The sequence below is a fragment of the Micromonospora sp. NPDC049175 genome (assembly GCF_043197345.1).
Taxonomy (GTDB): domain Bacteria; phylum Actinomycetota; class Actinomycetes; order Mycobacteriales; family Micromonosporaceae; genus Micromonospora.
Genome location: NZ_JBICSY010000007.1, coordinates 169,597 through 223,597 on the forward strand (window position 1 = coordinate 169,597; position 54,001 = coordinate 223,597).

A 54,001-nucleotide genomic window follows, 5' to 3' on the forward strand; every position below is an offset into this window, starting at 1 on the left:
CAGCGTCGCCGGCAGGGTGGGCAGCGGACCGCAGAGGAAGACCACGTCCCGGTCGGCCACCGCTTCGACCAGCCGGTCCGGAGCGGGTACGCCCATCCGGCGGGCCTCCCGCCGGGTGTGCTCGTCGGGATCCCAGCCGGTCACGTCGACGCCCGCGGCATGCAGTCGGAGCAGCACCGAGCCACCGATCAGGCCGGTGCCGACCACCGCCGCCCGCACACCGAGCCGGTCCACCATCCGCGCACCTCGACGTTCCTGCTGGGGTGTGGGGCCGACGCGGCCCCGACCAGGTCGGGCCGAGGATATCGTCCGGGCCCCGCCCGGACGCCGGTCAGTCCTCGGCGGCGACGCGTCGTCCTCCCACCCCGTGACGATCCGCAAGATCGTAAATCTTGGCGAGGCCGTCCGGAAGGGGGTTGTCCGCCTCAGATCAGCGTCGTACGGCCGCTCCGCCGCCCGACCGCCCGGACGTGCGGTCAGTCCCGCGCGAGGCGCGCCGCGACGCCGGCGATGTGCTCGTCGGACTCGGTGAGCGCCGCCCGTACGTGTTGTTGACCGCCGGGACCGTAGAAGGCGCCCGCGGCGACCAGGATGCCGCGCCGCGCCAACCAGTCGACGGTCTGCCAGCAGTCCTCACCTCGGGTCAGCCAGAGGTAGAGGCCCGCCTCGGAGTGCTCGACGGTGAACCCGGCGCCGGTGAACGCGGCGGCCAGCACCTCCCGGCGGGCGCGGTAGCGCTCCCGCTGCTCCTCGGCGTGTCGCTCGTCCTCCAGTGCCGCCACCATGGCCGCCTGCACCGGCGCGGGCACGATCATGCCCGCGTGCTTGCGCACCTTGAGCAACTCGGCGACGAGCGCCGGGTCACCGGCCACGAACCCGGCCCGGTAGCCGGCGAGATTGGATCGCTTGGACAGCGAGTGCACGGCGAGGATCCCGGCATAGCTGCCCCCGCTGACCTGCGGCGACAGCACCGAAACCGGCTCGGCCGACCAGCCGAGCGGCAGATAGCACTCGTCGCTGGCGACCACCGCGCCGCGTTCCCGAGCCCAGTCGACCACCTTGCGCAGGTGCGCCGCGGGCAGCACCCGGCCGGTCGGGTTGCCAGGCGAGTTGACCCAGACCAACCGGACCCGCGAGGTCGGCCCGACCGCGGTGAGCGAGTCGGCGCGGACGACAGTCGCGCCGGCCAACCGGGCGCCGTCCTCGTAGGTGGGGTACGCGATCGACGGCACCACCACCACGTCACCCGGGCCGATGCCGAGCAGGGTCGGCAGCCAGGCGACCAGCTCCTTCGAGCCGATCGTCGGCAGCACGCCGAGACCGTCGACCCCGGCGCCACAGGCCCGGGACACCCACGCCGCGATCGCGGCCCGCAACGCGGGGGTGCCGGCGGTCAGCGGGTAACCGGGAGCATCGGACGCGTCAGCCAACGCCCGCCGGATCACCTCGGGCACCGGGTCGACAGGCGTACCCATGGAGAGGTTGATCAGGCCCTCCGGATGCGCCGCGGCCAGGGTGGCCGCGGCGTCCAGGGTGTCCCAGGTGAACTCGGGCAGCCGCGACGAGACCGGCGCGGGCCGGTTCAGTGGCCCTCGCCGCGCGGCGGCTGCGCGGCGACGAAGGTGGCGTCCTTCTCCACCTTGCCGATCTTCGAGGCACCGCCGGGCGAGCCCAGCTCCTCGAAGAACTCGTAGTTGGCGCCGGTGTAGTCCTTCCACTGCTCGGGGACGTCGTCCTCGTAGAAGATCGCCTCCACCGGGCAGACAGGCTCACAGGCACCACAGTCGACGCACTCGTCGGGGTGGATGTAGAGCATCCGATTGCCCTCGTAAATGCAGTCGACCGGGCACTCCTCGATGCATGCCTTGTCGAGCACATCCACGCACGGCTCGGCGATGATGTAGGTCACCGGTCTTCTCCTCCGCAAGACACGCCGCGATCACCCGCGACGGTAAGAGCCTAGTATCTCGCCGGGGAGGGGGTCGATCGTGCTCCGACAGCAGGATGTGGGACACCGAATCGTAGTCCGCCGGATTGTGGGGATTCGGGAGGGCCGCCCGCTCTTCTCCGACGCTCTCGGCGAGCTGGTCGAGCTGAGCGAGACTCATCTCACGCTCTCCACCGCACAGGGCCACCTACGCGTACCGGTGGCGCAGGTCCACCGCGCCAAGCGGGTGCCACCCACCCGCCGGCCAACCGCCGCGGCGGTCGTTGCGTTGGAACGGGCTGCCGACGAGGCCTGGCCGGCACTCACACGGGGCCAGCTCGGCGACTGGCTGCTCCGCTCGGCGGAAGGCTGGAGCGGGCGGGCCAACTCGGCGCTGCCGATCGGCGACCCCGACCGACCGCTGCCCGCCGCCGTGGACGCGGTCGAACGCTGGTACGCCGAACAGGGCCAGCCTCCGATCATCAACACACCCCTGCCACTCGCCGCCCCGGTCGGGGCCGAGTTGGACGCCCGCGGCTGGGCCGCCCGCCCGCCGGTCCTGGTGCAGACCAGGCCGCTCCCGCTACGACCGCCAACGACCAACGGAGCCACGCCGACCAACACCGCACCGGTTACCCGACCAACCACCACCGACCGGACCGGCGCGGCTACCGACGGACTGGCCGGCGCGGCTGCCGCCGACGGACAGACCGGCGCGGCTGCCGCCGACGGACAAGCCGGCGCGGCTGCCGCCGACGGAAAAGCCGGCGCGGGTGTCGTCGACGGACAAGCCGGCGCGGGTGTCGTCGACGGGCAGGCTGGTGCGGGTGCCGTCGACGGACAGACCGGCGCGTGGAGCAATGCGGTCGTTGAGCTGGCCAGCGCGCCGAGCGCGGGGTGGCTGGCCGTCGCCGCCGGCCGCAAGGGCGGCCTGCCGGAGGCCGCCCGGCACGTGCTCACCGCCGTGGACCAGGTCCGTTTCGCCCACGTGTACGTCGACGGCACGCTGGTGGCGATCGGCCGGGGCACGGTGACCGGTCAGGGGCGCTGGTTGGGCCTCAGCCTCATTGAGGTGTTACCGGCGGCCCGCCGTCAAGGGCTGGCCGGCCGCGTGATCCACGAGTTGGCCGACTGGGGCGTGTCCACTGGCGCGACGCACGCGTTCCTCCAGGTCGAGCAACACAACGCGGCGGCGGTGGCGCTCTACCAGCGACTCGGCTTCAGCACGCACCACACCTACCTGACCCGAGTCGCCCCAAACTGACCCGAACCGCCCAGCAGAGGCAAACCCGCCCACGAGCCCACGAGCCCACCTGGCCACCCGGCCACCCGGCCACCCGGCCACCCGGCCACCCGGCCACCCGGCCACCCGGCCACCCGGCCACCCGGCCACCCGGCCACCCGGCCACCCGGCCACGACGATCATGAGGTTATTGCCGTCCAGCGCGGCGTGTCGCGCCGCTAACTCCATGATCAACGGGATCGGGGTTGCGCAGGGCGAACCAGGCACGCGTGGCAACTGGCACGCGCGGCGGCGGGTCGGGCACAGTGATCGACTCGACTTTCGGGAAGTCGCGGCATCCGACTGCCCAGGACGGCCCAACTTCACGAAAGCCGAGTTGATCAACAGGAAATCGGGGTATCCGCACGCCCGGGACAGCCCGACTTCATGGAATCCGAGTTGATCAAGGCGCGAGCCCGAAACCGCGAGCCCGACACCGCCAACCCGACACCGCGAGTCGGAACCGCGAACCGGACACCGCGAGCCCGACACCGCGAGCCCGACCACGGGAGCCCGACACCGCGAGCCCGACAGCGTGAGCGGGTTAGCGGCGGACGACGCGGCGGGGTTTGGCGGCTTTGACCTCGGCGTACCGCTTGAGTTGCCACGAGCGGTAGTCACGCCCCAGCGCGGTGAGCACCAGGTAGCCGATCAGCACCCCGGCGCCGGAGGCGAGCAGGTACAGCCAGAGCTGGGCGAAGAACGTCGGCGCGCCGCCATCGAACGGGTTGTGGCCGATCAGCAGCGGCCCGACCAGGACTGTCAACAGCATCGCGGCCAGCACCACGAGAGCCATGTCGGCCGCCCAGTCCGCCAGTGGCCGGCGACGACCCCAGCGGAAGGCGACCACGGCCAGGGTCAGCCCGATCACCGCGAACATCGCCAACGACACCCGGTCGGCGGCGGTGTCGTCCTCCTCGAAGCCGAACCGGATGATCAGCCGGGCGACCACGTTGACCGCGAACAACGCTGCCACGAGCACCGCGATGTCACGCCACCGTCTGTCCATCACCGGACCTCCTGCCGTACGCCCCGTCGCGGGGCTCATATCCCTGGCTGGAATATCTACCACCCTTACCTGGGTGGCGTCATCAGCCCGAGCGTGGCCGGCGGAGCGAGGATCTGTCGGAAGCCCATCACCGCGAAGGTCATCGCACCGGCCACGATCATGGCCAGGCCGACCCAGTTGTCGCCGGCCAGCAACAGGTCACCCTCGTTGGTACGGATCGCGGCCACCGCCATCAGCGCGAACCATGGCACCGCCGGCAGCGCCACCGCCCACCTGCGGCCGACCGCCTCGTGCGCGAACCAGCTCAGCACGATGTTGGTACCGACGGCGAGGAGCGCCGAGACACCGATCAGCTGCCCGCCGACGCGGACCGTGGCGAGCAGCAACTCCAGCACCCCGCTCAGCACTCCGGCGACCACCACGACGACCGCGCCGGCCAGCCGCAGGCCCAGGTCGAGCAGTCGCGGCGGTGGCCCCGCCGGGGGCGGGGCATCCTCGTCGTCCAGAACCGTCATCGACGCGGGCAGGGTCACCGAAGACCCGCCGCCGCGACCGAGGACCGGTCCGGCGCGGCCCCGACCGACGACCCGTCCGAAGCGGCCCCAACCGACGACCCGCCCGAGGCGACCCCGCCCGAGGCGACCCCGCCCGAGGCGACCCCGCCCGAGGCAACACCGCCCGAAGCGACCCCAACCGAACCGACCCCAACCGAACCGACCCCGACCGACGACTGGTCCGAAGCGCTCTCCTCGGCAAGCCCGGCGAAGAGGTCGTCCTCCCAGCCATACGGCCCGGAACCCGGGCCCTTCTCGCCGACCGCGAGGGTGAAGAACTCCACGCCCATGAACTCGCCGCCGAAGTTGCCGGCGATCGAGTAGAGCCACGAGGTGGCCGGGATCTGGGTGGCGTGCGCCCGCATCGCGGCTTCCTTGGCCGTGTGCTGGTCGGTGCCGTCGATCCGGGCGGCGATCTGGGCGTCCGGGGTGCCGAAGGGCAGGTCGGCGATGTCGGCGATGCCGCCGAACGGGTTGTCGGAGGACTCGGCGAAATGCGCCATGCCGGCCTCCAGGACGCTGAGCGGCAACGCGGTCCAGTACACCTTCAGCGGGGCGCAACCCTCGCCGGCGGCCAGCTCGACAGCGCGCATCGCGACCCGGTGGGCCTGGATGTGGTCGGGGTGGCCGTAGAAGCCGTTCGGGTCGTACGTGATCAGCACCTGCGGGCGTACCTCCCGCATGATCTCCACCAGGTGCCCGGCGGCCTCGTCGAGGTCGGCCTGCCAGAAGGCGCGGGGGTGGTCGTTGGTGGCGAGACCCATCATCCCCGAGTCGCGGTAACGGCCGGCCCCGCCCAGGAAGCGGTGGTCACTGACGCCGAGCGCGGCGCACGCGGCGGCCAGCTCGGCGATCCGGTAACCGCCGAGTTGGTCGGCCTCGGCGGCGGCGAGCTGGGCCAGCGCCGGTACGTGGATCTCGCCCTCCTCACCGAGGGTGCAGGTCACAAGCGTGACGTGGGCCCCGTCGGCGGCGTAGTGGGCCATCGTCGAGCCGGTGCCGATCGACTCGTCGTCGGGGTGCGCGTGGACCAGCAGCAGGCGGCGGTCGGGCAGCATCGTCACGACGGTCACTCTAACCGGCGGTCAGGTCCCGCTGGCGTTGACGCGTCCGCCCAGGTCGGCCACATCACCCCCCGTACCGCTCTACGATTTGGTCTGTGGACTTTCCGGAGCTGGCCGCCCGCACCCGCCGGTTCAGCCACGGCGCGCCGCGCGCTGTCTCCGTGGCCGACGACGGCTCCCGGGTGATCTTCCTACGCTCGGCCGGGCCGGAGGATCCGGCGGACGCGCTCTGGCTGTTGGACGTGGCCACCGCCGAGGAGCGCCTGGTCGCGGACCCGGCGACCCTGCTGGGCGAGGGCGGGGACGTGCGGTCCCTCTCCCCTGGCGAACGCGCGCTGCGTGAGCGGTTACGGCTCAGCGCCGCGGGCATCGGCTCGTACGCGCTGGACGCCGCCGGGCGGATCGCGGTGTTCGCGCTGGCCGGGCGGTTGTTCCGGGCCGATCTGGTGCACGGCGACGTGGTGGAGGTGGCCACCGTCGGCCCGGTGCTGGATCCACGTCCGGACCCGACCGGGCAGCGGCTGGCGTACGTGACCGACGCGGGCGAGGGTGTGCGTCGGGGCGAGCTGCGGGTGATCGAGGCCGACGGCGCCGACACCCTGCTGGCCGGCGAGGACGCCGGGGTGAGCTGGGGGCTGGCCGAGCACATCGCGGCGGAGGAGTTCGGCAGGTTCCGGGGCTACTGGTGGGCGCCGGACGGGCGCTCGGTGCTCGCCGCCCGGGTCGACGAGTCCCGCCTGGACCGCTGGCACCTGCACGACCCGGCCGAGCCGGCCAGTCCGCCGACCGCCGTGGCGTACCCCCGGGCTGGTGGACCGAACGCGGAGGTCAGCCTGCACCTGCTGGACCTCGACGACGGCTGGGTCGACGTGCACTGGGACCGGGAGACCTACCCGTACCTGACCGCGGTGAGCTGGGTCGAGGGCAGCCCGCTGATCACCGTCTTGCGCCGCTCGCAGCAGCACGGGTTGGTGCTCGCGGTGGACCCTCGCACGGGTGAGACGCAGGTGCACGCGGAGCTGGCCGATCCGCGCTGGGTCGAGCCGATCGCCGGCACCCCGGCGCACCTGCCGGACGGCCGGGTGCTGGTCGGCGGGGAGCTGGCACACGACGGGTACGACGCGCGGTGTCTGTTCGCGGACGGCACCCTGCTCACTCCGCCGTCGCTGTACGTACGGCGGGTCGTGGGTCGGCTGCCGGCCAGTTCCGGTCCGGCCGACCTGCTGGTCGAGGCCAGCGACGGTGAGCCGAGCGAGCGGCACCTGTTCCGGGTCCGCACCACAATCGGTGGTGGGGTGGACGCCCGCCGGATCACCACCGACTCGGGTTGGCACACCGCCGCCGTGGGCGGCGACGTGCTGGCCGTCGGGGTCGCGTCACTCGACCACGCGGGCGTGCGGTGGACGGTGCGGCGCGGCGACCAGGAGCTGGCCGAGTTGCGGTCGCTGGCCGCGGCCCCTCCGTATTCTCCGCTGCCGTTGCTGGAGCGGGTGACCGATCGGCGGCTGCCGGCGGCGGTGCTCTACCCGGACCACCACGTGACGGGCCGGCGGCTGCCGGTGCTGTTGGACATCTACGGCGGGCCGGGGCACCAGGAGGTCGTGGCGGCGCGGGCGGCCTGGTTGGAACGGCAGTGGTGGGCCGATGCCGGGTTCGCGGTGGTCACCATCGACAACCGGGGTACGCCGGGAGTGGCACCGTCGTTCGAGAAGGCGATCCACCGGCGGATGGCCGACGTGACCCTGACCGACCAGATCGACGCCCTGACCGCGCTCGCCGGCAAGCACCCCGACCTGGACATGGGGCGGGTGGGGATTCGTGGCTGGTCGTTCGGCGGGTGGCTGGCCGGGTTGGCGGTGTTGCGTCACCCGGAGCTGTTCCGGTGCGGGATCGCGGGCGCGCCGGTGACCGACTGGACGCTGTACGACACCGCGTACACCGAGCGTTATCTGGGGTTGCCGGAGGACGGCATGGACGTCTACGCGCACCACTCACTTGTCGAGTTGGCCGCCGAGCCGGTCACCGGCCCCGACCAGGCCCGCCCGTTGCTGCTGGTGCACGGCCTGGCCGACGACAACGTGGTGGCCGCGCACACGCTCCGGCTCTCCGCGGCCCTGCTGAGCACCGGTCGCCCGCACGCGGTCCTGCCGCTGACCGGCGCCACCCACATGGCCGCGAACGGCACCGCCGAGCGACTGCTCCCCCTGGAACTCGACTTCCTCCGTACCCATCTGCTGTGAAAGCGCTGTTGGATAAGTGATTTCGGCACGTCGGGCACTCTGCCGATGCCATGCTGACCGAAGCGGGACCCGGCACAGAGATCGCCAGGGCGGCACCGCTTTCCCTTCATTCCGAAAGGACTCCACAATGGTGGGCATTGCGCAGAAACCTTCGGTCGCCGCCGTGCAGGAAGGCGAATTTCCGGTCACGCACTTTCGAACGGCGACAGTCAACGGGATCGATATCTTCTATCGGGAGGCCGGACCGGCAGACGGCCCAGCGGTCCTGCTGCTGCACGGATTTCCCACGGCGTCCTCGCAGTTTCGCCATCTGATCCCCCTGCTCGCGGACCGGTACCGGGTGATCGCCCCGGATTTCCCGGGTTTCGGCCACAGCGCCAGTCCGGACCGGTCGTCGTTCGACTACACGTTCGCCAACTTCGCCAACCTCATGGAAGGCCTGCTCGGCCAACTCGGCGTGGATCGCTACGCGCTCTACTGCTTCGACTACGGCGCGCCGACCGGCTACCGGCTGGCCCTCAAGGGCCCCGACCGGGTCAGCGCGCTCATCGTGCAGAACGGCAACGCGTACGAGGAGGGCCTGAGTGCGTTCTGGGATCCGATCAAGGCCTACTGGGCGGAGAAGACCGACGAGCGCCGCCAGGCCATCGCGTTCATCCTCAGCTCCGACACGGTCAAGCAGCAGTACACGGCGGGGGTGCAGGACGTCAGTCGGCTCGACCCCGACCGGTGGGACCACGACGACATGCAGCTCGCTCGCCCCGGCAACGCGGACATCCAGCTGGATCTGTTCTACGACTACGGCAGCAACGTCACGTTGTACCCGGAGTTCCATGCCTTCTTCCGCGACCACCAACCGCCGACGCTGATCGTCTGGGGCAAGAACGACCCGGTCTTCCCGGCCGCTGGCGCCCACCCCTATCGCAAGGACCTGCCGTCGGCCGAGTTCCACCTGCTCGACACCGGCCACTTCCTGCTGGAAGACAAGCTCGACGTCGCCGCGCCGATGATCCGCGACTTCCTCGACCGCTCCATCGGTCGTTCCTGAACGCGGGGACGGCTCGGCCAGCGCCGTCACCCCGGCGGGGACAATGCGACAATGTCAGATTTTACGAAGCCCCTCGGTTACCGCCTGATCACCGGACCCGATGATGCCGAATTCTGCGCCCGCGTCAGCGCGCTTCTCGATCAGGGCTATCGACTGCATGGTTCACCGGCGCTGACCTTCGACGGCGAACGCGTCATCGCCGCGCAAGCGGTGGTGTTGCCGCACCCGGTCGATCCCGAGGCGGCCACGGACGACGCCAGGTAGGGGCGCGGTGGCACCAGCCACTGTCACCAACGCTCCACGAGGTGTTCCCGACCCTGCGGCGGATCGTACGGTTCGGGCCAGTAGTCGATGATCTTGTTAATCAGCCCCTGCTCGGACATCTCGAGCCAGACGCACGCGTCCTGTTGCTCGTCGCCGACGCGGACGTCGAGCAACAGGGCGGCGGAACGGCCATCGGCGACCACCCGTCGCGGCCGGAGGTGCCAATCACCGGGATATTCGGTGTTGAACCGCAGGAAGCCGTCCCTCCCGCGAATGCGCTCCCGGGTCTGTGGCATCTCGTAGACCACATCGTCGCTGAGCAGGGCGGCCAGCCCGGACCAGTCGCGGCGTTCCAGAAGGTCGACGTAGGCGTGCGCGGCCTGCCGGGTCGTCGAGGTGTCGTCCACGACGCGGACCCTAACCTCCACCAACGACAGTCTGGCGAGCCTTCGATGGCCACAACCTTGGGGGGCCATGCCGGAGCCGACGCGGGCGGCCACCCGGAGATGGGACGGCGCTGGCGGTGGACGCGGGCGTCGCCCGCCGCACCGAGCGGCAACGAGAGGTCAGGGGCGAGCGTCGAACTGGGTCCGGGCTTCGAAGACGCGGTCCATGTGTGTCTCCGCCCAGTCCTTGATCGCGACCATGACCGGGAACAGCTCATGGCCGAGCGGGGTGAGCGCGTAGTCGACGCGGACCGGCATCGAGGCAGTGACCGTGCGGGTGACCAGGCCGTCGCGTTCCAGCGTGCGCAGGGTCTGGGTGAGCATCTTCTGACTGACGCCGGCGATGCGGCGGGCGAGTTCGCCATGCCGCTGCGGGCCGCTGGCGAGCGCTGGGATCACCAGGGCGACCCACTTGTCAGTGAGCCTGCTCAACAGCCCGCGGGTCGGGCATTGTTCCAGGAACGCGTCGTAGTCACGTTTGGCCTGGTCGCGGCGCTGCGCCGCAGTCATCGTCGCCATCTTCTTTCTCCTCGGGTTCCCTAGGCACTTTACGGTACCTACTTACTGACAGTTCCGTCGATTCGTACGGTCGTGGTGATCACGAGGTCCCACGAAGGAGTCGGCGATGCGCGCAGTCAGCTATGCACAGTTCGGAGGGCCGGAGGTCCTGCACGTGATCGACGTGCCAGTACCCGAGCCCGGTCCGGGGCAGGTCCGGGTGCGGGTCGCGGCGTCAGTCGTACATCCAGTCGATCTGATGCTCCGCTCCGGTCGGTTTCCGGCCCCGTTGCCGACCGGTCTGCCGTACACGCCGGGCTGGGACGTCGCCGGCAGCATCGACGCGGTCAGCCCGTCGGTCGAGGAGTTCAGGATCGGCGACGAGGTCATCGGCTTCTCGCACTGGCTACGCACCACGGTCGGCACCCACGCGGAGTATGTGGTCCTCGACGCCGCCGGGCTGACCTCCGCGCCCGCCGGCGTCCCCGCCACCGAATCAGCGACCCTGCCGACCAATGGCCTGGCCGCCGCCCAGGCCCTCGACCTGCTCGGGCTCCCCGCGGGCTCGACCGTGCTCGTCACCGGAGCCGCCGGGCAGGTCGGCGGGTTCGTGCTGGCGCTGGCCCGGGCGGCCGGTCTGCACGCCACGGGACTCGCCGGCGCCGACGACCGCGAGTTCGTCGAGTCGCTGGGCGGGGCGTTCCTGTCGCGCGCCGACGATCCGACGGGGACGTTCGACGCGGTCATCGACCTGGCGGTGCTCGGCCCCGGGCTGCTGGACCTCGTCCGGGACGGGGGCGGCTATGTGGCCGCTTCACCTCCACTTCGCCCGGAGTCGGTGCGGGGAATTCGGACCCTCGCACTGGAGGTGCTGCCGGACGGATCCCGGCTGGGTGAGTTGGTCAAACTCGTCACCAGCGGCGACATCCCGCTCCGGGTCGCTGACGTGTACCCCTTCACCGACGCGGCGGCGGCCCACGACCGACTGGCCCGAGGCGGCGTGCGCGGCGGCGTGGTGATCGTCCCCTGATCAGTCGCTCACGGCCCTGCCGATGACCGGCCAGCCGCTCACGGCTGGCCGATCATCAGTCCGAGGGAAGCGACGGCTCGACGTCCTGTCGCGTCAGCGAAAGGAGTCGATGGTGCGCGCGGCCCAGGCGGCGAAGGGGCGTGGCGGTCGGCCCAGGACCTCCGACACGTCCGGGCTGATCCGCTGCTCCCGTGCGGTCGGCGCACCGATGATCGCCAGCGTTCCCTCGACCACCGGTGGTGGCATGAATCGCAGCAGCTGTTCGCGGGCCTCGTCGGGCGTCTGCTCGACGAAACTGATCGGTTCGCCGAGCGCGGTAGCGAGATCGGCAACCCGTTCACGTGGCGTGCTCAGCGTCGGACCGGTCAGCTCATACGTGCGACCGACGTGGGCGCCGTCGCGGAGGGCGACAGCCGCCACCTCGGCGATGTCGTCCGGATCGATCACCGGCAGACCGACCTCGCCAAACGGTGCGGCCACCATTCGTCCATCGCGGACTGATTCGGCCCAACCGAGGGCGTTGGAGGCGAAGCCGCCGGGGCGCAGGATCGTCCAGTCGAGGCCGGAGCGGCGTACCTGCTCCTCGATGGCGCGCAGGGGCGCGTGCGACGCCGTCCCGGGCCTGGTGCCGACCGCCTGCGAGGATTGCAGCACGATGCGCTTCACGCCGGCGTCCGTGGTCACCCGCAGGATCTCGGGCACGTCGAGATGCGCTCCGGCGCCCTCCACGAGCAGGAACAACGCCTCGGCGCCAGCGAGCGCCGGCCGCAGGCTCTCCGGCCGCTCCAGGTCCGCGCGATGGTGGCGAACCCCGTCCGGTACGACGACCGGGCGTCGCGCGCGGGACACCGCCGTCGCCGCGGCACCCGACGCGGCGAGGATGGACAAGAGCGTCCGACCGACATTCCCGGTGGCGCCTGTCACGACGAACATGTCTGAACCTCCAAGTCGACCGCGCCGTCCACGCGGTTGGAGGAGACGTTAGTAGCGCCGATATAGTAGGTACCTAGAGGATAGTAACGGCTCTATGACGGAGGCCACATGCAACGGTCAGCCAACCCCGAGCTGGCGTGCCCGGTCGCGCCGGTCGTCGACATCGTGTTCAGTCGATGGACCACGCCCATTCTGTGGGCCCTGCACGAGTACGGGCGGCAGCGCTTCGTGGAGCTGGAGCGCCGACTGACAAGCATCACACCGAAGGTGCTCACGCAACGGCTACGCCAACTCGAACGCGACGGGCTCGTGGCACGCACCTACTACGCCGAGATGCCACCCCGGGTCGAATACGAGATCACCGAGCTGGGCGCCAGCCTCGGTCCGCTCTTCGCGCACCTGACCACCTGGGCCGACGCCCACCTCGGCGAGGTGGAGCGCGCACGGCACGCCTACGACGCCGGCCGATGAGGCACCACGATCGGGTGCACGAGCTGCCGCCGGTGAGCGATCAGTGCGGGAATGCGCGAGGGATGCGGGCGTCGAGGAATTCGTCACGGAACGCTTGGATGCGTGTGATGACCTGCCGCCTGCCCACGGTGTTCTCGATGCGGTCGAGGTACAGGCACCGGGCGGCCAGCTTGTCGAGATCCACGGTGAAGTAGATCGCCATCAGCGGGTTGACGAAGAGGTCGCCGCTGCCGGTACGCCTGGTGAATCGGACGTCCCCGAAAGCGCCGCTGGTCGCGGCGGCGATCTGCCCTTGGACGATGCTGGGCCGCTGCGGGGTGGCGGCCTGGGCGTCAGCGACGGCAGCGCGGTAGAGCTCCGCCTCCTGGCTGGAACCGGGAATGGACAGAGCGCCGAGGTACCCACCGTCGCGGTCGAGCGCGGCGAGGTTCTCCAGCACCTGTACGTGATTGACGCCGTCGTACGCGTCGATGCCGAAGCCGAGACTGGTCACCAGCTTGACCGGTACGTCCAGCTCGGCCACGGCGGCCAGGCTGGTGATGTCCTCCACCGGGGTGCCGAGATCGCTCTCGTCGCCCCGCAACAGGACATCGGTGCCGCCGTCGACCAGGACCACCGCGTCGATGGCGAGGTGGTCCACCAGGTGCCGGTACGCCGCCCGCAGTGGCTGGACACCGAGCGGCGGAAACGCGTACACCGTCGACGGCAGTTGCTGAGCCGCCAGCCATCGGGCGAGGGTTCGTTCGGGGAAGTACCAGTCGGGGCTCGCGGTATCCGGCTGTACGGCTGCCACATGTTCGGCTACCCACGCGTCCCGGTCGATCAACTCGAGCTCCGAGAAGGAGAGGCTGGCCAGGTGCACCTGCGCGCCGGCGCGCCACAAGGCGAACGCCAGGGGCAGTCCCGCGTACACGTCGAAGCCCCCACCCGCTCCGGCGATCAGGATGCTCCGCGCCGGGGCCAGCGCGGCAAACAGTGGCGGAACGGCCAGCGAGAACGCACCGGAGTCGGCCGACAGCGCGGCAGGGGTGATCACCGCACAATGATCACCGACGGCGGAGGCGTACCTCAACTTCTCTCCCGACAGGAGCCGTCCTTGGTGACTACCCGACCTCGAATCGACCGCGTTCTGGTCAGACGGCTGATCGTGACGCAGTTCCCACAGTGGGCCGGGCTGCCGCTGCACCTGGTCGAGCCGGGCGGGTCCGACCACGTCATCCATCGGCTCGGCGAGGCATTCGTGATCCGGTTGCCCCGGCACGCTGGCGCCGTCAGTCAGGCCGAGAAGGAGTATCGGTGGCTGCCCCGCTTGGCCCCGCACCTTCCGCTGGCCATCCCGCAACCGGGTGGCCGCACAGACCACCCGGCAGATCGGGGACGCGCTCATCGGTTGATGGGTTCGCAGCCGATCACACCGCACGTGATACGGCCGACGGGGCGCTCCGGGGCAGTCAGGTCGCGGCTGAGGTCGGTAGGGTGCCGTCGATGGGGTGCCGGCCATTCCCCGGATGAAATCCTCCGCACGCTCAAGTGACATTTATCGACTCAGAGGAAGCCCGGCATGAGTAGCCCACGCGAAACCTTCCTCCGGCTGGTGAACGGCGTCTGCGACGGTCCGTACGACGACCTGGCTGACCTTTACGCCGAACAGACCCACGTCACGCATCCGTTCCACCCGCTCAACCCGCCTCCGCTGCGCAGCCGCGCTGAGCTGCACGAGCACTTCACCGCGCCGCCCCCGGTCGCCCGGACGCTGAACCGTAAGCCGGTCGACGTGACGATTCATGAAACCGCCGACCCGGAGGTGATCGTCGCCGAGTTCGCCTATCAGGGGCGGGTCAACGAGACGGGTGAGGCGTTCACGGTGCCGTGCGTCTTCGTGATGCGCATCCGCGACGGGCTCATCATCGAGTCGCGCGACTACATCGACCACATCTCCAGCGCGCGGGCCTGGGGTCAACTCGACAGTCTGCTGACCGCGCTTCGTCCGCAGGAGAGCACCACAGTCGAAGGCGCAGCCCAGCCCTGATCCGGCCGGCTACGGCGTCCAGTCGCGCCGGAGCAGACCGTAGATCACCATGTCTTTGAAGCCGTCGCCGTCGTACTCGCGCTCCCGCTGGGTGCCTTCGTGCGTGAAGCCGCAGGTCTCCGCGGTCCGCCGCATGGCGGTGTTGCTGGCCAGCGTCTCCAGTTCCAGACGGCGGAGGTTGCGGTTGCGGAAGCCGTACCGGCAGAGCAGCCGGATCACCTCCGCCCCGTACCCCTGGCCACGGGCCTCGGCTACCAGCGAGATGCCGAGGTGGCCGTACTGATTGAACGGGTTGATCCCCCACAGCGCGCCGCCACCGAGGAACGTGCCGTCGGCCGTGGTTTCGGCAAGCAGCGACACCGGGGCCTGACCGTCGGGCGGCTCGGTGACCTGCTTCTCCAGTCGCGCCCGGACCTGGCCGACGTGGCGCGGCAGGAACGGCTCGCCGTCGGTGATCAGGTGCAACTCGGGATCGCCGTACAGGCGGAGCATGTTCGGCGCGTCGTCTGGCGTGGGCGGGCGCAGTCGGACCCGGTCGGTGGCGAACATGCCGCGACGCTAACAGCCGGCCTGGAGATCCACGACCGGGTATACCTGCTCACAGCACCCCGAGGCCGATGGCGAGTTGGGTGATCATCGGCGGGGCATCCGAGTCGCGGGCGACCTGGGCCACCACGTCCCGGGCGGCTGGCCGGTGGCGGATCTCGGCGGGCGCGATGCTCTCAGCCCGCAACAGGACCCGGGCAGCGTTGGCGGGGTCGTCCGTCTGAAGGTAGGCACGTGCCGCGTCGATCAGATGCGCGGCCCGGTGCTCGATCGGCAGCCATCGCCACCCGTCCCGCCCGATCGCCTCCTCGTGCCGGGCGACTGCCTGCGGCCCGTCGCCCAACTCCACGGCGGCGGCAACCCGCGCCAGCTCGACGGCCGTCGGCCCGAACGCCGTCCAGCAGTGATCATGTCCGTCGCCCACCTGGGCGGCCAGCCTGGCAGCCTCGTCCAGCAGCTCACCGGCCGCCCGGTCGTCACCCGCCCTGGCCGCGATCAGGGCGGCCTGCACCAGCAGCGACCCGCGCAGCGACGCTCCCTCCGGCGTGCCGGGGGCGATCTGGTCCGCGGCAGCCAGCAGCACCGGCCTGGCCCGCGCTGACGCCCGCAGCGCCTGACCGAGTTGCACCGCCGCGCAGCCCAGCAACACCCGGTCGCCGGCGGCGGCCGACATCGCCCGGTCGGCGGCCAACCAGGCCAGGCTCCCCTCGCCCAGCTTGACCAGCAACGCCGCCGTCACCCGATACACCTCCACAATCCCCACCCGTCCGGCCGCGGGGTCCTGGACGTGGGCGCGGTGCACCTCGGTCGCCACCGTGGGCAGCAGCTCGACCAGACGCGGATACCGGGCGTACTGATAGGTCATCCACACCTGCCGCACCTCCCCAGCCAACCGATCGGGCGACAGCACCTGCCGGTCCGTCGGGCAACCAAAGGCCATCGGGTACGCCGACAGTGCCGCCCGAATTCGCGCCACGCCCTCGTCAGACTCGGCCACCCCAGCGGGCTGCACATCACGACCAAGCAGCGACGCGACGTCGACCCGCAACACCGCCGCGATCTCCCGGATCGTCGACACCCGTTCCAGGGACCGAACCCCACGCTCGACCTTGTCCACCCAGCTCTTCGACTTGCCCAACCGATCCGCGAACGACTGCTGCGACAGCCTTCGCCGCACCCGCAGGTACGCGACCCGCCGACCGATCGGCACGGGATCACGGCTCACCACGCCACCGCCGATCCGGCACCGCCCGAGTCGTCTCCTCCACCGGGATCCGTTCCGCCTCGGCCTGCGCGAGCAACCGGCGTTTGGCCTCATCCCGTTCATCGGCGTCGACTTGCTCGCCACGGCTCTGTGGCAATGCCGGCTCCGTGCTATCCACCTGCGACCTCCCTGGGAGGCGCGGCTGCGGTGCCCTGAAGAGGACTACCGCCGCCGCGCTCGCTGAGGGGTACGGATCGCAGCAGGACCGATGGAAACATCCACTCGTCGATCGCACCCTGTAGCCACATGCTCACTTGGCGAGAGAGCGACGGCCAGGTACACGACAGACCAGGACAAACGGAATTGGGGGAAGGTCGTACGTCCCGGGCGACTACGCGCCGACCAGAGAGGCCAGTTCGGCAAGTTCCTTGGACATCGCCCGCCGACGCCGCTCGGAGATCGACTGGACGATGTCGCGGGCATACCGTTGCTGTCGCAGCCAGGCAGGCGCCTGGTCTCGCAGTTCAAGCAACACGCCGGTGGCTTCAGCGTAGGCGCCGGTCTGCGCGTGCGAGAACGCAACGTCCAGACGGTGCCGCTGCCGCGACGACGGAGTCACCTGCGGAGACCGATGAACCTGCTGCGCCAAGGCCAGTGCCTCGTCGGGGCGGCCGGCGATCACCGCCGACTCCACCCGCATCAGATGAACGCCCTCAACCGAATAGTCATTGCCCGTGACATCGGCGTCCGGATTCGGGCGGCCGCCGAGCCGATGCGCGCCGGCCGCCGCCAGGTCGAGCATGTCCCGCGCGTCATCGTGCCGAGCATCCCGGACAGCGGCCGACGCTCCCTTGATCAGCAGGAAGCCCCATGCGGCAAGGTCGGCCGGGGACGCCGTGGACAGCTTCGGCTCCACCTGGTCAGCAGTCCGCACCGCGAGGGTTTCCGCTTCACCAAAACGTGCCTGCCGCAACAGCAGCCAGCACATCGGCGCGACCGCAGCGGCACCCACCATCTGGTCACCACTACGCCGTGCGTGGTCGAGGGCTGCGGTGAGGGCGACGTGCGCGAGGTCAGCGCGGCGAAGTTGGATAAGCAGCCGACCAGCCAACTGGTGAGCCCGCGATGCCAGTGCGTGCGCGACCAACCGCTCATCACCATCAGCGACTTCGACAAAGGTCAGAGCCTCGTCGAGCAGGCCGGGAATCAGCGCAAGGGCGGCTGCATAGTCATTGGCGTGGTAGATCGTGTTCGCTGCTCGGATCGAACCGCGCACGTCAGCAGAGGTCGGCGGCCCGACCTCGGGATGGTCGACCACCGAACGGCCGTCAAGGCCGGACACCGGGGTCAGGGCACGACGAACATCAACAAGACCGAGCGGCTCGGCATCGGGCTCTCGCATCGCCTGGGCCTGCGCCGCTGAACCCATCAGCGCAGACGTGGGCACACCCAGAGCAGTGGCCAACTTGTTGAGGGTCGACATGCGGGCGCTGGTCCGCTCGTTCTGCTCCAACTTGCGGATCGTCTCGACGCTCACGCTCGCGCGCTCTGCCAATCGCTCCTGGGTGAGGGTTGACTCAGTCCGCAGCTTGCGCAGATGATCACCGATGGTCGAATGCATCGCAGCCTCCCAGGTAGCGGGGTGAGCCCCTTCCCTGCCGGCCGTCCGACGGGCCACCACTTCGGACGGTACACCGAACCAGGCCGATAGCAATGCCACAGTGCATTCGGACCGAAGCTGTGGTGAAGGACTGAGGCAGCGGGGGGCCACGCGTGAGAACTCGTCGGTAGGGTGACCTTCTCATTGCCATCGAAACCGCCGGTTACCCCACCCACTACTGTCGACAGCGCTTGATGGCATTCGGATACGCGTATACAACTTGAGTTCGAGTGCGCGGGCGCCGTCGCGCGAGACACAGGGTGAGCGATTCGCAACTTGCACGAGGAGTCAGCTCTGGGGCTGCCAACTCCCGCACCCAGGCCTCGTCGCGTCGACTTCCCCTCATTGGTTAGTGTTGTGGCAGCCCAGGATGAGGGAACGTGTTGATCAACGCAGCAGACGCAGCACTCGACAAGATCGACCAATCTGTGCAGCCCAGTGCAGCTGACTACCAGCGTTTTCAAGCCAAGGCCGATGAGGTAGCCGACGTGCTGGTGCGTAGTGGCGTATGCGCCGAGTGCAGATTGGTCGGATCCGTCGCTCGCGCAACCGCTCTCAGCAGCCACTCCGATGTCGATCTACTGGCGATCCTGGAAACCGCTGAGCAATCCCACCTTGAACCGCGTCAAGGGATCGCGGATCTGGCCGCTGCCCTGACAGCAGCCAGCATCATGGTAGAACCGGATGAATTCGTAGCCTCAGCAAAATTCGCGCGCCCGCCAGCGGTTGACGTCATGCCCGCGATTCGCTATGGCAGACAGAATGGTTACCTCATTCCAGCGGGTCGCAACAATGAATGGCAAACCTTTTTTCCCACAAGATTGAAAACGCTAACGGAACGTTCGATTCTCAGGCTCGGTGCGCGTTTCGTAACCGTGGTGCGATTATTGAAGCTATGGAATATCTCGCGTGAGGCGAGACTTGAGTCTTCCGACCTTGAAGAGTTGGCCAGCCTCGCGCTCGAAGACCTTCACACCGTTCCGCCATATTCCCGGTGCCTAGCGCAAATTCTCTCCCTTTGTGCCAGCTGGGTCGGCGGCGATATGGATACAGAAAATCGGATGGGTCGACCTCCCCCCTCCAGGGTACGAGATGCCCGCACACTCGAAATCATAAAAGAGTCAACCGCAATCGCGCTTGCAATGCCGCAGACCTCACGCAAAGATGCAGCCTCAGGCCTCGTAGAGGAGTTCTTCGGTGGCAAACTCGCCGGACGTGCCTACTGAGCTAGCCGCTATCGCGCACGAACAACTAAAGGCTGCATCTCAAGCATATTCATGTAGTCGGCGGCTACAGGTCGTGACGCTAATCGTGACGTTAATTGCCGTACTCATGCCTCGGCTGTCCTATTTCGCCGCGATTGTCGCCTTCCTGTGCCAGATCGCAACCTTCTACTTACGGCACCAAGGTCAGCAGAAACAAGGCGTGGGAGACGAAATTCGACGGCGGGCGATGCTGCTCGACGCGCTTGAGCCCTTTGACCAAGCTTTCGACCTGACGGAACTTCTTCGCAAGGCCGGCACCGAGATCCGGAATCGCGCCGCCGACAGTGTGGAGTCGGACTACTTCGCGAGCAAGGCCGCAGATGGCCTTGTTCGACTTCGGGACCATTTAAGAGAGAATGCATTTTGGAATCGGTGCCTCTATCATGAATGCGCCCAGAGCGGCACGCACCTACTGACTATCGTAATGTCGTCGGCGACACTTGTCTTCTTATTCGCACTGGCGATCGTCCCATCGAGCACCACAGCGAACCTTACTCGCGTCTTCATTGCCCTCATGGGTTTTTTCGTTGCATACGCGCTTCTGGCCGACGTCACTTCGTGGAAATCTGCTTCCCGTGCGATCGAGTCGATCGATCGTCGGCTTGATTCCATCAAGAGTCTGTCAGAGACGGAGTTGAGAAGTTTTGCACTCGGAGAACTGCTCGCGATATTTTCCGAGTACACCGTCGCCACGTCGAAAGTTCCACCCATCCCGGAACGCACCTACACGAAGCATCGTGAACGTTTGAACACCTTGTGGCGGGGACGCGAAAACGGCTTGAAGACCTCGCTCCTCGGGCCTGCCGCACCGGCGGGGAAAGGGGAGACTTTGAATGGTTGAGTGTCGTATCTTTCCTGACTGACTGGCGGACTGCTGTCTGGAAGCTCTGAAACTTATCGTCGCCAATGCGCGACACACAAGCTAACGGGTGTCCGCTGGTCGCGCGTGCCGTCCGCTATCGAGTCAGGGGCCGGTACGCCTCGTACACCTCACGGAACGCTGCCGCTTCCGCCGTTCCGGTGCGTTCGACCTTCCGGAGCACCTCCCGCGCCCGCCACCAGTTCGAGGACACCACCCGCCCCGACCGGACCGCGTCGGCGGCCACGACGCCGGCCTCATCCGGCTGGTCGGAAGCCAACAGCGCCATGGCGAGATCGAGACGGGCGGAAGCAGAGCGCCGTGGCCGCTCCCCGCCATCGCCGCGCGGGTCCAACTCCGCCAAGACGGTCCGGGCGACCTGCTCGGCGGCCGGGTCGCCCGCCCACGACAGCGTGGTCGCCGTGTACGCCAATGCCTTCGTCGGGTCGTACCGGTAGTGGTGCTCGGCCCGCTCCGGCACCGGCAGGTTCGCCGTCAACCGGTCCAAACGATCAAGCGCCTCACGGGTCCGCCGAACGTCGGCCAACCGCGCCCACACCCGCGCCTCCTGGGCGGTCGCCTGGATGTACGCCGAACCACCCCGCGGCGCCACCCGCTGCGCCTGCCGCGACAGGTCCATCGCCCGCCGGTAGTCGCCCTGGGTGAGCGAGTCCCACGCCTGCGTCTCCAGACACCACGCCTGAATCTCCTGATGCTCGGCATGCTCGGCAAGAGCCATTGCCGTACGCAGATGAGCGCCCGCCGCAGGCTGTTGTAGCAAGTCGATGTGGACCGTCGCCCGCAGCACCGTCAGCCAGCCACCGGCGACGACGAGCCGTCGGCGCTGCGCAAGTGTCCCGCGACCGTCGAGCAGCCGCCCCACATAGGCCAACTGGCGACGCACGAGTGGCAGCAGGTCATCCGGCCGCACGAGCGCGTACGCGCTCGCCAGGTCGTCCACACCTGCCTCGATCCGAGCGAGCGTGTCGGCGCTGACATCGCTGACCCGCACCCGAGCCAGCAACTCCCCGGCCTCGGTGTCGTGGTCGACGGGCTCGTCCACCAGACGGGCGAGCGTCCCGCCGGCCCGCAACACGTCGTCGAGGTGCCTCGCCGTCTCCGGGGTGGGGGCCTTCGCACCGGTCTCCAGATCGTGCAGGTGGCTCTTGCCCCGATGCGCGAGCTGGCCGAGCGCCCGCAGAGACAGCCCTTTGCTGGTACGTAGCGCGCGAGGCTGGGCACCGAAGCGCGGATCGACCTGCGACACGATGACGCCCCCAATCGAGAGGCAGGACAGTCAGACCGGATCCGCGGACCACTGCTACGGACAGTACATCGAGCAAACACGGCACCCATGCGGGCTGGACGCTCTCGTTGCCGCCGCCGCATGGACAGTCGTCCGCGGGATGCTTCGACGTCCAAGGCCCCGGGAAGAATGGCCCTGGTCGCCCGAGCACTGCGCCACCACAGAGCACCACCAGCAGCCAGCCGGCGAGCAGGCGCGCCGACACGGCCATCCTGGCCTGGTTCCCGGGACCGAGTCGGCGGTGTTCGTACAGCCGGGCGGCAACTACCGCCAGCACAGCCACCACATCAGCAGAATCGGCCCCACCGTGAACATCATCAGCCGCACCGATGATCATGCCAGCGCGTTACGAGCTGAGTCAGACGCCGACTCTCGGGGTCCCCCACAGAGACAGGCAGAACGGATGCCCGGCCGGGTCGGCGTACACGTAGCAGTGGTCCGCGTTGGGCTGATGCTCGAATCGGGTAGCACCGGCCGCCAGCACACGCGCTCCGGTCGCCTCCAGGTCGTCGACGAAGAACTCGAGGTGCATCTGCATCCCCACCTCGCCATCCGGCCAGGTGGGTGTCCGGTAGTCGTCGACCTGCTGGAACCCGATGTCACCGTTCGGCCCTTCGACGAGCGCCCAGCACTCGTCACCATTCGCGACCCCGCCGGTGATCTCGGCGTAGAACCGTGCGAGCGCGATGGCGTCGGGCGCGTTGACGGTCGTCAGGCTGAGCCTGATCAGGTCCGACATCAGCCGATCCCAATCCGCTGGTACGTCGGCGTGAGTTCTTCCCAACGTTCCTTCCAGTCGGGCGCTTGGGCGTCGGAACCCCAGCCCTCGGGGTGGACCGGGCCGTCGACCTCCAGCGACCGACCGAGATCCTCCAGGTGGACCCGCCAACCAGAGGCGTGGAACGGGAGACTCCCAATCGGCAGGCCGCGCTCCTCAACCAGCAGCCGGGTCTTGGAGCCCTCCTCGGTCAGCCACGCCTCGATCTGCCCCTCGTCGTCCGTACCCGGCTTCGTCGTCAGCAGCAGGTGGTGGGGCGCGTCGCACACCTCGATGCGCGCCGGACCGGTCCAGCTGCTCGTGAAGACTGCCTGGATCGTGCCGCCGACCCGCATGTCGCCGTCGACCCGGGCCATCCAGCGGGCCAGCCGCTCGGGCGTCGTACACGCCTGCCAGAGGTCGCCGATATCCGTGTCGTAAAGGTTCTCGACCCGGACTGCTCCGCGGGTCTCGTCGAGCTTTCGCATCGTCGCGGTCGTCGTCATCGTCGCGCCTTCTTTCCTCGTGCGACCTCGGTATGAAGAGCGTCGAGCCGGTTCTCCCAGAGCCGGCGGTACTCTCCCAGCCACTCGTCGACCTCGACGAGCGCCTCCGGGCGGAGCGTGTAGATCCGGCGTTGCGCGTCCTGGCGTACGTCGACCAGCCCGGCTTCCCGCAGAACCCGGAGATGCCGGGAGACGCCCGGGCGGGCGATCGGGAGAGCCTCGGCCAGCTCTCCCGCACTCGCCGGGCGCTCGCGGAGAATATCGAGAACCGTGCGTCGACTCTCGTCTGCCAGCGCATGCAACACGGCGTCCATGGCGTCAATGTAACCCGCCGGGTACGTACCCACAAGGTTACGTTCAATCCGTGAAGGGGTGTCTCGTCGTGTCCAGCAGAGACAGAAGGGTCCCCTCCCGACGACGCTGTCGGGAGGGGACCCTTGCCTGCGGTGCGGGTTACGGCTTGACGTACGCGTTCACGAACGACGGGTAGCCGAAGACGCTGGAGATGAAGATCCCGCCGGCCTTGGAGCCGTGCACGTTGTAGGCCACGTCGACGAAGAGCGGCACCACCGGCGCGTGCTCCTTCATGATCCGCTCGTCGAGCTTGGCCCACTCCGGGCCCTGGTCGGCGGCGGGCATGGCCTGGATGCGGTCCATCTCGGTGTTGATCGTCGGGTCGTTGAAGTAGGACTGGTTGCTGTTGCCCTCGGCCTTGATGGTGCGGCCGTCGTAGAGCACCGGCAGGATCGACGCCCCGCTCGGCCAGTCCGCCGCCCAGTTACCGATGTACAGGTCCCAGGGGTTGTCCTTCTTCTTGATCTCGTCGAGCTTCGCGTCGTCGGAGATGTTCCGCAGCGTGATCTTGAAGCCGGCGCGCTCCAGGTTGGCCTTGAGCTGCGCGCCCTGCTGCTGCTCGGTCGAGTTGTCGGCGACACCGAGGACCAGCTCCGGCGTCTTGCCGCCGAGCAGCTCCTTTGCCTTGTCGACGTTGCCGTTGGCACCCGCCGGGTACGCGTCGTACGCCTTGTAGCCGATGGTGGCCGACGGCATCAGCGTGGTCAGCGGCGCGGCGACGGTCTGTCCGCCCATCGCCTTGATGAAGCCCTCGCGGTCGATGGCGTAGTTGAGCGCCTGGCGGACCTTCAGGTCGGTGACCCGCTGGTTGTTGATGACGAGCTGGTTGGCGCTCGGGGTCGGCGAGAGGATCGTCCGGGACTTGAGCGCGGCGTCCCCGGCCACCTTGGCGACAAGCGAGGCGGGCACGGTGTTGAAGGCGAGCGCGCTCTGGTCGGCGCCGTTGTCGGCGATCACCCGGTTGTTGGCCGCGTCCGCGGTCGGGCCGAAGCTCCACACGATCTGGTCCGGGTACTGGTGCCGGACCGCGTCGGTCTTCGGGTCCCAGTTGGGGTTGCGGTCCAGGGTGAGCTGCACGCCGACCTGGTTCTTGGCGACCTTGTACGGGCCGGACGAGAACGGCTGCTTGTCCAGGTCGACGCCTGTGTCCTTGTCGGCGGGCAGCGGCGCGGTGGTCGGCAGCGAGACCGCGAACGGCAGGTCACAGCGGGGCTTGGCGAACTCGAAGCGCAGCGTCTTGGCGTCCGGCGTGCTCAGGCCGGGCGGCAGCGACGTCTTGTTCTTCTTGAAGTCCCACTTGGTGTCGAACTGCGGGGTGTCGGCCAGCCACTCCTGGATGTAGGTGGGGCCGCCGGAGAGGTCCGGGTCGAAGGACCTGGCGATGCCGTACGCGATCTCCTTGGCGGTGATCGGTCGGCCGTCCTCGAACTTCACCCCGTCCTTGACGGTGAATTCCCAGACCTTGCAGTCGTTGTTGACGTTCTTGCCCGGCGTCTCGGCCAGGTCGCCGACGAGGACCAGGCCGCCCTTGCCGTCGTCCTTCCAGGTGGTCAGGTAACGGGCGAAGAGCGGGTTGGTCATCAGACCGGCGAACGAGTACGTCCGCTGCGGGTCCAGGTGGGAGATCGGCGACTCCCGGATGATGGTGAAGGTGCCGCCCTTCGCGGCGCCGCTCACCTCGGCCGCCGGCCCCTGCGAGTCCTTGGGGTCGGTCGCGATGACCCCGGTCTGCTGCCGGTCGGTGTCCACGGTGGTGCCCTCGCCCGTGTTCTTCGAGCACGCACCCAATGCCACCACCAGAGCGATCGCGCCGCCCGCGGCGGCCACCACGCGTGGTCTCATGAATACCCCCTTCACCATGTGCCGTGCGTTTCGTCGGGGCGAGAACCGCCGACGTCCCGAGGATCGTAAGGAAGAAAAACTACAAGTTGTGTAACAGTTGTCGATAAATTTCGCCAGCAGCCACGCCCTGGACAGCGCCCTGGGCAGCGGCCGGGTCAGCGCAGCCGCACCCGGGGGTCGATGGCCGCGTAGAGCAGGTCCACGAGCACGTTCGCCAGCACCACGAAGACGGCCGCGATCAGCACGGTGGCCATGATGGTGGGCAGGTCGCCCGAGCGCACCGCGTCCACCGCCGTACGCCCCAACCCCTGGATGCCGAACGTCGTCTCGGTGATCACCGTGCCACCCAGCGCCCCGCCCACGTCCAGCCCCGCGATTGTCACCACCGGGGTGATCGCCGCGCGCAGCGCGTGCCTGCCGTACACAGTGGGTTTGGCCAGGCCCTTGGCCCGCGCGGTGCGGACGAAGTCCTCCGAGAGCGTCTCCAACATCTGCGCCCGGGACAGCCGGGCGTAGATGGCCGAGAAGAGGAAGGCCAGCGCCACCCAGGCGAGCACCAACCCGCTGGCCCACTTCGCGGGGTTGTCGAATATCGAGGTGTAGCTGGGCACGGGCAGCAGCCGCAGGTTGTAGACGAAGACCAGCAACAGCACCGCGCCCACGAAGTAGAGCTGCAACGAGGCGCCGGTCAGCGAGAAGCCGATGGCCAGGCGGTCCAGCCAGGTGCCGCGCCGCAACGCGGAGACCATGCCGAGGCCGACCCCGAGCAGCAGCCAGAGGATCGCCGCCGGGATCACGATGCTCAGCGTCACCGGCAGCACCCGGGCGATGGTGTCCGAGACGGCCTCGTTGGTGACGTACGACCAGCCCAGGCAGGGCGCGTCACACCTGCCACCCTGGGCGCTGCCCAGGTCCCGACCGGTGACGATGCCCTTCATGTAACCGGCGTACTGGCTGATCAGGGGGTCGTTCAGGCCAAGGTCGTCGCGGACCCGCTCCAGCCGCTCCGGGTTGCAGTTCTTCGAGCAGATGCTGCTGACCGGGTCGCGCGGCAGGGCGAAGAACATCAGGAAGGTCAGCACGCTCACCGCGAACAGGGTCAGCGTGGCGGAGAAGAGCCGCTTGATCAGGAACCGTGACATGAGCCCACCCCTACCGGGACGACTTCGGGTCGAGCGCGTCCCGCAACGCGTCGCCGAAGAGGTTGAAGGCGAACACCAGCGCGAAGATCATGATGCCCGGGAAGAACACGTAGGCCGGGTCGGTCTGGAGGAAGTCCAGACTGTCGTAGATCATCCGGCCGAAGCTCGGCGTCTCGTCGCTGAGACCGACACCGATGAACGACAGCGCGGCCTCGCTGGTGATGAACTGCGGCACCGCCAGGGAGAACGACACCAGGATCGGCGCCCAGATGTTCGGCAGCAGTTGCCGGAAGAGCATGTGCCCCAGCCCGGCCCCGCTGGCCCGGGCCGCCTCCACGAACTCCCGCTCGCGCAGCGCGATCACCTGCCCGCGGACCAGCCGGGCCGTGCTGGTCCACCCGAAGATGGCGAACACCGCGATCAGCACGCCGATCCCGAAGGCGGACGACACCTGCCCCCGCTCACCGTAGAAGCGCAGCGTGACAGTGGGGGTGAGCGCCAGCGCGATGATCAGGAAGGGCATGGCCAGGGTCAGGTCCGTGATCCAGTTGATCACCGCGTCGAGCCAGCCGCCGAGGTAGCCGGCGAGCGCGCCCAGCACGACCCCGATCGTCGCGGTGATCAGCGCCGCCGCGAACGCGACGAACAGCGACGTCCGCAACCCGTAGATCAACCGGATGAAGATGTCCCGACCCAGGTTCGGTTCCAGGCCGAACCAGTGGTCCCCGGTGACGCCGCCGGCGTAGCCCAGCGGCATGCCGAAGCCGTCCAGCAGGTTCTGGAACTGCGTCCGCGGCCCGACGCCGTAGGCCATCTCGATCAGCGGGGCGGCCAACCCCAACAGCAGGAAGAAGACCAGGAGTACGCCGCTGACCACGGCCGTCCGGTCGCGACGCAGTCGCATCCAGGCGAGCTGACCGGGTGAGCGGCCGACGACGCCCTTCACGGCGGGCGTGTTCGCGTCCGGGTCGGACTCGATCTCGGCCAGCGCCACACCCTCCACCGGGGACAGGCTCACGGCGACACCTCCTCGACGTTCGCTTCGGCCCCGCGCCCCGCCGGCTCGGCGGCGACCACGGCGGCGTCCGCCGCCAGGCCGGCGCTGGCTGGTTCGGGAGCCGTGCTGGCGGCTCCCCCTTCGGGGCCCGTGCTGGCCGCTTCCCCCTCAGGGAAGTGACACGCGGTGGCCTGCCGGCCGCCGTCGCGCGGGACCAGCGCCGGCTCCTCGCTCGCGCAGATGTCCTGCGCCTTCCAACAGCGGGTCCGGAAGCGGCAGCCCGACGGTGGATCGAGCGGGGTGGGCACGTCACCGGTCAGCCGGATCCGGCCCGCCGGCCCGAGCTGGGTGACGTCCGGGATCGCCGAGAGCAACGCCCGGGTGTACGGGTGCTGGGGGCGTTCGTAGATGTCCGCCCGGTCGCCGATCTCCACGATCCGACCCAGGTACATGACCGCGACCCGTTGGCTGAAGTGCCGGATCACGGCCAGGTCGTGCGCGATGAACACGAATGCCAGGCCCAGCTCCCGTTGCAGGTCACGCAGCAGGTTGACCACCTGCGCCTGGATCGAGACGTCAAGCGCACTCACCGGCTCGTCGGCGACGATCAGCTTGGGCCGCAGCGCCAGCGCGCGGGCGATGCCGATGCGCTGACGTTGACCGCCGGAGAACTCGTGCGGGTACCTGTTGTAGTGCTCCGGGTTCAACCCGACCAGTTCCAGCAGCTCCCGCACCCGGGCCTTGATCCCACCCGGCGGCTTGATCCCGTTGACCTGCAACGGCATCGCCACGATCCGGCCGACGGTGTGCCGGGGGTTCAACGAGGCGTACGGGTCCTGGAAGATGATCTGGAGTTCCTGGCGCAGCGGGCGCAACTCCCGCCGGCCGGCGTGGGTGATGTCCCGCCCGGCGAACTCGATGCTGCCGCTCGTCGGCTCCAACAGCCGCACCAGCATCCGGCCGGTGGTGGTCTTGCCGCAACCGGACTCCCCCACCAGGCCGAGCGTCTCGCCGGGGCGCACGTCGAAGTCGAGCCCGTCCACCGCCCGCACCTGGCCGGTGGCGCGCAGCCCCTGGCGTACCGGAAAGTGCTTGGTCAGCCCGCGTACCCGCAGCAGTGGTTCGTCGGTCATCGGGCCACCCCCACGGATGCGACGTCCTCGGCGTAGAACGTGGTGCGCTCCTCGGCGCTCAGGTGGCAGGCGACCAGGTGGCCGTCGGCCCCGGCCGCCCGCAACTCCGGCACCTCACTGCGGGACCGGCTGCCGACCCGGTCCGCGTACCGACAGCGTGGATGGAACGCGCAGCCGGACGGCAGGTTGATCAGGCTGGGCGGGTTGCCGGGGATCGGCACCAGGTCCGCGTCCGCGTCGCCGTGCAGCGACGGCACGCTGGAGAGCAACCCCCAGGTGTACGGATGCTGCGGCGCCCGGAGCACCTGCTCGACGCTGCCCCGCTCGACGGCACGCCCGCCGTACATGACCAACACGTCGTCGGCGACCTGGCCGACCACGCCGAGATCGTGGGTGATCAGGATGATCGCGGAGTGGAACTCGGCCTGAAGGTCGGCGAGCAGGTCCAGGATCTGCGCCTGCACGGTGACGTCCAGCGCGGTGGTCGGCTCGTCGGCGATCAGCAGCGCCGGGTCGTTGACCAGGGACATCGCGATCATCGCCCGTTGCCGCATGCCGCCGGAGAACTCGTGTGGGTACTGGTCGAAGCGGCGGGCCGGCTGCGGAATGCCGACCCGGTCCAGCATGTCCACCGCCCGCTGGCGGGCCTCGCGCCGGTTGGCCTTCGGATGGTGCACCCGGTACGCCTCGGCGATCTGCCGGCCCACCGTGTAGTACGGGTGCAGCGCCGACAGTGGATCCTGGAAGATCATCGCCATGTCCCGGCCGCGCAGCCGGCGTACCTCCTCGTCCGGCAGGCCGACCAACTCCCGGCCGCCGACGGAGATCTCCCCGGTGATGGTGGCCCGTTTGGGGTCGTGCAGGCCGAGGATGGCCAGCGAGGTGACGCTCTTGCCGGAGCCCGACTCGCCCACGATGCCGAGGGTGCGGCCCCGCTCGACGGCGAACGACACCCCGTCGACCGCGCGCACCACGCCATCCTCGGTGTCGAACCGGACCCGCAGGTCACGCACCCGCAGGTAGGCGTCCGAACTGTCCACGGCCACCTCCCTCAGTGACGAAGAGAACTTACATGAAAGTCCTGAGGGTGAAAATAAGCTACAAAGCCGGCACATGTCAGCGGGCCCGAGCGTAACGAGTCCGCATCGGCCCCGCACCCCCGTCACCTCGCCATCCACGCCCGTTCATGGCCGCACTCGCACGTCGGGGTCCCCGCGCCCCGCGCCCCGCGCCCCGCGCCCCGCGCCGAGCAACTTCCCCGAAGTTGCTGCCTCAGGCGCGGCGGAGGCAGCAAAATCCCCGATACTGCGCGAATCTTGACGACGATCACCGCCCCCCAGGGACCGGAAGTGGAGTTGGGGCACCCTCCGCCGCCAAGGTCACGCTCGAACCAGGATCTAGTGGCATCGCCGAAGCGCGATACCACTACATCCAAGATCTAGCGCGATCTTGCAGCTCAACCTTGCCGATCACACGTCTGACCGGGCATGTCATCTCGTGCTCGCACGTCGGGTGCGACCTCGGCAATCCGGAATGAGCTGCACTGGGCTGGTGATTCCCGCCGAGGTTCTTGACCACTCGCTGCCTTGGGCCGAGTCGGACTATCTCGCCCTCGGTGAGACGGCCCAGCGGATCGAACTCCTCGACGGTGGACTGCTCATCGGACCATCTCCGTCCGTCCGACACCAGGTGATCGTCGGTGGTCTGGTGGCAGCTTTGGAACCAGGCTGTGCTGCCGCGAACCGCACCCTGCTCCCGGTCATCAACCTGCGGCTGAACGCCACCCGGATCCTCAACCCCGACCTCGTGGTGACGGCGGAGCTGGATCTCACGGCGGACTGCGTGCCGGCGGATGCGGTCCTGCTGGTCGGTGAGGTCAGCGCACCGCCCACCGCCACCATCGACCGGGTGCTCAAGCCCCACCTGTACGCCGCAGCCGGGATCGGGTGGTATCTGCTCGTCGAGCAGGAAAGCCTGACCGTGAAGCTCCACCAGCTACACGGCGCCCACTACGTGGAGCGGTCGACGGCCAGAGCCGGCGAGGTGTTGGTGCTCACCGAGCCGGTGAAGGCCACCATCCGACCGGAGGAGCTGCTCCCCTGACGGGTGTCGGTCGGCTGGCCTAGGGTCGGTCCATGACCGAGTTCGACGCGGCCACCGCCGCCGTCCAGGCCGCCCTCGACGCGGGCGCCCGGTACGCCGACGCGCGGGTGATGCACCGCCGCTACGAGTCGATGACCGCGCGAAACGGTGACGTGGAGGAGCTGACCCAGGACGAGAGCATCGGGCTCGGTGTCCGGGCGCTCGTCGGTGCGAGTTGGGGCTTCCACGCCGTACCCGATCTCTCGGACGCCGCCGCCCGCGAGGCCGGCCGGCGCGCGACGCGGACCGCCATGGCGAGCGCGCGGGTTCCCGGTCCGCCCGTCGACCTGGTCCCGGCGCAGGCGGTCACCGCGAGCTGGGCCTCCGGCTGCGAGATCGACCCGCTCGGGGTGCCCCTGTCGGACAAGGGCGACCTGCTGGTCGGCGCGACCCGCACGATGGCCGAGCACGGCGCCGACCTGGCCGAGGGCCTTTACCAGATCTGGGACACCGCGAAGTGGTTCGTCTCCAGCGAGGGTCACCGGATCGACCAGCGGATCCGCGAGTGCGGCGGCGGCATCTCCGCCACCTCGATCGGTGCGGGTGAGACGCAGCGCCGGTCCTGGCCCAGCTACCGGGGGCAGTACGGGACCACCGGCTGGGAGCTTGTCGAGTCGCTGGACCTGGCCGCGCACGCCGCGCAGATCGCCGAGGAGTCGCGGGCGCTGCTCACCGCGCCGCTCTGCCCGGCCGGCGAGACCGATCTGATCCTCGGCGGTGAGCAGTTGGCCCTGCAGATCCACGAGTCGGTCGGGCACGCCATCGAGCTGGACCGGATCCTCGGCTGGGAGGCGGCGTTCGCCGGCACGTCCTGGCTGGACCTGGCCCAGCTCGGTTCGCTGCGCTACGGCTCCGAGCTGATGAACATCACCATCGATCCGACCATCCCGGGCGCGCTGGGCAGCTTCGGCTTCGACGACGAGGGCTCCCCGGCGGTCAAGCGGGACGCGGTCCGCGACGGTCGCTGGGTGGGGGTGCTGGCCGGCCGGGACTCCGCGGCCATGGCAAGCCTCGACTACGGCGGCAGCGTACGCGCCGACGGGTGGGCCCGACTGCCGATGGTGCGGATGACGAACGTCGGTCTGGAACCCGGCCCGCACACCCTGGAAGAGATCATCGCGGCGACCGACGACGGTGTGCTGATGGACCTCAACCGCTCCTGGTCGATCGACGACAAGCGGCTCAACTTCCAGTTCGGCTGCGAGGTCGGCTGGGAGATCAAGAAGGGGCGGCGGGGGCGGATGCTGCGCAATCCCACGTACACCGGGATCGGCCCGCTCTTCTGGCGCTCGATGGACATGCTCTCCGGCGAGACGGTCTCCTGGGGCACGCCCAACTGCGGCAAGGGCCAGCCCGGCCAGATCGGGCACACCGGCCACCCGGCCGCGCCGGCCCGCTTCCGCAACGTCCGAGTGGGGGTGTCAGCGTGAGCGCGAGGAGTGAGCCGGGTTTGCGAGCCCCGCAGTCGCGAACGAAAGGCGGCCCAGCGTGAGCGCGAGGAGTGAGCCGGTTTTGCGAGCCCCGCAGTCGCGAACGAAAGGCGGCCCAGCGTGAGCGCGAGCAGCGAGGTGGAGCTGGCCGGGCAGGTCATCGAGCTGGTCCGCCGCCTTGGTGGGTCGGGGGCGCAGGCCGAGGTGGTGGTGACACGGGCGGACCTGGCGCTGACCCGTTTCGCCAACTCAGCCATCCACCAGAACGTCACGGAGTCGACTGTCGGGGTCCGGCTGCGGCTGCACGTCGACGGTCGGACCGCCGCCGGCAGCGGCAGCGTGGTCACCGCCGACGGGCTGAGCGCGCTTGTCGAGCGCACCCTGGTCGCGGCGCGGCTCTGCCCGCCCGATCCGGGCTGGCCAGGGCTGGCCCCGCCGGCGCCCACGCCGGACGCGCCGGCGGTCGACGAGGCCACCGCGCACGCCGAGCCGGATCAGCGGGCCGACCGGGTCGGCGCTTTCGTCGCCGCCGCCGGGGGCCTCAGCACGGCCGGCTACTGCCGTACCGCGCACCGCTCGTCGGCGTACGCCAACTCGGTCGGGCACACGGCCTCCGGCCGCTCGGCGGAGGCGGCGATGGACGGCATCGCGCGTCTCGACGGCGCGGACGGGGTGGCCCGACGCCACGCCGACCGACTCGCCGACCTCGACGGCGCCGAGCTGGGCGCGCAGGCGGCGGCGAAGGCCCAGGCGGCGGCCGACCCGGTCGAGCTGCCACCGGGGCGCTACGAGGTGGTGTTCGAGCCGGCCGCCGTGGCGGACCTGTTGCAGAACCTCTCCTGGTACGGCTTCAACGGCAAGCGGTACGCCGAGCGGCAGTCGTTCGCCGAGCCGGGCACGGCCCAGTTCGACCGGGCGGTGACCCTGGTGGACGACCCACTCGGCGCGTCGGGGCTGCCGTTCGACGCGGAGGGCACCGGTCGGCGGGCGCTGACCCTGGTCGAGGCGGGCACCACCCGGGCGGTGGCGCACGACCGGCGGACGGCCGACGCGGCGGGTGCGCAGTCCACCGGGCACGCGGTCGCGGGTGGAGCCACCTGGGGGCCGATGGCCCGCAACCTGCGGCTGTCCGGCGCGACGGCCGGCCCGGTCAGCGCGACGGGCCGGACGACCTCCGGTGGGGCGGCCGGCGCGGTGGTCGACGCGGACACCGCAGCACTTGTCGCCGGCGTACGCCGAGGGTTGCTGGTCACCGACCTGTGGTACACCCGGGTGCTCGACCCGAAGAGCCTCGTCGTCACCGGGCTGACCCGCAACGGTGTCTGGCTCGTCGAGGACGGCACTGTCGTACGGGCGGTCCGTGACCTGCGGTTCACCGAGTCCTACCCGCGCGCGCTCGGGCCCGGGGCGGTGCTCGGGCTGGGCGCGCGGGTGGTGCGTCAACCGGATCGGGTGGACGGTGCGTGGTGGGCGGCCCCCTCGCTGCGACTGGCGTCCTGGCACTTCACCGGGGGCGCCTCGGGATGATCGCGGCGACCCGCCGCCGGCCGGCGGCGCAGGGCTTTTCCGCAGGCCAGACACACGGGACACTCCCTTGCGCGGACGGCTCGCAGAGATCGGCGTAACGTGTGTCACTTAGCTGCGTCGGTCGATCCGGCGTGGTCGAAGGTGTGCGCAGAACGTGGCAGCGGGTGCGGGTTCGCCGGTCCGCGTGCCGACCGGAGATAGATCAGCCCGCCCGTACGGGCCCGTCGAGGAGACGACTCGAATGACTTCAACGGCAACGAAGCCGCGGGGAGCGCGGGCGCGCGCCGCGATCGCGGCGAAGACGTTGCGTACCGACCGCTGGTGGTTCGCCCCGCTGATCACCGTGATCGGGCTCAGCGCCTGGGTCGCGTACGCGACGGTCCGGGTCTTCATGCACAAGTGGTACTGGGTGGACCAGTTCCACTACCTGACCCCGTTCTACTCCCCGTGCGTGACCGACAGGTGCGTCGAGGAAGCCTCGCACTTCGGCCGGTTCCTGCCCGGCTGGTGGGTCATCCCGGACGCCGCGCTGACCCTGCCGTTCCTGCTCCTGTTCCGGCTCACCTGCTACTACTACCGCAAGGCCTACTACCGGTCGTTCTGGCTGTCGCCGCCGGCCTGCGCCGTCCCGGACGGCCACAAGGAGTACGCCGGTGAGACCCGCTTCCCGCTGCTCGGTCAGAACCTGCACCGCTACTTCTTCTACGCCGCCGCGATCATCTCGCTGATCAACACCTGGGACGCGATCCTCGCCTTCCACTCGCCCAAGGGCTTCGGCTTCGGGCTGGGCAACATCATCCTGCTGCTCAACGTGGTGATGCTCTGGGCGTACACGATCTCCTGCCACTCCTGCCGGCACATCATCGGCGGCCGGCTCAAGCACTTCTCCAAGCACCCGGTGCGGTACAAGGCCTGGACTGTCGTCTCGGCGTTGAACGTCCGACACATGCAGCTCGCCTGGATCACCCTCGGCACCCTGGCGCTCGCCGACTTCTACATCATGGCGCTCGCGGCCGGCTGGTTCTCCGACCTGCGGTTCATCAACTAAAGGGCCCCTGACATGACCACTACCACTCGGATCGAACGACACCACTACGACGTCGTCGTCATCGGGGCCGGCGGCGCCGGTCTGCGCGCGGCGATCGAGGCCCGGCTCGCCGGCAAGAAGACCGCGATCATCTCCAAGTCGCTCTTCGGCAAGGCGCACACGGTGATGGCCGAGGGCGGCGCGGCAGCCGCCATGGGCAACGTGAACAGCCGGGACAACTGGCAGGTGCACTTCCGCGACACCATGCGCGGCGGCAAGTTCCTCAACAACTTCCGGATGGCCGAGCTGCACGCGAAGGAGTCGCCGCAGCGGATCTGGGAGCTGGAGACGTACGGCGCGCTCTTCGACCGCACCAAGGACGGCAAGATCTCGCAGCGCAACTTCGGTGGCCACGAGTACCCGCGCCTGGCGCACGTCGGTGACCGGACCGGCCTGGAGCTGATCCGGACCCTCCAGCAGAAGATCGTCTCGCTGCAGCAGGAGGACCAGCGGGAGTTCGGCTCGTACGACGCCCGGATCAAGGTGTTCTCCGAGACCACGATCACCGAGCTGCTGCTCGACGGTGACCGGGTCGCCGGCGCGTTCGGCTACTACCGCGAGTCCGGTGAGTTCATCCTCTTCGAGGCGCCGGCCGTCGTGCTCGCCACGGGTGGCGTCGGACGCTCCTACAAGGTCACCTCGAACTCCTGGGAGTACACCGGGGACGGGCACGCGTTGGCGCTGCGCGCCGGGGCGACGCTGATCAACATGGAGTTCCTCCAGTTCCACCCGACCGGCATGGTCTGGCCGCCCTCGGTGAAGGGCATCCTGGTCACCGAGTCGGTGCGTGGTGACGGTGGCGTCCTCAAGAACTCCGAGGGCAAGCGGTTCATGTTCGACTACGTCCCCGACGTCTTCCGCAAGCAGTACGCGGAGACCGAGGAGGAGGCGGACCGCTGGTACACCGACCCGGACAACAACAGGCGTCCGCCGGAGCTGCTGCCCCGCGACGAGGTGGCCCGCGCGATCAACAGTGAGGTCAAGGCCGGTCGGGGCTCCCCCGCCGGTGGCGTCTTCCTGGACATCGCGAGCCGGCGTTCGGCCGACGAGATCCGCCGGCGGCTGCCGTCGATGTACCACCAGTTCAAGGAGCTGGCCGACGTCGACATCACCGCCGAGCCGATGGAGGTCGGGCCGACCTGCCACTACGTGATGGGCGGCGTGGAGGTGGACCCGGACTCGGGTGCCGCCTTCGGCCACGTACGCGGACTGTTCGCCGCCGGCGAGGTCTCCGGCGGCATGCACGGCTCCAACCGGCTGGGCGGCAACTCCCTGTCCGACCTGCTGGTCTTCGGCAAGCGGGCGGGCGGGCACGCGGCCAGCTACGCCGACGGGCTCGCGGCCCGTCCGAAGGTGGCGGTGGACGCGGTCGAGGCCGCCGTGGAGACCGCCCTGGCCCCGCTGCAACGGGACACCGGCGAGAGCCCGTACACCCTTCAGCAGGACCTCCAGGTGGTCATGGGGGATCTGGTGGGCATCATCCGCCGCGAGGGCGAACTGGCCGACGCCCTGGCGCGGCTGGCCGAGCTGCGCGAGCGGGTCGCGAAGGTCAGCGCGTTCGGCGGCCGGCGCTACAACCCGGGCTGGCACCTCGCGCTGGACCTGCGCAACATGCTCGTGGTCTCGGAGTGCACCGCGAAGGCGGCGCTGGAGCGGCAGGAGTCGCGCGGCGGGCACACCCGGGAGGACTATCCGGCGATGGAGCCGAAGTGGCGGCAGGTCAACCTGGTCTGCTCGCTGGACGGCGACAGCGTACGGCTCACCCGTAAGCCGCTGCCGAAGATGCGGCCGGAGCTGATCGGCCTCTTCGACCGTGCGGAGCTGGCCAAGTACCTCACCGACGAGGAGCTGGCCGACTTCGACGCCCTCCTCGCCGACGCTGGAGAGGCGGACAACCGATGAGCGCGAAGCGTCAGTTCCGGATCTGGCGGGGCGACGAGACCGGCGGAGACCTGCAGGACTACATGGTGGAGGTGAACGAGGGCGAGGTGGTCCTCGACGTCATCCACCGCCTCCAGGCCACCGACGCGCCGGACCTGGCCTGCCGGTGGAACTGCAAGGCCGGCAAGTGCGGCTCCTGCTCCATGGAGATCAACGGCAAGCCGCGGTTGGGCTGCATGACCCGGATGTCGACGTTCGGCGACGAAGAGACCGTCACGGTCACCCCGCTGCGGACGTTCCCGGTCATCCGGGACCTGGTCACCGACGTCTCGTTCAACTACCAGAAGGCCCGGGAGACCCCGGCGTTCGCCCCGCCCGCGGACGTGGCCCCGGGTGACTACCGGATGCAGCAGGTCGACGTCGAGCGCTCGCAGGAGTTCCGCAAGTGCATCGAGTGCTTCCTGTGCCAGACGGTCTGCCACGTGATCCGTGATCACGACGAGAACAAGCAGGCGTTCTCCGGCCCCCGGTACTTCATCCGGGCAGCCGAGCTGGACATGCACCCGCTGGACACCCGGACCGACCGCAAGGAGTACGCGCAGGCCGAACAGGGCCTCGGTTTCTGCAACATCACCAAGTGCTGCACCGAGGTCTGCCCCGAGCACATCAAGATCACTGATAACGGGATCATCCCCATGAAGGAACGGGTCGTCGACCGCAGGTACGATCCCCTTGTGTGGCTTGGTAGCAAGATCTTCCGTCGGGGCGAGACTCCCCAGACCAGCGTGACCACCGCCCGTCAGGGCTCGACGACGTCGGGCTCGGCCCGGAGCGGGGTGCACTCGCACGCGGGTGGTTCCCACGACCCACGCGCCGAGGCGCAGGCGCAGAGTGGCGTGAACTGGGACCGGGAGGTGCCCCACCCGACCGCTCCGGCGGTGGACGACCGGGGCAAGCTGCCGCTGACCGAGCTCACGTTCGACCGGGCCGCCGCGCCGTCGCCCTTCGGTGACGACGTGACCTTCCCGCTGCCCCCGGAGCACCTCAACTTCGCACACCCCGACCAGGACAAGCACCACTAAAACCCGCAACGAAGACGGGGGCCGCGGCGACAGCCGCGGCCCCCGTCCCACTTCAAGCGTCGATCATGAGGTTGACGGGTCCCTCAGGCCTCAACCGACCCGTCAACCTCATGATCAACCGGCAAACGGAGGGGCCGGGGTTAGGGGGTTTTGAGGAGTCGGCGGAGGGCGGCCACGATGGGGGTGTCGGCGGGGAGCCAGATGACCGAGTCCAGCTCGTCGGCCGTGAGCCAGCGCAGCGCCTCGTGTTCCAGCGCCCGGGGCTCGTCGCCGTGGAGCAGGCGGGCCGCGTACACCTTGAGCACCGAACGGCCGTGCGCCATCCGTACGTTGCGGCCGACCCGATCGCCGACCTCGACGCGTACGGCCAGTTCCTCGGCGCACTCCCGGACCAGCGCGTCGGTCTCGGCCTCCCCCGGCTCGACCTTCCCGCCGGGAAACTCCCACATTCCGGCCACCTCGGGCGGGGCGGCACGCGCACAGGCGAGCACCCGCCCGTCCCGGATGATCGCCGCACCGACGATCACCTTCAGGTCCCGTCGTTCGGTCTGCCCGCCGCCATTCGCCCGTTCGGTCCGCACGGGCGTCCAGGGTGCCAGATCAATCGGCGGTTTGGGTACCGTAGCCGTCCGCTAGGCCAACAGAACACGGAAGTGTGGGCGTGGACACCTCTTCCGAGCGGCGACAGACTAGAGGACACCGACAAGACACGGGATGGCGACGATTTGGCCACGAGCCGACAACGGCGCTTGGGGGGTGCGGTGATGCGCGTGCTGTTCAACAGCAGGGCCAAGCAGGACTACCTCTCCGACGCGTTGACCCTGTTAGCTGGTTGGACACGCGAGGGCGAGCAGATCCGACGGACGCTCGCGATCGACGATACCCAACACGCCGCCCTAACTGAACGGGTCAAGGTCGTCGCGGACGCGCTGCACCTGCGTCCCGAGATCAGCCGCCTGCCCGACAGGACCCAGATCCGGGTCGGGCACGGCAACGGCGAGCCGTTGACCGAGGGTGAGGTCCTGTTGGCCGCCCGCATCGAGGACGCGTACCGGGCGGTCACCGAATCCTGATGCCCCGTCGCCCTCGCCGGGCGCTGGCATCGGTTTTCTAGCCTTGGACACATGGCGAACATCGCGTACGACCGCAAGGAGCAGGTCCAGCAGATCGAGAGCGGCCTCCTCGACGGTGAGCAGATCATCGCCGTCTACGACGCGGTCGGCACCGGCACCGGGTTCATCGGGCTGACGGACCGTCGCGTGATCATCCAGGACCGCTCCTTCGTCGGGAAGCGGTACGCGATCACCAGCATCCCGTACTCGAAGATCACCAGCGTGAGCGTGGTCAGCAACAAGTCCTGGGGTGGCTCGTTCTTCTCCACCGGGGCGATCGCCATCCACGTGGGGACGCACACCTACGAGGTGGAGTTCCGTGGCGCGCAGAAGAGCCACCACGTGCACAACGTGATCCTGCACCACATCTCCTGACCGCCCGACCGTCGTCGGCCCGGCACGGCATATATGCCTTGCCGGGCCGCGGCCGTCTCTGGTCTGCTCGGTCCACAGCCGCGCGAGAGGAGCAGCCACCATGCCGAACACGACGAAGTCCCTCCGACCGAACGTCATCCGACCTGAGGAATCGAGGCTTCGTGAGCAGCTCTGCTCCGACTTCCGTGGCGCGGGAGCGCGCCACTGACCCCCTGACCAACCCCGGAGGCCGCTGATGTCGGTCTTCGACGATCCCGGCCTCTTCGGCCGGCTGTGGGCCGCCGGTTACGACCGCCCCGGCAACCCCGACCCGGTGCCAGCGGTGGACTTCCTGGCCGACCTGGCCGACGGTGGGCCGGTTCTCGAGCTGGCCATCGGCACCGGCCGGGTCGCGCTGCCGCTGGCCGAGCGCGGTCTCGACGTGCACGGTGTCGAGGCGTCCGAGGAGATGCTGGCGCAGTTGCGGGCCAAGCCCGGCGGCGACCGGATCCCGGTGGTCGTCGCCGACATGGCGGACGTACCGGTGACGGGTGAGTTCCGGCTCGCGTACCTGGTCTTCAACACACTGTTCAACCTGGTGGACGCCGAGCGGCAGGCGGACTGTTTCCGCAACGTCGCCCGGGTGCTGTCGCCGGGCGGGGCGTTCGTCATCGAGACGTTCGTGCCCGACCCGCGCAACTTCGACGCCCACGAGCAGGTGCAGGTCTGGGGCGTCACCGAGGACTCCGCGACGATAAGACTGCATCGGTACGACCGGCCGGCGCAGTCCTTCATCCGGCAGACCATCACCTTCGACGCCGACGGTGTGCACCTGAAGCCGTTCGCCATGCGGTACGCCTGGCCGCACCAGATCGACGAGATGGCGCAGCGGGCGGGGCTCCGGCTCACCGAGCGGTACGCCGACTGGCACCGGCAGCCGTTCACCGCCGACAGCTCATCGCACATCTCCGTCTACCGGGCGGAGTAACAGCGGCTGGTCGACTCCGGTTCCTGGAATCCGGGGTGTCGAGGTCTCCTTGACCCCCCGACGTCAAGGAACCGGAGTCGATCTCCGCCGCCGCCCCTTCGCCCTGGGCTGATTCTGCTGTTGGCAGTCTTTGTTGGTAGGCGGTGCCATCGCCGGGTCAGCTAGCCAGATGACAACCCGTTCGCCGTACTGGCCGGTCATCAGTCACCCGCAGCTCCGGCGCGTCCTACCCGGGCTCGCCGTGTCCGCGTTGGGCGACGGCATGGCGGTGATGGCGGTGATCTGGCTCGCCAGCGACCTCGCCCCGCCCGGTCAGCGCGAGACCTCGATCGCGCTGGCCATGGCCGCGTACACCGTGCCGAGCGCGGTCGGGACCGTCGTCTTCGGCCGGCTGCTGCGTGGGCGCGGCGGCGCCCAACTCGCCGGGTGGGACGCGATCCTGCGGGCGGGCGCGCTGGCGGCGATCCCGCTCGCCCACCTCGCCGGTGTGCTCACCTTCGGGCTGTACGTGACCCTGCTGGCCGCGTCGGCCCTGCTGCACTCGTGGGGCTCGGCCGGACGATTCACCCTGATCGCCGAGCTGCTGCCGCAGCGCCACCACCTGCCCGCCAACGCGGTGCTCGGCACCATCGGCGGGTTCGCCACGATCGTCGGCCCACCACTGGCGGGGATCCTGATCGGTTGGGCGGGACCGGTGTGGGTCATCGCCATCGACGCCGCCACCTTCGCCGCGCTGGCCCTCACGTACCGCCTCGCCCTTCCCACCAGCGACGAAGCCCCGCGGGCCGAGCGCGGCGCTTCGCGGACCGCCGGCCTCGCGGTCATCCGCCGCAACCCCGCCCTGCTGGGCCTCCTGGTGTTGAGCCTCGGGTTCTTCTTCCTCTTCGGACCGGTGTACGTGGCCATGCCGATCCACATCAAAGACGACAGGCACGCCTCGGCGACGCTGCTCGGCATCTTCTTCACCGCCTTCGGCGTCGGCGGTCTCGTCGGCGGCCTGGTCGCCGGTTACCTCCGCCGCTGGCCGCTGCGGGTCACCACCATCGGCATCGTCGTCGGGTTCGGGATCGCCATGCTGCCGCTCGGCCTGGGCGCGCCGCTCGTCGTGTCGTTGCCGGCCTTCGCCCTGGCGGGACTGATCTGGGCGCCGTACATGTCCACCTCGATGGCGCTGTTCCAGCGCAGCACGTCCACCGAGCAACTGCCGGCGGTGCTCGCCGCGAACGGCGCGATCCTCGTGCTGGCGGTGCCCCTGGGCACCATGCTGGGCGGGCCACTCGTGGCTGCCGTGGGCGCGCGCCCGACGATGCTGCTCTGCGCCGTGGCGATCGTGGCACTCGGCCTGGTCGCCGGGGGGTTCGCGATCTCGCGGTGGAGCGCGCGAACCCCCGGCGGGCCGACCGGCACCGAGGTCAGTGCCCGTCGCTGATCCGCACGTCGTCCGGCGCCGGCCGGCCGTGGCCCGTCTCCACGAGCGCCTTGAGGCTCAGCAGGAACGTCGCCCACTTGGTGCTGCACTGGTGCATCAGCTCGGTCGGCTCGCGCCAGCCCTCGTGGGTGAACTGGACGATCGTGAAATCGCCGCGTTCGTCGAGACGCCAGCCGATCTCGGTGCCGATCCATTCCGTCGGGCCGTCGGTGACCCGCCACCGCACCCGGCCGGCCGGGTCCAGCTCGAGGATCTCCAGGTCGAACCCGGGGTCGTCGCCGAACCGGACGGCCAACCGGCCGCCGACCTCGCTCTTGCCCGTCGTGTCGACCGACCACCAGCCGGCAACGCCCTCGGGAGTTGCCACCGCCTGGTAGACGGCGTCGAGCGGAGCGACGACGCCGACCTGGTGCAGGATGTCGACCATTGTCATTCCCCTTCGTCGTGGTGGCGGTTGCGCTCGATCGCCTCGGCAATGCGCTTGATCCGGCGCAGCCGGGCGTCCCAGGTGGCGCCCACCGCCGACAACTGCGCGACGGCTCGCGCGAGCTGCGCCTCGTCGACCTGGTAATGACGCTCGCGACCGGCCGACTCGGCGTGGATCAGACCGACCCGGTCCAGGACGGCCAGGTGTTTCGCGACGGCCTGCCGGGTGACGGGTAGCCGCCGGCTCAGCGACGTCGCGGTGCCCGGCCCGTCGGAGAGCAGAAGATCGATCATCGTACGCCGGGTGGGGTCACCGATCGCCGACCACAGCTCGTCGTCGACAGCGGTGCTCACGGCGTGGCGACCAGCCGGGCGACGTACCCGCCCATCCTGGGCAGGTAGTGGTCCCAACCGTTCTCGTGGTCCTGGTACTGCGCCTCCAGGACGGCGACCTCCCAGCCCATCTCGCGGAACCCGGTCTCGGTCATCCGGATCCGCGTGCCCGCGCCGGTGGGCGTCAGGTCGAAGGTGACGAGCAGCGCCGGCCCACCGCGGTCCGGCTCGGTGAAGCACCACCGGAAGGAGAATCGCTTCGGCGGGTCGACCTCGACGACGGCGAGCGCGACGGTCGTCGTCTCGCCGGTGTCGGCGTTGCGCCACACCAGTTCACCGGGTGCGCCGGCGACCGAGTCGAACCGCGCGTCGTCGGGCCACCACTCCCGCATGTGCTCGGGCCGACTGACCACCTCGAAGACCACCTCGGGTGACGCGTCGACGTGGATGTCGCGTTCGATGGTTCCCTGTTCCATGCGCCCCAACCTTTCGCAACCTTTGGTTGCACTTAACCTACGACAGCCCACCTCCTCGCGCAACCTTTCGTTGCACGTTGGGTCCCGTCGTACCCGGGGCGCACAATGCCGTGCATGTCTGAGCCATCGCCGCACCGGCACCACGCCATCGACTACGTCGAGTTCACGGTGACAAACCTCGCCGAGGCCAAGCGCTTCTACGCCGACGCGTTCGGCTGGCAGTTCAACGACTACGGCCCCGGGTACGCGGGCATCCGCAGCCCGCACGGCGACTCCGCCCCCGAGGTCGGCGGCCTCCGCCTGGACCAGGAAGTCCAGGCGGGCGGTCCACTGGTGCTGCTCTACTCAGGCGACCTGGACCGATCCGTGCAGGCCGTGAAGGAGGCCGGCGGCCAGGTGGTGAAGGGGCCGTACGAGTTTCCCGGTGGCCGCCGGTTCCACTTCACCGACCCCAGCGGCAACGAGCTGGGCGCCTGGGCCGAGCGGTAGGGGCGTCAGCGCAAGCCTCCAGAAGCGAGGATGACGTCCCCGGTGATCCAGCGCGCGTCGTCGGAAGCCAGGAAGGCCACAAGCGGCCCGTAGTCGTCAGGGCTGCCCGTACGGCCCAGAGGGGTGGCGGCAATCGCCTGCGCCTCGTGATCCGACCCGACATAGCCCATGGCTCTGGTGCCGTCCGTGTCCGACGGTCCGGGCATGATCGCGTTGACACGGATGCCACGCGGGCCCAGCTCCTTGGACGCCACGATGGTGAAGGCGTTGACGGCGCTCTTGGACGCGACGTAGAGCGAGGCGTACGGAGGGTGGCTGAGAGTGCCGGCCGTCGAGACGTTGATGATCGACGCCGCGTCGATGTCGTCCTGCGCGGCCAGGGCCTGCGTAGTCAGGATCGTGCCCAGCAGGTTCGTGGTCATCTCACGCTGGAATTCCTCCTCGGTGATGCTCGACAGTGGCGCGAACGTGCCGACGGCCGCATTGTTCACGAGCACGTCGACCGGGCCGAACACCTCGCGTGCCCGGTCGAAGAGGCGGCGCACATCGTCGCTGCTGGCCACGTCCGCCTGGACCGCGATCGCCCGGCCGTCCTTGGCGGTGATGCCCGCGACCACACGCTCGGCGCCCTGCGCATCCCCCCGGTAGTTCACCACGACGGCAGCGCCACTCTCGGCGAGAGCCGTGGCGATCCCCGCACCCAGGCCCTTCGACGCGCCCGTGACGATCGCCGTACGTCCGTTGTTGCTGCTCACAGTGACTCCTTGGCCAGTAGTGCCTGGAGAAGTCACCATAGAAAAGCTACTTACTGGTGGGAAGTAGGTACTTTTTTGTAAGCTCCTGTCGTGATGGAAACAGAGCAGGCCGCGACAGCCGCCCGGCTCCTGGCCTATGACACCTTCGACAACAAGTGCCTACTCAGACCGATCATGGATCAGACAACGAGCCGCTGGGCGACGCTGATCATGTCGGCCCTCATCGCCGGCCCGCATCGCTTCGCGCAGTTGCACGCGCAAGTCGGTGGCATCAGCCAGAAAATGCTGTCGCAGAACCTCAAAGCACTGGCCCGGGCCGGGCTTGTCGCCCGCCACGTGGCACCCACCAAGCCGCCCCAGGTCACCTACAGCCTGACGGAACTCGGTGTCAGCCTGGCCGGACCACTGACCGATCTCATCCGATGGTTCGGTCAACACGGAGACGAACTCCTCGCGGCCCAGAAGCACTACGACAGCCAGCAGGGATGACGCGGTGATGCTCAAACCACACCGAGCGTGCCGGCGAGTTCAGTGATCGTCGTCGGAGCGTCCCGGGCGCGGGCCGCCTGCGCGAGCACGTCCCGAGCCGCCGGTCGATACCGCACCTCGGCGGGCGCGATCCTGTCGGCCCACACCAGAACGCGGGCCGCGTTGGCCGCATCGTCGGTCTGAAGGTAGGCGCGGGCCGCGTCGAGCAGATGTGCGGCTCGGTGTTCAACGGGCAGCCATCGCCACCCTTCCCGGGTGGTCGCCGTCTCGTGCAGAACGATCGCGTCGTGCCCGTTGCCCAGGTCTACGGCAGCGGCGACACGCGCCAACTCGACTGCCGTCGGTCCGAAGGCGGTCCGGTGATGGTCATGTCCGTCGCCCACCCGAGCAGCCATCTCGGCCGCCTCGTCAAGCAACGTCCCGGCGGCGCGGTCGTCGCCGGACCGTGCCGCCATCAACGCCGCCTGGATCGACAGCGACCCGCACGACGACAGCCCCTGCGGCGTGCCCCCAGCAGAATCATCTCCAACGATCCGACAGGCGGCGGCCTGCATCACCGACCTCGCCCGCGACGACGCCCGCAGCACCTGACCAAGCTGCACCGCCGCGGCAGCCACCAGCGTCCGCTCTCCCGTGGCAGCGGACATGGCACGGTCGGCTGCCAACCAGGCAAGGCTTGACTCGTTCAACTTCACCAGCACCGACGCCGTCAACCGGTACGTCTCCACCAACGCCGTCCGGCCAGCCCTCGAATCCTGGACATGCGCACGCTGAACATCGACCAACAGCCTCGGCAACAGGTCGACCACCTGCGGATACCGCGCATGCTGAAAGGTGGTCCAGGCGTGCTCCACCTGCCGGGCAAGACGATCAGTCGGCAGAACGTCACGGCCCGCCGCCGAAGAGCCAAGTGCCATCGCGTACGTCGACAGCGCCGCCCGGATCCGCACGACGCCCTCGGCCCGCCTGGTCGCGTCGACCGGTTGGGCATCCCGCCCGAGCAGCGCTGCGGCATCGACCCGCAGGACGGCGGCGATGTCCCGGATCGTCGAGACCCGCTCCAGCGACCGCACCCCGCGCTCCACCTTGTCGACCCAACTCTTCGACTTCCCGAGCCGGTCAGCGAAGGTCTGCTGCGACAGTCTCCGCCGGACACGCAGGTAGGCGACCCGGCGCCCGATCGGCAGGTGGTCACCGCTCACGACTCCACCGCCGATCCGGCACCGCCCGAGTTGTCTCCTCGACCGGTATCCGCTCCGCCTCGGCCTGGGCGAGGAGTCTCTCCTTCGCCGCCTCCCGCTCGGCCGCCTCGGCCTGCTCACCACTGCCGTGGATTGGAACGTCGTCGCCCATTCCTACCTCCCAGTGTGCTTCCGCTACTGCAACGCCTGGGATCTACTCTGGTGACCGCGCGACTACGCTCGGAAGCATCTCAATGCTTTCAGGACCTTTCACAGGGGATCCGATGGATGACCTCGGCGCTCAATTGAGGCACGCTCGTGTTGAGGCAGGCGTGACGCTGGCCTCCATTGCGGTCCGCACCTGCTACTCAGCCTCGCACCTCAGCAACGTCGAGGCAGGACGCCGAACTGCAACGCCAGACATCGTGCTCGCCTACGCGCGAGCGTTGGGAGAAGCGGACGTGAGACGCAGAGACCTGCTCGCCGCCGCCACCATCGGCCCGATCGCCGCCAACGACCTCATTCGCAACGGCTTCACCGCCGCCCTCGCCGGCCACCGCGACAGCGCCGACCACTGGCGCGACCGCGTCGACCAGTACGGCCGCGACTACATGGAGATCGGGGCGGATGCCCTGCAAACCAGGCTCGCCAACGACCTCGTCGTCATGCAGCAGCAACTCGACAGTCCGACCATGTGGGCCACCGCGGCCCGTGCCCTGACCACCTATGGCAAGACGACCAAGGATCCCGCAGAGGCGATCAGTTGGTACGACACTGCCCGGATCGCCGCCGATCGCGGCGACGATCTCGCAGTCCGGATCTGGGTACGAGGGCGTGCCGCCATCGCCCTTGCCTACGAAGGCGCCGCACTTCCCGTTGCCCAGCGGTATGCCGAGGAGGCAATCGCCCTATCGGGCCGCCCCTCGCTGGGTCGCCTCCAGGCTCTGATGGCCCGTGCGCACATCGCCGCCGGGCGAGGCGACGTTGCCGGAGCCGCCGCCGCCGACGAGGAGGCACAACGCGTCTTTGACCACAGCGCCTCAGCCGACAACGAGATCTCCGACGCGGCCGTACCGGCCTGGCGCATGGCCAGCTTCCGCTCAATGCTCTACGCCCGACTCGGCATGGTCCGCCCCGGCGAGCTGGCCCAAACCGACGCCGACCGGCTCCGTCCCGCTGGGCTGACCCGCTTCGCTACCCACATTGAGCTGCACCGTGCACTCATGATGGCCAAAGCTGGCGATCGCTCCGGAGGGGTGGCCCATGCACGAGGAGCATGGGCAGCGCTACCAGCAGACCGGCGCTCACAAACCCTCGGACTCGTCGTACGCGAAGTCGAGAGGGCCGCGCGGCACCGCCTCTGAACTGACCCGCAGCGGACTACTCGCCGAAGATCACCTGCTGCGGCAGAGTGATCCCATGGCCGGAAGAGGGTTGACCATCGACGGATCGATCGCGCGGGAAGGCGCGCTGAGTCGGGTCCCACGCGCGTTCAGCTGTGTTGTCGACGCGGCGCGCACCCGGATAGTCGAGGCTTTCGGCGACGGCCGGATGCACAGCGCCTACCTCTACGGCAGCATCCCGCGTGGCACCGCCGTACCCGGAGTCTCCGATCTTGATCTGCTGCTCGCCCTGCACGCCGAGCCGACCGAGGCCGACCGGCGGGATGCCACGCGGATCGAGGAAGCCCTCGACCAGTCCTTCGACGAGATCGACGGCGTGGGCATCCTGTTGTTCAGCGTACGCACACTGCTCAGTGAGCTTGAGCGCCACGATCTCGGCTTCTTCGTCGCCTGCCTGTGCACTCCCCTGCTGGGCGACGACCTCGCCGACCAACTTCCCGGCTACCGGCCCACTCCCCTGCTCGCCCGCGAGACGAACGGCGACCTGTCGATCGCGCTTCCGGGTTGGCGGAGACAGGCGGACGAGGCGAGCACCGACAAGCACCGCAAGGGCCTCTGCCGGCTCGTCGCTCGTCGCATCGTCCGGACGGGATTCACTCTGGTCATGCCTCGCTGGGAAGGTTGGACAAGCGACCTCGTCGAGTCCGCCGAGGCGTTCGGTCTCTACTATCCGGAGCGCGCCGAGCAGATGCGCGCGGCTGCCCGGATCGGGCGTGCACCTTCGGCGGATCCGGCGGTACTACGCCACCTCATCAACGACCTGGGGCCATGGCTCGCGGCGGAGTACGCGGCCGTCCATGGTGAGAAGGCGCTTCGTCCCTGACGATGCGCCATGCCCTATCGAAAGTCCACGCCGCTCATGACCCGGCAGCCGAACAGGTCGCCGAGAATAGCCCGCTGGTGGTCGGTCAGGGGGTTCACGAAGACCGCGACGTCGACCCCACTCTGCCGGCAGGCATCGGCGACCTCACGGGCTTTGCCCGGGCTGAGCAGGGTGCGTCGCGAGAACGGCGCGGCCATCTTGTCCACCCCGCCGGAGGAGACGCCCCGCCGCTGAACGTGCCGACTCACCACGTGACCGCCGTGGCTTTCCACAGTGGTGGCCAACAGATCGAGCTTGTCAGTGAACTCGTTGTCCTTCGCCGAGAACAGGCCCACAAGTGCCACGTCGGCGCCCGCCAGCACAGCGTACGGAGTCCCGGCCCTGCGTCGGCTCATCGGGCAATGATGCCAAGCGGGCAACCCGGACGGACAGGGTCGGCCTTCGCGAGAGGAGCGGTAGCTCAGGGTGAGTCGACGGCGGTCACCCGCGCTGGACGCGCAGCACGCCGGTCAACATCGGCAGGGTGAACTCGCCCTGCGCGGTCTCGGACCTGTTCCCAAGGAAGGCGCGAATGCGGCCGAGGGTGGCGTCCCGCTCCTTTTCCGCCATGACCAGCATCCCTGCCCGGGTCGCGAGTGTCGCAACGAGGGAGTCGGCGCTTCGGCGCTGGCCGTGCGGAAACTCGACCTGCTCCGGCGCGCCGAACCGGGTGTCCAGGCCAGCGCTCGTAACGAGCAGGTCAGCAGTCGCCGCGCGCCACCTGCTCAGCGTGTCGCGGGGACCGATGGCCGCACTTCCGCTGACTTGTTCGAGCGCGGAGACCCAGTCGATCCGGTCGTCCATGACGTTCCACAGCCCAGCCAGAATGCCACCGGGCGCGAGGACCCTGGCAATCTCCGCCCCCGCGACGGCCAGGTCGAACCAGTGCAGGGCGTTGCCAGCCAGGACAGCGTCGACGGACGCGTCCGGCAACGGAATCGACTCCGCGCTACCCGGCAGGGCACGGACGGCCGGCAGCGCACGGCGTAACTCGGTGAGCATCGCCGGGTCGGGTTCGACCGCGACGACGTCCGCACCCCGCTCGACAAGCGTGGCGGACAGCTTGCCGGTGCCGGCACCGAGGTCGAGCACCCGTGGGCCGGGCGCGGGTTCAAGCGCCCAGCGCACCGCCTCCTGCGCGTAGTCCGGGCGGTGCTCGGCGTACGCGGTCGCCGCCGCGCCGAACGATGATCGCAACAGTTCGTCGTCCACGTAGTGACCCTAAGGCCAGGCGCGTCGACCCTTGTCGGAGGTTTCGGCGGCGGATGACTGCCCCGGTTACCGTCGGGGCGTGGTGGATCCGGTTCCGCTGGCGTCGGGGCGAGACGCCGACGTGTTCCTCATCGACGACCGGCGCGTCCTGCGCCGCTACCGCAACGGTGGAGACGTGGCCGCCGAGGCGGCCGTCATGGCGTACGTGGGAAGTCTGGGTTTTCCGGTGCCCACCGTGTACGAGGCGCGCGGGACCGATCTCGTCATGGAACGCCTGGACGGGCGCACCATGCTGGCGGCGCTCGTCGCGGGTGAGCTCGACGTGCTGGCGGCGGCCGACTGTCTGGCGGGCCTGCATCGCCGACTCCACGCGTTGCCGCCCCGGCTCGGCGCACCCGACGATGCCCGGGTCCTGCACCTCGACCTGCACCCGGACAACGTCATGCTGACGTCGCGGGGGCCGGTCCTCATTGACTGGCGCAACGCCACCGAGGGACCGGCGGACCTCGATGTCGCGCTGTCCGCCGTGATCCTCGCCCAGGTGGCCGTGGATGGTGAGCATCCCCTGGCGGCGCCGGCCGCAACGCTGTTGGAGGCCTTCCTGGACCGCGTCGGCGGCGGCCTGCTGACCGTGCTGGGCGATGCCCTGACCCTACGGCGAAACGATCCGGCGCTCACCACCACCGAGCGGGAGTGGCTCGATGCCGCTGCCGCCCTCATCACCGGGCGGTTCCCAGCGTGAACGACAGGTGGCAGATCAACGGGCTACCGTTGCCCGACCCGCTGATCGACCTGATCGAGTCCGGCCGCTGGCGACACCCCGGCGACGAGGTGCTCCGCCAGCTGATCCCCTGGCTCGACGACCCGCTGGACTTCATGACCACAATCGACGAGCTGCGTCTCCACAACCGTCTCATCGCCGAGCTGGGCACCGACACGCTGGAGTTCTTCCAGATCGGCCGCGGCAGCGCGGGCCGGCCGATCGTCCTGCCCTGGCTCGACCTGGACCAGGCCGTCTTCATCGCCGAATGCCGCTACGCGGGCGACGACATCGCGGTCGCGCTGGACTATCGCACCAACCCGGCAGACCCCCGCGTACTGGCCACCGCCCTCCCCGCCGCGCGCCACTGCTCCTGGCGGCAGGTCACGCCGACGTTCACCCAGTTCGTCGACGCCCTGCACCTGCGCTGACCATGAGCATGGCGGGGTCGGTTCAGGTGAGGTCGCGACGCCGTCCGACGAGCATGGCGACGCCGACCGCGCCCGCGGCGTACAGCAGCAGTAGTCCGAATGCCACCGTGCCGCCCGGATGGGCGACTGTCGTGACGAGAACGACCCGGGTCATCGGCGGGAAGGGACGACGGTGCCGGCGGCGACCGGACGCGCGGCGACAACAGGTGCCGCGGCGCCCGGGGCCGTCGGACGCCCGTCCGTGCGGCGGCCCCACCGGGTACGCCCGCCGGGCTTGAAGACGGACAGGATCGTCGCGGTCCACAGCAGGGCGGCGAACAGTCCCATGGCGCCGATCAGCAGCATTCCGGTGGTACCGGTCTCGATCAGGCCGGCTGCGCTGCGGGCCTCCAACTCCTCGATCCAGGGGCCTTCGAAGACCGCGAGGAACGGCAGGGTGAGCGCGATGACCAGCTTGGCCAGCACCCAGGTGTGCTTGAGCAGGCCCCACGGGGTGCCGAGCGAAACCACGACACCCGTGATGATCGTCAGGAAGACGCTCGGGATCGCCAGCAGCATTTCGAACCTGCTCAGCAACAGATAGGCCCCGTGCTGCAACTCGTGGCTGTCGGCCGTCGCCCCGAGGATCGCCAGCAGGAGCATGCCCGTCGAGATGCCCAGCCAGCCGACCCCGATGCCGACGTGCAGCGTCAGCCACACCTTCCGCGGCATCCGCCCCAGCCGGGGAAAGCGCGGCCGCAGGCCACTCACGATCGCCGAGGACAACGCCATCCCGAGCCACGGCATGTCGTGGGCGAACAGGAACAGGAACTGCGCCGGCACGAAGAGCAGGTGGAAGATGATCAGCACCTGCCTGGTGCGGGCGGCGAGCGCGGGGCGCCCGAGCGCGAACCAGCCACCGAACGACAGCACTGCGGCGAGCGCATACGCGTACGTGCCGGCGGTCGTGAAGAGCGGGTGCGGCGGGTCGGGACGTAGCGCGACCAAGGTACCCGCGGTGACGGCGAAGACACCGAAGACGAGCTGCAGTAGTCGCGGACTGAGACGTGGTCTGGCCATGCACCCACCCTCGCCGGGGCGGGCAGCTCGGTGCGTCGGCGGATCCGATAGAACGGTTCAGTCCATCGGCGATGATCAACGGGGGTGGCGTACAACTTTCGACCGACGCCTGCGCCTGTCGGTCGGCCCTACGCTGGCACCATCATGACGTCGCGTCTCCTGGTTCAGGTGGTGCGCTGGTTCCGCCACCGCCCGGTGATCGACGCGGTGGCGGCGTTCGCCATGGCGGTGTTCGTGGCGACCGGGGAGTTCGGGGTGGACTTCTTCGGCCCCACCATCGCCGGCTTCGGCCCCCGCCTTCCTCCGCTCTGGCTCGGCATCCCCCTCGGCCTCGCGCTCGGGCTGCTGACCTGGCGGCGGCGCCAGGCCCCGACGCTCCTGCTGGCCGGCTCCCTGGCGGCGACCTTCCTCGTGTCGGCCCAGGTGGCGGTCGTGCTCGCGCTCTACACGCTGGCCGAGCGCACCACGGCGTGGCCCAAGGTCGCCGCCAGCGTCCTGGTCTCGGTGGTCCTGATCGGCATCCCGATCTGGCGGTACGCGGGTGCCGACGGGGCGATCCCGGTCACCGTTGCGGTGTGCGTCGCGCCGGCGTTGCTCGGCCTCTACGTCGGCACCCGGCGCGAGCTTGTCGAACGCATGCGGGAACGGGCCGAGCGCCTCGAACGCGAGCAGCACCAGCGGGTGGCCCAGGCCCGAAGCGACGAGCGGGCCCACATCGCTCGCGACATGCACGACGTCGTCGCCCACCGGGTGGCGGTGATCGTGCTGCAGGCCACGGCACTGGAGTCGGCCAGGGGCGGGGACGCCGTGGCCCGGGGACGACAGATCGGAGCTATCGGGCGGGAGGCGCTCGCCGAACTGCGCGCCCTGGTGGGAATCCTTCGCGGCGATGACGACGCGCCGCTGGCCCCGCAGCCCGGCCTGACCGATCTGGACGCGCTCGTCGAAGATTCCCGCCGGCTCGGCGTACCGGTCACCCTGGAGGTGGAGAACGTGACAGGTGAACGCCTACCGCTGCTCATCGAGCACGCCGCCTACCGCATCGTGCAGGAGTCCCTGACCAACGTGCACAAGCACGCGCCAGGCGCCCGAACCCGGATACGCGTCCGGCAGACACCGCAGTCGCTTCGGGTGACGATCAGCAATGGGCGCGGACGGCCGGGCACCACCCCGCCCCTGCCCGTCGGCGGCCACGGGCTCCTCGGCCTGGCCGAACGCGTCCACCTGATCGGCGGAAAACTGACCTCCGGTCCCACACCCGACGGGGGATTCAGCCTGGCCGCCGAGGTACCGATCGCACCCGGGAAGGACAATGAGCGCACCGACTAGGACGTTGATCGTCGACGACGAGTGGATGGTGCGCTCGACGCTGCACACCATCCTCGACGCGGCCCCGGACATCACTGTGGTCGGAGAGGCGTCCGACGGGGCCCAGGCGGTCGAACTCGCCCGGACGCTCCGGCCCGACGTCGTCCTCATGGACATCCGCATGCCGCGGACCGACGGGCTGACCGCGACCGAGCAGATCACCCGACTCGACCGGCCGCCACACGTCGTCGTGCTCACCACGTTCGACCTCGACGAGTACGTGCACACGGCGCTTCGCCACGGTGCCGTCGGCTTCCTGCTGAAGGACGCCTCCGCCGAGGACATGATCAACGCGGTACGGAGCGCGGCGCGCGGTGACGCGATGATCTCCCCAAGGGTGACCCGCAGACTGCTCCGGCAGTTCTCCGGTCCGACTCTCGACCGGCGCAACAACGCCGAACAGCGACTCACGGTGCTCACCGAGAGAGAACGAGAAGTCCTGATCGCCGTCGGCGGCGGCCTGTCCAACACCGCGATCGCGGCCACGCTCTACATGAGCGAGGCGACGGTGAAGACCCACATCAGCCGGATACTGGCGAAGCTGGGCCTGACCAACCGCGTCCAGGCGGCGATTCTCGCCCACCAGGCCGGAGCGCTCGACTGAGTACGCGCGACGTTTCACGGAAGCCGCCGCAGGGCGGGCTCACTCATGAGCCGCGCGGGCGGCTTACTTCCGCACCTCTCGATCCAGGCCGTTTTGCGGCTGTCCTGGCAGGTGGTGAGGCAGAATCGGGGCGATGATCTATAGAAAGCCGAGTTGACGCGCGAACTCCTGGTGAACCGAGACGAGTTCAGCAAACCGGATGGGCTTGCGGGACACCGCCGAGAGATCCTTGCCCTCCCTGGTCCAGGGTGGCGGCAACGTGTGGATCCCGTGGTCCAAGGCGACGCTGGCCACCTCGGCTTCCCAGCCCGGCCACCGCAAGCCCTCATAGAACTTGGTCATCGCACCTGCGAGCATCGCCTCCAGCCAGTCGCCATACCCAAGCTCAAGATCCTGCCAAGTCAGATCCTCCGGGCCGAAGTAGTGCACCGTCGGCTTCACGCCCGGCTGCGCCGGCAACCACGCGAACCGCCCGCCCATCACATCGAAAGCGACCACCAGACGAGCAGCCCCACGGGCCATCTCGGCCGCTACCTCCGGCAGCCCATCGTGCCCACCACCGAGCACCCGAAGCCAACCGTGATCGATCAGCAGCCCGCCACTGTTGGCCACCACCGCCCCGAGCCACGACCTGGTCGTAATTCCCAAGGCTGCCAGGCAGGCTGCCGCCCGCTCAGGATCCGCCGCCAGCACCTCCACCGGATACGGAGCCGCTCCAACCAGCGCCAAGATCTCCGACCACGCAGACCGTTCCA

62 protein-coding genes (2 of these 62 running past the window's edge) are annotated in these 54,001 nt (G+C 69.4%); 27 read left to right on the forward strand and 35 right to left on the reverse strand.

From position 1 onward, the window contains the following. The 3 genes from ACGFH8_RS26690 to fdxA form a co-directional block, all read right to left on the reverse strand. Window positions 1–237 carry the 5' end (the start) of a prephenate dehydrogenase gene (locus ACGFH8_RS26690; protein ID WP_393372116.1) on the reverse strand. It extends 777 nt beyond the left edge of the window, so 237 of the gene's 1,014 nt are visible here — the first part of the coding sequence; it begins with the start codon at window positions 235–237; its stop codon lies off the left edge, out of view. 239 nt (window positions 238–476) lie between these two features. Beyond that, a complete protein-coding gene (gene dapC / locus ACGFH8_RS26695; protein ID WP_393372431.1) occupies window positions 477–1,586 on the reverse strand; it encodes a succinyldiaminopimelate transaminase in 1,110 nt (369 codons plus the stop codon). Beyond that, window positions 1,583–1,909: a ferredoxin gene (fdxA, locus tag ACGFH8_RS26700; RefSeq protein WP_091422126.1), complete on the reverse strand. Its 327-nt coding sequence runs from the start codon at window positions 1,907–1,909 to the stop codon at window positions 1,583–1,585. Before fdxA ends, dapC begins: the two co-directional genes overlap by 4 nt. 97 nt (window positions 1,910–2,006) lie before the next feature. On the opposite strand from fdxA, the gene ACGFH8_RS26705 reads away from it, so the two are divergent. Further along, the gene (locus tag ACGFH8_RS26705) at window positions 2,007–3,191 is read left to right on the forward strand and encodes a GNAT family N-acetyltransferase (RefSeq protein WP_393372433.1); all 1,185 of its coding nucleotides are present in this window, start codon (window positions 2,007–2,009) and stop codon (window positions 3,189–3,191) included. Between the two features lie 562 nt (window positions 3,192–3,753). Here ACGFH8_RS26705 and ACGFH8_RS26710 read toward each other — a convergent pair. The 3 genes from ACGFH8_RS26710 to mshB form a co-directional block, all read right to left on the reverse strand. Beyond that, window positions 3,754–4,218, reverse strand: a complete 465-nt coding sequence (locus ACGFH8_RS26710) for a hypothetical protein (RefSeq protein WP_393372436.1) — start codon at window positions 4,216–4,218, stop codon at window positions 3,754–3,756. A 65-nt stretch (window positions 4,219–4,283) separates the two neighbouring features. Continuing rightward, on the reverse strand, window positions 4,284–4,733 hold the full coding sequence (locus ACGFH8_RS26715; RefSeq protein WP_393372119.1) for a hypothetical protein: 450 nt from the start codon (window positions 4,731–4,733) through the stop codon (window positions 4,284–4,286). Window positions 4,734–4,747: 14 nt separating this feature from the next. Next, window positions 4,748–5,845 carry an N-acetyl-1-D-myo-inositol-2-amino-2-deoxy-alpha-D-glucopyranoside deacetylase gene (gene mshB, locus ACGFH8_RS26720; protein ID WP_393372122.1) on the reverse strand — a complete coding sequence of 366 codons (1,098 nt, stop codon included), beginning with the start codon at window positions 5,843–5,845 and terminating at the stop codon, window positions 4,748–4,750. 86 nt (window positions 5,846–5,931) lie between these two features. Here mshB and ACGFH8_RS26725 point away from each other — a divergent pair, with 86 nt between their 5' ends. The 3 genes from ACGFH8_RS26725 to ACGFH8_RS26735 all read left to right on the forward strand — a co-directional run bounded on the left by ACGFH8_RS26725 (window position 5,932) and on the right by ACGFH8_RS26735 (window position 9,388). Continuing rightward, entirely contained in the window at window positions 5,932–8,076 is a 2,145-nt protein-coding gene (locus ACGFH8_RS26725) for a prolyl oligopeptidase family serine peptidase (RefSeq protein WP_393372124.1), read from the forward strand. Window positions 8,077–8,203: 127 nt separating this feature from the next. Further along, window positions 8,204–9,124, forward strand: a complete 921-nt coding sequence (locus tag ACGFH8_RS26730) for an alpha/beta fold hydrolase (RefSeq protein WP_393372126.1) — start codon at window positions 8,204–8,206, stop codon at window positions 9,122–9,124. Window positions 9,125–9,175: 51 nt separating this feature from the next. Continuing rightward, window positions 9,176–9,388: a DUF1737 domain-containing protein gene (locus tag ACGFH8_RS26735; RefSeq protein WP_393372129.1), complete on the forward strand. Its 213-nt coding sequence runs from the start codon at window positions 9,176–9,178 to the stop codon at window positions 9,386–9,388. Between the two features lie 23 nt (window positions 9,389–9,411). On the opposite strand, the gene ACGFH8_RS26740 is transcribed toward ACGFH8_RS26735, so the two are convergent. Continuing rightward, window positions 9,412–9,864 (reverse strand): nuclear transport factor 2 family protein, encoded by a 453-nt coding sequence (locus ACGFH8_RS26740; RefSeq protein WP_393372439.1) that lies wholly within the window; start codon window positions 9,862–9,864, stop codon window positions 9,412–9,414. Between the two features lie 90 nt (window positions 9,865–9,954). Further along, a complete protein-coding gene (locus ACGFH8_RS26745) occupies window positions 9,955–10,353 on the reverse strand; it encodes a winged helix-turn-helix transcriptional regulator (RefSeq protein WP_393372131.1) in 399 nt (132 codons plus the stop codon). A gap of 106 nt (window positions 10,354–10,459) precedes the next feature. On the opposite strand from ACGFH8_RS26745, the gene ACGFH8_RS26750 reads away from it, so the two are divergent. Continuing rightward, window positions 10,460–11,362 (forward strand): NADP-dependent oxidoreductase, encoded by a 903-nt coding sequence (locus tag ACGFH8_RS26750; protein WP_393372133.1) that lies wholly within the window; start codon window positions 10,460–10,462, stop codon window positions 11,360–11,362. 93 nt (window positions 11,363–11,455) lie between these two features. On the opposite strand, the gene ACGFH8_RS26755 is transcribed toward ACGFH8_RS26750, so the two are convergent. Next, the gene (locus ACGFH8_RS26755) at window positions 11,456–12,295 is read right to left on the reverse strand and encodes an NAD(P)H-binding protein (protein ID WP_393372136.1); all 840 of its coding nucleotides are present in this window, start codon (window positions 12,293–12,295) and stop codon (window positions 11,456–11,458) included. Window positions 12,296–12,403: 108 nt separating this feature from the next. Between ACGFH8_RS26755 and ACGFH8_RS26760 the strand changes: the two genes are divergently transcribed. Further along, complete coding sequence (locus ACGFH8_RS26760; protein ID WP_393372139.1) at window positions 12,404–12,766, forward strand: winged helix-turn-helix transcriptional regulator; 363 nt, start codon at window positions 12,404–12,406, stop codon at window positions 12,764–12,766. Between the two features lie 40 nt (window positions 12,767–12,806). On the opposite strand, the gene ACGFH8_RS26765 is transcribed toward ACGFH8_RS26760, so the two are convergent. Next, window positions 12,807–13,802, reverse strand: a complete 996-nt coding sequence (locus ACGFH8_RS26765) for a DUF1152 domain-containing protein (protein ID WP_393372142.1) — start codon at window positions 13,800–13,802, stop codon at window positions 12,807–12,809. A gap of 525 nt (window positions 13,803–14,327) precedes the next feature. Between ACGFH8_RS26765 and ACGFH8_RS26770 the strand changes: the two genes are divergently transcribed. Next, window positions 14,328–14,795: a nuclear transport factor 2 family protein gene (locus ACGFH8_RS26770; RefSeq protein ID WP_393372144.1), complete on the forward strand. Its 468-nt coding sequence runs from the start codon at window positions 14,328–14,330 to the stop codon at window positions 14,793–14,795. A 9-nt stretch (window positions 14,796–14,804) separates the two neighbouring features. Here the strand turns inward: ACGFH8_RS26770 and ACGFH8_RS26775 are convergent, their stop codons facing one another. The 4 genes from ACGFH8_RS26775 to ACGFH8_RS26790 all read right to left on the reverse strand — a co-directional run bounded on the left by ACGFH8_RS26775 (window position 14,805) and on the right by ACGFH8_RS26790 (window position 18,166). Beyond that, complete coding sequence (locus ACGFH8_RS26775) at window positions 14,805–15,344, reverse strand: GNAT family N-acetyltransferase (protein ID WP_393372147.1); 540 nt, start codon at window positions 15,342–15,344, stop codon at window positions 14,805–14,807. Window positions 15,345–15,393: 49 nt separating this feature from the next. Beyond that, window positions 15,394–16,566, reverse strand: coding sequence for a helix-turn-helix domain-containing protein (locus tag ACGFH8_RS26780; RefSeq protein WP_393372149.1), 1,173 nt, complete (start codon window positions 16,564–16,566; stop codon window positions 15,394–15,396). Then, window positions 16,556–16,723: a hypothetical protein gene (locus ACGFH8_RS26785; RefSeq protein ID WP_393372152.1), complete on the reverse strand. Its 168-nt coding sequence runs from the start codon at window positions 16,721–16,723 to the stop codon at window positions 16,556–16,558. The genes ACGFH8_RS26780 and ACGFH8_RS26785 overlap by 11 nt, the downstream gene beginning before the upstream one ends. 213 nt (window positions 16,724–16,936) lie before the next feature. After that, on the reverse strand, window positions 16,937–18,166 hold the full coding sequence (locus tag ACGFH8_RS26790) for a helix-turn-helix domain-containing protein (RefSeq protein ID WP_393372155.1): 1,230 nt from the start codon (window positions 18,164–18,166) through the stop codon (window positions 16,937–16,939). 419 nt (window positions 18,167–18,585) lie between these two features. Here ACGFH8_RS26790 and ACGFH8_RS26795 point away from each other — a divergent pair, with 419 nt between their 5' ends. Next, entirely contained in the window at window positions 18,586–19,431 is an 846-nt protein-coding gene (locus ACGFH8_RS26795; RefSeq protein WP_393372157.1) for a hypothetical protein, read from the forward strand. A gap of 73 nt (window positions 19,432–19,504) precedes the next feature. Next, window positions 19,505–20,311, forward strand: coding sequence for a hypothetical protein (locus ACGFH8_RS26800; protein ID WP_393372160.1), 807 nt, complete (start codon window positions 19,505–19,507; stop codon window positions 20,309–20,311). 115 nt (window positions 20,312–20,426) lie between these two features. Here ACGFH8_RS26800 and ACGFH8_RS26805 read toward each other — a convergent pair whose 3' ends face one another. From ACGFH8_RS26805 to ACGFH8_RS26845, 9 genes are all read right to left on the reverse strand, one after another. After that, entirely contained in the window at window positions 20,427–21,599 is a 1,173-nt protein-coding gene (locus tag ACGFH8_RS26805; RefSeq protein WP_393372441.1) for a helix-turn-helix domain-containing protein, read from the reverse strand. A gap of 394 nt (window positions 21,600–21,993) precedes the next feature. Next, window positions 21,994–22,374: a VOC family protein gene (locus tag ACGFH8_RS26810; RefSeq protein WP_393372163.1), complete on the reverse strand. Its 381-nt coding sequence runs from the start codon at window positions 22,372–22,374 to the stop codon at window positions 21,994–21,996. Next, on the reverse strand, window positions 22,374–22,898 hold the full coding sequence (locus ACGFH8_RS26815; protein WP_393372164.1) for an SRPBCC domain-containing protein: 525 nt from the start codon (window positions 22,896–22,898) through the stop codon (window positions 22,374–22,376). Before ACGFH8_RS26815 ends, ACGFH8_RS26810 begins: the two co-directional genes overlap by 1 nt. Continuing rightward, the gene (locus ACGFH8_RS26820; RefSeq protein WP_393372167.1) at window positions 22,895–23,212 is read right to left on the reverse strand and encodes an ArsR/SmtB family transcription factor; all 318 of its coding nucleotides are present in this window, start codon (window positions 23,210–23,212) and stop codon (window positions 22,895–22,897) included. Before ACGFH8_RS26820 ends, ACGFH8_RS26815 begins: the two co-directional genes overlap by 4 nt. Before the next feature lie 139 nt (window positions 23,213–23,351). Then, a complete protein-coding gene (locus ACGFH8_RS26825) occupies window positions 23,352–25,094 on the reverse strand; it encodes an ABC transporter substrate-binding protein (protein WP_393372169.1) in 1,743 nt (580 codons plus the stop codon). A gap of 155 nt (window positions 25,095–25,249) precedes the next feature. After that, window positions 25,250–26,236 carry an ABC transporter permease gene (locus ACGFH8_RS26830; protein WP_393372172.1) on the reverse strand — a complete coding sequence of 329 codons (987 nt, stop codon included), beginning with the start codon at window positions 26,234–26,236 and terminating at the stop codon, window positions 25,250–25,252. 10 nt (window positions 26,237–26,246) lie between these two features. Further along, window positions 26,247–27,254 (reverse strand): ABC transporter permease, encoded by a 1,008-nt coding sequence (locus tag ACGFH8_RS26835; protein ID WP_393372174.1) that lies wholly within the window; start codon window positions 27,252–27,254, stop codon window positions 26,247–26,249. Then, window positions 27,251–28,366 (reverse strand): ABC transporter ATP-binding protein, encoded by a 1,116-nt coding sequence (locus ACGFH8_RS26840; protein ID WP_393372176.1) that lies wholly within the window; start codon window positions 28,364–28,366, stop codon window positions 27,251–27,253. Before ACGFH8_RS26840 ends, ACGFH8_RS26835 begins: the two co-directional genes overlap by 4 nt. Next, a complete protein-coding gene (locus ACGFH8_RS26845) occupies window positions 28,363–29,406 on the reverse strand; it encodes an ABC transporter ATP-binding protein (RefSeq protein WP_393372178.1) in 1,044 nt (347 codons plus the stop codon). Before ACGFH8_RS26845 ends, ACGFH8_RS26840 begins: the two co-directional genes overlap by 4 nt. 511 nt (window positions 29,407–29,917) lie before the next feature. Here ACGFH8_RS26845 and ACGFH8_RS26850 point away from each other — a divergent pair. The 6 genes from ACGFH8_RS26850 to ACGFH8_RS26875 all read left to right on the forward strand — a co-directional run bounded on the left by ACGFH8_RS26850 (window position 29,918) and on the right by ACGFH8_RS26875 (window position 37,515). Then, window positions 29,918–30,469 (forward strand): Uma2 family endonuclease, encoded by a 552-nt coding sequence (locus ACGFH8_RS26850; protein ID WP_393372179.1) that lies wholly within the window; start codon window positions 29,918–29,920, stop codon window positions 30,467–30,469. A gap of 32 nt (window positions 30,470–30,501) precedes the next feature. Next, entirely contained in the window at window positions 30,502–31,938 is a 1,437-nt protein-coding gene (locus tag ACGFH8_RS26855; RefSeq protein ID WP_393372182.1) for a TldD/PmbA family protein, read from the forward strand. 120 nt (window positions 31,939–32,058) lie between these two features. Further along, window positions 32,059–33,465 (forward strand): TldD/PmbA family protein, encoded by a 1,407-nt coding sequence (locus ACGFH8_RS26860; RefSeq protein WP_393372183.1) that lies wholly within the window; start codon window positions 32,059–32,061, stop codon window positions 33,463–33,465. A 241-nt stretch (window positions 33,466–33,706) separates the two neighbouring features. Continuing rightward, window positions 33,707–34,513: a hypothetical protein gene (locus ACGFH8_RS26865; protein ID WP_393372186.1), complete on the forward strand. Its 807-nt coding sequence runs from the start codon at window positions 33,707–33,709 to the stop codon at window positions 34,511–34,513. A 12-nt stretch (window positions 34,514–34,525) separates the two neighbouring features. Beyond that, complete coding sequence (locus tag ACGFH8_RS26870; RefSeq protein WP_393372189.1) at window positions 34,526–36,454, forward strand: fumarate reductase/succinate dehydrogenase flavoprotein subunit; 1,929 nt, start codon at window positions 34,526–34,528, stop codon at window positions 36,452–36,454. Further along, window positions 36,451–37,515: a succinate dehydrogenase/fumarate reductase iron-sulfur subunit gene (locus ACGFH8_RS26875; RefSeq protein ID WP_393372191.1), complete on the forward strand. Its 1,065-nt coding sequence runs from the start codon at window positions 36,451–36,453 to the stop codon at window positions 37,513–37,515. Before ACGFH8_RS26870 ends, ACGFH8_RS26875 begins: the two co-directional genes overlap by 4 nt. A gap of 140 nt (window positions 37,516–37,655) precedes the next feature. On the opposite strand, the gene ACGFH8_RS26880 is transcribed toward ACGFH8_RS26875, so the two are convergent. After that, the gene (locus tag ACGFH8_RS26880) at window positions 37,656–38,096 is read right to left on the reverse strand and encodes a (deoxy)nucleoside triphosphate pyrophosphohydrolase (RefSeq protein ID WP_393372193.1); all 441 of its coding nucleotides are present in this window, start codon (window positions 38,094–38,096) and stop codon (window positions 37,656–37,658) included. Between the two features lie 183 nt (window positions 38,097–38,279). Between ACGFH8_RS26880 and ACGFH8_RS26885 the strand changes: the two genes are divergently transcribed. The 4 genes from ACGFH8_RS26885 to ACGFH8_RS26900 all read left to right on the forward strand — a co-directional run bounded on the left by ACGFH8_RS26885 (window position 38,280) and on the right by ACGFH8_RS26900 (window position 41,398). After that, the gene (locus tag ACGFH8_RS26885) at window positions 38,280–38,588 is read left to right on the forward strand and encodes a 4a-hydroxytetrahydrobiopterin dehydratase (RefSeq protein WP_357246897.1); all 309 of its coding nucleotides are present in this window, start codon (window positions 38,280–38,282) and stop codon (window positions 38,586–38,588) included. A gap of 51 nt (window positions 38,589–38,639) precedes the next feature. Beyond that, window positions 38,640–39,002 carry a PH domain-containing protein gene (locus ACGFH8_RS26890; RefSeq protein WP_355050625.1) on the forward strand — a complete coding sequence of 121 codons (363 nt, stop codon included), beginning with the start codon at window positions 38,640–38,642 and terminating at the stop codon, window positions 39,000–39,002. A 235-nt stretch (window positions 39,003–39,237) separates the two neighbouring features. Beyond that, entirely contained in the window at window positions 39,238–39,969 is a 732-nt protein-coding gene (locus ACGFH8_RS26895; RefSeq protein WP_393372197.1) for a class I SAM-dependent methyltransferase, read from the forward strand. A gap of 169 nt (window positions 39,970–40,138) precedes the next feature. Then, window positions 40,139–41,398 carry an MFS transporter gene (locus ACGFH8_RS26900; RefSeq protein ID WP_393372200.1) on the forward strand — a complete coding sequence of 420 codons (1,260 nt, stop codon included), beginning with the start codon at window positions 40,139–40,141 and terminating at the stop codon, window positions 41,396–41,398. On the opposite strand, the gene ACGFH8_RS26905 is transcribed toward ACGFH8_RS26900, so the two are convergent. From ACGFH8_RS26905 to ACGFH8_RS26915, 3 genes are read right to left on the reverse strand one after another with little or no spacing between them, the layout of a single operon-like run. Continuing rightward, the gene (locus ACGFH8_RS26905; protein WP_393372203.1) at window positions 41,382–41,825 is read right to left on the reverse strand and encodes an SRPBCC domain-containing protein; all 444 of its coding nucleotides are present in this window, start codon (window positions 41,823–41,825) and stop codon (window positions 41,382–41,384) included. The two genes, ACGFH8_RS26900 and ACGFH8_RS26905, sit on opposite strands and share 17 nt — an antisense overlap. 2 nt (window positions 41,826–41,827) lie before the next feature. Continuing rightward, the gene (locus ACGFH8_RS26910) at window positions 41,828–42,178 is read right to left on the reverse strand and encodes an ArsR/SmtB family transcription factor (protein WP_393372205.1); all 351 of its coding nucleotides are present in this window, start codon (window positions 42,176–42,178) and stop codon (window positions 41,828–41,830) included. Then, window positions 42,175–42,633 carry an SRPBCC domain-containing protein gene (locus ACGFH8_RS26915; RefSeq protein WP_393372207.1) on the reverse strand — a complete coding sequence of 153 codons (459 nt, stop codon included), beginning with the start codon at window positions 42,631–42,633 and terminating at the stop codon, window positions 42,175–42,177. Before ACGFH8_RS26915 ends, ACGFH8_RS26910 begins: the two co-directional genes overlap by 4 nt. A 114-nt stretch (window positions 42,634–42,747) precedes the next feature. Here ACGFH8_RS26915 and ACGFH8_RS26920 point away from each other — a divergent pair, with 114 nt between their 5' ends. After that, window positions 42,748–43,122 (forward strand): VOC family protein, encoded by a 375-nt coding sequence (locus tag ACGFH8_RS26920; RefSeq protein WP_393372210.1) that lies wholly within the window; start codon window positions 42,748–42,750, stop codon window positions 43,120–43,122. A 5-nt stretch (window positions 43,123–43,127) separates the two neighbouring features. On the opposite strand, the gene ACGFH8_RS26925 is transcribed toward ACGFH8_RS26920, so the two are convergent. Continuing rightward, window positions 43,128–43,877, reverse strand: coding sequence for an SDR family oxidoreductase (locus ACGFH8_RS26925; RefSeq protein ID WP_393372211.1), 750 nt, complete (start codon window positions 43,875–43,877; stop codon window positions 43,128–43,130). 93 nt (window positions 43,878–43,970) lie between these two features. Between ACGFH8_RS26925 and ACGFH8_RS26930 the strand changes: the two genes are divergently transcribed. After that, on the forward strand, window positions 43,971–44,366 hold the full coding sequence (locus ACGFH8_RS26930; RefSeq protein ID WP_393372444.1) for a winged helix-turn-helix transcriptional regulator: 396 nt from the start codon (window positions 43,971–43,973) through the stop codon (window positions 44,364–44,366). An 11-nt stretch (window positions 44,367–44,377) separates the two neighbouring features. Here ACGFH8_RS26930 and ACGFH8_RS26935 read toward each other — a convergent pair whose 3' ends face one another. Next, window positions 44,378–45,568 (reverse strand): helix-turn-helix domain-containing protein, encoded by a 1,191-nt coding sequence (locus ACGFH8_RS26935; protein WP_393372213.1) that lies wholly within the window; start codon window positions 45,566–45,568, stop codon window positions 44,378–44,380. Further along, on the reverse strand, window positions 45,558–45,719 hold the full coding sequence (locus ACGFH8_RS26940; protein WP_393372216.1) for a hypothetical protein: 162 nt from the start codon (window positions 45,717–45,719) through the stop codon (window positions 45,558–45,560). The genes ACGFH8_RS26935 and ACGFH8_RS26940 overlap by 11 nt, the downstream gene beginning before the upstream one ends. 112 nt (window positions 45,720–45,831) lie before the next feature. Between ACGFH8_RS26940 and ACGFH8_RS26945 the strand changes: the two genes are divergently transcribed. Beyond that, window positions 45,832–46,911, forward strand: coding sequence for a helix-turn-helix domain-containing protein (locus ACGFH8_RS26945; RefSeq protein ID WP_393372219.1), 1,080 nt, complete (start codon window positions 45,832–45,834; stop codon window positions 46,909–46,911). A 55-nt stretch (window positions 46,912–46,966) separates the two neighbouring features. Then, entirely contained in the window at window positions 46,967–47,773 is an 807-nt protein-coding gene (locus ACGFH8_RS26950; RefSeq protein ID WP_393372222.1) for a hypothetical protein, read from the forward strand. 14 nt (window positions 47,774–47,787) lie between these two features. On the opposite strand, the gene ACGFH8_RS26955 is transcribed toward ACGFH8_RS26950, so the two are convergent. Beyond that, entirely contained in the window at window positions 47,788–48,168 is a 381-nt protein-coding gene (locus ACGFH8_RS26955; protein WP_393372224.1) for a hypothetical protein, read from the reverse strand. Between the two features lie 85 nt (window positions 48,169–48,253). After that, window positions 48,254–49,024 carry a class I SAM-dependent methyltransferase gene (locus ACGFH8_RS26960; RefSeq protein ID WP_393372227.1) on the reverse strand — a complete coding sequence of 257 codons (771 nt, stop codon included), beginning with the start codon at window positions 49,022–49,024 and terminating at the stop codon, window positions 48,254–48,256. A 79-nt stretch (window positions 49,025–49,103) separates the two neighbouring features. On the opposite strand from ACGFH8_RS26960, the gene ACGFH8_RS26965 reads away from it, so the two are divergent. Together ACGFH8_RS26965 and ACGFH8_RS26970 are read left to right on the forward strand one after the other, a co-directional pair. Beyond that, a complete protein-coding gene (locus tag ACGFH8_RS26965; protein WP_393372230.1) occupies window positions 49,104–49,766 on the forward strand; it encodes a phosphotransferase in 663 nt (220 codons plus the stop codon). Next, window positions 49,763–50,215 carry a hypothetical protein gene (locus ACGFH8_RS26970; protein ID WP_393372233.1) on the forward strand — a complete coding sequence of 151 codons (453 nt, stop codon included), beginning with the start codon at window positions 49,763–49,765 and terminating at the stop codon, window positions 50,213–50,215. Before ACGFH8_RS26965 ends, ACGFH8_RS26970 begins: the two co-directional genes overlap by 4 nt. 22 nt (window positions 50,216–50,237) lie before the next feature. Here the strand turns inward: ACGFH8_RS26970 and ACGFH8_RS26975 are convergent, their stop codons facing one another. Both ACGFH8_RS26975 and ACGFH8_RS26980 read right to left on the reverse strand, forming a co-directional pair. Beyond that, window positions 50,238–50,369: a hypothetical protein gene (locus tag ACGFH8_RS26975; RefSeq protein WP_393372235.1), complete on the reverse strand. Its 132-nt coding sequence runs from the start codon at window positions 50,367–50,369 to the stop codon at window positions 50,238–50,240. Beyond that, window positions 50,366–51,274, reverse strand: a complete 909-nt coding sequence (locus ACGFH8_RS26980; protein ID WP_393372238.1) for a hypothetical protein — start codon at window positions 51,272–51,274, stop codon at window positions 50,366–50,368. The genes ACGFH8_RS26975 and ACGFH8_RS26980 overlap by 4 nt, the downstream gene beginning before the upstream one ends. 144 nt (window positions 51,275–51,418) lie before the next feature. Between ACGFH8_RS26980 and ACGFH8_RS26985 the strand changes: the two genes are divergently transcribed. Then, complete coding sequence (locus ACGFH8_RS26985) at window positions 51,419–52,603, forward strand: sensor histidine kinase (protein ID WP_393372240.1); 1,185 nt, start codon at window positions 51,419–51,421, stop codon at window positions 52,601–52,603. Beyond that, window positions 52,587–53,246: a response regulator gene (locus ACGFH8_RS26990; RefSeq protein WP_393372243.1), complete on the forward strand. Its 660-nt coding sequence runs from the start codon at window positions 52,587–52,589 to the stop codon at window positions 53,244–53,246. The genes ACGFH8_RS26985 and ACGFH8_RS26990 overlap by 17 nt, the downstream gene beginning before the upstream one ends. Before the next feature lie 138 nt (window positions 53,247–53,384). Here the strand turns inward: ACGFH8_RS26990 and ACGFH8_RS26995 are convergent, their stop codons facing one another. Then, a protein-coding gene (locus ACGFH8_RS26995) for a DUF2625 family protein (protein WP_393372245.1) crosses the window boundary here: on the reverse strand, window positions 53,385–54,001 show its 3' portion. Its footprint extends 1 nt past the window's final position; the window shows 617 of its 618 coding nt (coding positions 2–618); the start codon is cut by the window's right edge — 2 of its three bases fall inside, at window positions 54,000–54,001; it ends in the stop codon at window positions 53,385–53,387.

Excerpts from the sequence above, each read along its gene's own strand:
- ACGFH8_RS26980 (WP_393372238.1), bottom strand. The coding sequence starts at position 51,274 with ATGGCCAGACCACGTCTCAGTCCGCGACTACTGCAGCTCGTCTTCGGT.
- ACGFH8_RS26815 (WP_393372164.1), bottom strand. The coding sequence starts at position 22,898 with ATGACGACGACCGCGACGATGCGAAAGCTCGACGAGACCCGCGGAGCA.
- ACGFH8_RS26750 (WP_393372133.1), top strand. The coding sequence starts at position 10,460 with ATGCGCGCAGTCAGCTATGCACAGTTCGGAGGGCCGGAGGTCCTGCAC.
- ACGFH8_RS26900 (WP_393372200.1), top strand. The coding sequence starts at position 40,139 with ATGACAACCCGTTCGCCGTACTGGCCGGTCATCAGTCACCCGCAGCTC.
- ACGFH8_RS26955 (WP_393372224.1), bottom strand. The coding sequence starts at position 48,168 with ATGAGCCGACGCAGGGCCGGGACTCCGTACGCTGTGCTGGCGGGCGCC.
- ACGFH8_RS26940 (WP_393372216.1), bottom strand. The coding sequence starts at position 45,719 with ATGGGCGACGACGTTCCAATCCACGGCAGTGGTGAGCAGGCCGAGGCG.
- ACGFH8_RS26915 (WP_393372207.1), bottom strand. The coding sequence starts at position 42,633 with ATGGAACAGGGAACCATCGAACGCGACATCCACGTCGACGCGTCACCC.
- ACGFH8_RS26830 (WP_393372172.1), bottom strand. The coding sequence starts at position 26,236 with ATGTCACGGTTCCTGATCAAGCGGCTCTTCTCCGCCACGCTGACCCTG.
- ACGFH8_RS26735 (WP_393372129.1), top strand. The coding sequence starts at position 9,176 with ATGTCAGATTTTACGAAGCCCCTCGGTTACCGCCTGATCACCGGACCC.
- ACGFH8_RS26950 (WP_393372222.1), top strand. The coding sequence starts at position 46,967 with ATGGCCGGAAGAGGGTTGACCATCGACGGATCGATCGCGCGGGAAGGC.
- ACGFH8_RS26710 (WP_393372436.1), bottom strand. The coding sequence starts at position 4,218 with ATGGACAGACGGTGGCGTGACATCGCGGTGCTCGTGGCAGCGTTGTTC.
- ACGFH8_RS26775 (WP_393372147.1), bottom strand. The coding sequence starts at position 15,344 with ATGTTCGCCACCGACCGGGTCCGACTGCGCCCGCCCACGCCAGACGAC.
- ACGFH8_RS26870 (WP_393372189.1), top strand. The coding sequence starts at position 34,526 with ATGACCACTACCACTCGGATCGAACGACACCACTACGACGTCGTCGTC.
- ACGFH8_RS26740 (WP_393372439.1), bottom strand. The coding sequence starts at position 9,864 with ATGGCCCCCCAAGGTTGTGGCCATCGAAGGCTCGCCAGACTGTCGTTG.
- ACGFH8_RS26855 (WP_393372182.1), top strand. The coding sequence starts at position 30,502 with ATGACCGAGTTCGACGCGGCCACCGCCGCCGTCCAGGCCGCCCTCGAC.
- ACGFH8_RS26985 (WP_393372240.1), top strand. The coding sequence starts at position 51,419 with ATGACGTCGCGTCTCCTGGTTCAGGTGGTGCGCTGGTTCCGCCACCGC.
- ACGFH8_RS26865 (WP_393372186.1), top strand. The coding sequence starts at position 33,707 with ATGACTTCAACGGCAACGAAGCCGCGGGGAGCGCGGGCGCGCGCCGCG.
- ACGFH8_RS26745 (WP_393372131.1), bottom strand. The coding sequence starts at position 10,353 with ATGGCGACGATGACTGCGGCGCAGCGCCGCGACCAGGCCAAACGTGAC.
- ACGFH8_RS26875 (WP_393372191.1), top strand. The coding sequence starts at position 36,451 with ATGAGCGCGAAGCGTCAGTTCCGGATCTGGCGGGGCGACGAGACCGGC.
- ACGFH8_RS26715 (WP_393372119.1), bottom strand. The coding sequence starts at position 4,733 with ATGACGGTTCTGGACGACGAGGATGCCCCGCCCCCGGCGGGGCCACCG.
- ACGFH8_RS26790 (WP_393372155.1), bottom strand. The coding sequence starts at position 18,166 with ATGCATTCGACCATCGGTGATCATCTGCGCAAGCTGCGGACTGAGTCA.
- ACGFH8_RS26770 (WP_393372144.1), top strand. The coding sequence starts at position 14,328 with ATGAGTAGCCCACGCGAAACCTTCCTCCGGCTGGTGAACGGCGTCTGC.
- ACGFH8_RS26820 (WP_393372167.1), bottom strand. The coding sequence starts at position 23,212 with ATGGACGCCGTGTTGCATGCGCTGGCAGACGAGAGTCGACGCACGGTT.
- ACGFH8_RS26810 (WP_393372163.1), bottom strand. The coding sequence starts at position 22,374 with ATGTCGGACCTGATCAGGCTCAGCCTGACGACCGTCAACGCGCCCGAC.
- ACGFH8_RS26930 (WP_393372444.1), top strand. The coding sequence starts at position 43,971 with ATGGAAACAGAGCAGGCCGCGACAGCCGCCCGGCTCCTGGCCTATGAC.
- ACGFH8_RS26885 (WP_357246897.1), top strand. The coding sequence starts at position 38,280 with ATGCGCGTGCTGTTCAACAGCAGGGCCAAGCAGGACTACCTCTCCGAC.
- ACGFH8_RS26755 (WP_393372136.1), bottom strand. The coding sequence starts at position 12,295 with ATGTTCGTCGTGACAGGCGCCACCGGGAATGTCGGTCGGACGCTCTTG.
- ACGFH8_RS26890 (WP_355050625.1), top strand. The coding sequence starts at position 38,640 with ATGGCGAACATCGCGTACGACCGCAAGGAGCAGGTCCAGCAGATCGAG.
- ACGFH8_RS26730 (WP_393372126.1), top strand. The coding sequence starts at position 8,204 with ATGGTGGGCATTGCGCAGAAACCTTCGGTCGCCGCCGTGCAGGAAGGC.
- ACGFH8_RS26760 (WP_393372139.1), top strand. The coding sequence starts at position 12,404 with ATGCAACGGTCAGCCAACCCCGAGCTGGCGTGCCCGGTCGCGCCGGTC.
- ACGFH8_RS26895 (WP_393372197.1), top strand. The coding sequence starts at position 39,238 with ATGTCGGTCTTCGACGATCCCGGCCTCTTCGGCCGGCTGTGGGCCGCC.
- ACGFH8_RS26975 (WP_393372235.1), bottom strand. The coding sequence starts at position 50,369 with ATGACCCGGGTCGTTCTCGTCACGACAGTCGCCCATCCGGGCGGCACG.
- ACGFH8_RS26990 (WP_393372243.1), top strand. The coding sequence starts at position 52,587 with ATGAGCGCACCGACTAGGACGTTGATCGTCGACGACGAGTGGATGGTG.
- ACGFH8_RS26920 (WP_393372210.1), top strand. The coding sequence starts at position 42,748 with ATGTCTGAGCCATCGCCGCACCGGCACCACGCCATCGACTACGTCGAG.
- ACGFH8_RS26945 (WP_393372219.1), top strand. The coding sequence starts at position 45,832 with ATGGATGACCTCGGCGCTCAATTGAGGCACGCTCGTGTTGAGGCAGGC.
- ACGFH8_RS26905 (WP_393372203.1), bottom strand. The coding sequence starts at position 41,825 with ATGGTCGACATCCTGCACCAGGTCGGCGTCGTCGCTCCGCTCGACGCC.
- ACGFH8_RS26840 (WP_393372176.1), bottom strand. The coding sequence starts at position 28,366 with ATGACCGACGAACCACTGCTGCGGGTACGCGGGCTGACCAAGCACTTT.
- ACGFH8_RS26825 (WP_393372169.1), bottom strand. The coding sequence starts at position 25,094 with ATGAGACCACGCGTGGTGGCCGCCGCGGGCGGCGCGATCGCTCTGGTG.